Origin of the sequence: Maribacter spongiae, assembly GCF_047345125.1 — a bacterium.
Lineage (GTDB): Bacteria > Bacteroidota > Bacteroidia > Flavobacteriales > Flavobacteriaceae > Maribacter.
Genome location: NZ_JBLFEQ010000002.1, coordinates 173,014 through 230,684 on the forward strand (window position 1 = coordinate 173,014; position 57,671 = coordinate 230,684).

At 39.1% G+C, this 57,671-nt stretch carries 54 protein-coding genes and 1 pseudogene (2 of these 55 only partly in view); 21 read left to right on the plus strand and 34 right to left on the minus strand.

Features of this window, described 5'->3' with window-relative positions; translation table 11 throughout:
• Positions 1-182, minus strand: the 5' end (the start) of a protein-coding gene (dgt, locus tag ACKWB9_RS03340; RefSeq protein ID WP_414001574.1) for a dGTP triphosphohydrolase. It extends 1,177 nt beyond the left edge of the window; the window shows 182 of its 1,359 coding nt (coding positions 1-182); its start codon is at positions 180-182; its stop codon lies off the left edge, out of view.
• Between the two features lie 254 nt (positions 183-436).
• On the opposite strand from dgt, the gene ACKWB9_RS03345 reads away from it, so the two are divergent.
• From ACKWB9_RS03345 to ACKWB9_RS03355, 3 genes are all read left to right on the plus strand, one after another.
• On the plus strand, positions 437-838 hold the full coding sequence (locus tag ACKWB9_RS03345) for a carboxypeptidase-like regulatory domain-containing protein (RefSeq protein ID WP_414001575.1): 402 nt from the start codon (positions 437-439) through the stop codon (positions 836-838).
• A 255-nt stretch (positions 839-1,093) separates the two neighbouring features.
• Positions 1,094-2,299 carry a porin gene (locus tag ACKWB9_RS03350; protein ID WP_414001576.1) on the plus strand — a complete coding sequence of 402 codons (1,206 nt, stop codon included), beginning with the start codon at positions 1,094-1,096 and terminating at the stop codon, positions 2,297-2,299.
• A 78-nt stretch (positions 2,300-2,377) separates the two neighbouring features.
• On the plus strand, positions 2,378-4,678 hold the full coding sequence (locus tag ACKWB9_RS03355) for an inorganic phosphate transporter (protein WP_414001577.1): 2,301 nt from the start codon (positions 2,378-2,380) through the stop codon (positions 4,676-4,678).
• Between the two features lie 5 nt (positions 4,679-4,683).
• On the opposite strand, the gene nadD is transcribed toward ACKWB9_RS03355, so the two are convergent.
• From nadD to ACKWB9_RS03385, 6 genes are all read right to left on the minus strand, one after another.
• On the minus strand, positions 4,684-5,268 hold the full coding sequence (gene nadD / locus ACKWB9_RS03360) for a nicotinate (nicotinamide) nucleotide adenylyltransferase (RefSeq protein ID WP_414001578.1): 585 nt from the start codon (positions 5,266-5,268) through the stop codon (positions 4,684-4,686).
• 131 nt (positions 5,269-5,399) lie between these two features.
• Positions 5,400-5,984 (minus strand): guanylate kinase, encoded by a 585-nt coding sequence (gene gmk / locus ACKWB9_RS03365; RefSeq protein WP_414001579.1) that lies wholly within the window; start codon positions 5,982-5,984, stop codon positions 5,400-5,402.
• A gap of 55 nt (positions 5,985-6,039) precedes the next feature.
• Complete coding sequence (locus tag ACKWB9_RS03370) at positions 6,040-6,897, minus strand: YicC/YloC family endoribonuclease (RefSeq protein ID WP_414001580.1); 858 nt, start codon at positions 6,895-6,897, stop codon at positions 6,040-6,042.
• A 53-nt stretch (positions 6,898-6,950) separates the two neighbouring features.
• Positions 6,951-7,772 (minus strand): 3-keto-disaccharide hydrolase, encoded by an 822-nt coding sequence (locus ACKWB9_RS03375; RefSeq protein WP_414001581.1) that lies wholly within the window; start codon positions 7,770-7,772, stop codon positions 6,951-6,953.
• Positions 7,773-7,782: 10 nt separating this feature from the next.
• Positions 7,783-8,529, minus strand: coding sequence for a 3-keto-disaccharide hydrolase (locus ACKWB9_RS03380; RefSeq protein ID WP_414001582.1), 747 nt, complete (start codon positions 8,527-8,529; stop codon positions 7,783-7,785).
• An 11-nt stretch (positions 8,530-8,540) separates the two neighbouring features.
• Positions 8,541-9,593 carry a sugar phosphate isomerase/epimerase family protein gene (locus tag ACKWB9_RS03385; RefSeq protein ID WP_414001583.1) on the minus strand — a complete coding sequence of 351 codons (1,053 nt, stop codon included), beginning with the start codon at positions 9,591-9,593 and terminating at the stop codon, positions 8,541-8,543.
• 354 nt (positions 9,594-9,947) lie between these two features.
• On the opposite strand from ACKWB9_RS03385, the gene ACKWB9_RS03390 reads away from it, so the two are divergent.
• Positions 9,948-10,406, plus strand: coding sequence for an ASCH domain-containing protein (locus ACKWB9_RS03390; RefSeq protein WP_414001584.1), 459 nt, complete (start codon positions 9,948-9,950; stop codon positions 10,404-10,406).
• A gap of 105 nt (positions 10,407-10,511) precedes the next feature.
• Here the strand turns inward: ACKWB9_RS03390 and ACKWB9_RS03395 are convergent, their stop codons facing one another.
• The 3 genes from ACKWB9_RS03395 to ACKWB9_RS03405 form a co-directional block, all read right to left on the minus strand.
• Positions 10,512-11,648 carry a Gfo/Idh/MocA family protein gene (locus ACKWB9_RS03395; protein WP_414001585.1) on the minus strand — a complete coding sequence of 379 codons (1,137 nt, stop codon included), beginning with the start codon at positions 11,646-11,648 and terminating at the stop codon, positions 10,512-10,514.
• Between the two features lie 252 nt (positions 11,649-11,900).
• Positions 11,901-12,344, minus strand: a complete 444-nt coding sequence (locus ACKWB9_RS03400) for a DinB family protein (protein ID WP_414001586.1) — start codon at positions 12,342-12,344, stop codon at positions 11,901-11,903.
• A gap of 17 nt (positions 12,345-12,361) precedes the next feature.
• Entirely contained in the window at positions 12,362-13,354 is a 993-nt protein-coding gene (locus ACKWB9_RS03405; RefSeq protein ID WP_414001587.1) for a sugar phosphate isomerase/epimerase family protein, read from the minus strand.
• Between the two features lie 145 nt (positions 13,355-13,499).
• Between ACKWB9_RS03405 and ACKWB9_RS03410 the strand changes: the two are divergent.
• Together ACKWB9_RS03410 and ACKWB9_RS03415 are read left to right on the plus strand one after the other, a co-directional pair.
• Positions 13,500-13,693: pseudogene (locus ACKWB9_RS03410) on the plus strand (GMC family oxidoreductase); the annotation flags it as partial.
• A 70-nt stretch (positions 13,694-13,763) separates the two neighbouring features.
• A complete protein-coding gene (locus ACKWB9_RS03415) occupies positions 13,764-13,895 on the plus strand; it encodes a hypothetical protein (protein ID WP_414001588.1) in 132 nt (43 codons plus the stop codon).
• 380 nt (positions 13,896-14,275) lie between these two features.
• Here ACKWB9_RS03415 and ACKWB9_RS03420 read toward each other — a convergent pair whose 3' ends face one another.
• From ACKWB9_RS03420 to ACKWB9_RS03435, 4 genes are all read right to left on the minus strand, one after another.
• Complete coding sequence (locus ACKWB9_RS03420) at positions 14,276-16,771, minus strand: ribonucleoside-diphosphate reductase subunit alpha (RefSeq protein WP_414001589.1); 2,496 nt, start codon at positions 16,769-16,771, stop codon at positions 14,276-14,278.
• 126 nt (positions 16,772-16,897) lie between these two features.
• The gene (locus tag ACKWB9_RS03425) at positions 16,898-17,884 is read right to left on the minus strand and encodes a ribonucleotide-diphosphate reductase subunit beta (protein WP_414001590.1); all 987 of its coding nucleotides are present in this window, start codon (positions 17,882-17,884) and stop codon (positions 16,898-16,900) included.
• Between the two features lie 575 nt (positions 17,885-18,459).
• Positions 18,460-18,744 (minus strand): hypothetical protein, encoded by a 285-nt coding sequence (locus tag ACKWB9_RS03430; RefSeq protein WP_414001591.1) that lies wholly within the window; start codon positions 18,742-18,744, stop codon positions 18,460-18,462.
• A gap of 14 nt (positions 18,745-18,758) precedes the next feature.
• Complete coding sequence (locus ACKWB9_RS03435; RefSeq protein ID WP_414001592.1) at positions 18,759-18,911, minus strand: hypothetical protein; 153 nt, start codon at positions 18,909-18,911, stop codon at positions 18,759-18,761.
• A gap of 337 nt (positions 18,912-19,248) precedes the next feature.
• Between ACKWB9_RS03435 and ACKWB9_RS03440 the strand changes: the two genes are divergently transcribed.
• Both ACKWB9_RS03440 and ACKWB9_RS03445 read left to right on the plus strand, forming a co-directional pair.
• Positions 19,249-19,983 (plus strand): LytR/AlgR family response regulator transcription factor, encoded by a 735-nt coding sequence (locus tag ACKWB9_RS03440; protein ID WP_414001593.1) that lies wholly within the window; start codon positions 19,249-19,251, stop codon positions 19,981-19,983.
• 8 nt (positions 19,984-19,991) lie between these two features.
• The gene (locus ACKWB9_RS03445; RefSeq protein WP_414001594.1) at positions 19,992-21,977 is read left to right on the plus strand and encodes a tetratricopeptide repeat protein; all 1,986 of its coding nucleotides are present in this window, start codon (positions 19,992-19,994) and stop codon (positions 21,975-21,977) included.
• Here the strand turns inward: ACKWB9_RS03445 and ACKWB9_RS03450 are convergent.
• Positions 21,967-22,539, minus strand: a complete 573-nt coding sequence (locus tag ACKWB9_RS03450) for a DUF3109 family protein (RefSeq protein WP_414001595.1) — start codon at positions 22,537-22,539, stop codon at positions 21,967-21,969. The two genes, ACKWB9_RS03445 and ACKWB9_RS03450, sit on opposite strands and share 11 nt — an antisense overlap.
• A gap of 247 nt (positions 22,540-22,786) precedes the next feature.
• Here ACKWB9_RS03450 and ACKWB9_RS03455 point away from each other — a divergent pair, with 247 nt between their 5' ends.
• Together ACKWB9_RS03455 and ACKWB9_RS03460 are read left to right on the plus strand one after the other, a co-directional pair.
• Positions 22,787-23,371, plus strand: a complete 585-nt coding sequence (locus ACKWB9_RS03455) for a MarC family protein (RefSeq protein ID WP_414001596.1) — start codon at positions 22,787-22,789, stop codon at positions 23,369-23,371.
• A 42-nt stretch (positions 23,372-23,413) separates the two neighbouring features.
• Positions 23,414-23,617 carry a hypothetical protein gene (locus ACKWB9_RS03460; RefSeq protein WP_414001597.1) on the plus strand — a complete coding sequence of 68 codons (204 nt, stop codon included), beginning with the start codon at positions 23,414-23,416 and terminating at the stop codon, positions 23,615-23,617.
• On the opposite strand, the gene ACKWB9_RS03465 is transcribed toward ACKWB9_RS03460, so the two are convergent.
• The 4 genes from ACKWB9_RS03465 to ACKWB9_RS03480 all read right to left on the minus strand — a co-directional run bounded on the left by ACKWB9_RS03465 (position 23,614) and on the right by ACKWB9_RS03480 (position 27,216).
• Complete coding sequence (locus tag ACKWB9_RS03465) at positions 23,614-25,236, minus strand: S41 family peptidase (protein WP_414001598.1); 1,623 nt, start codon at positions 25,234-25,236, stop codon at positions 23,614-23,616. The two genes, ACKWB9_RS03460 and ACKWB9_RS03465, sit on opposite strands and share 4 nt — an antisense overlap.
• A gap of 18 nt (positions 25,237-25,254) precedes the next feature.
• Positions 25,255-25,686, minus strand: a complete 432-nt coding sequence (locus tag ACKWB9_RS03470; RefSeq protein ID WP_414001599.1) for a deoxycytidylate deaminase — start codon at positions 25,684-25,686, stop codon at positions 25,255-25,257.
• 81 nt (positions 25,687-25,767) lie between these two features.
• Entirely contained in the window at positions 25,768-26,352 is a 585-nt protein-coding gene (locus ACKWB9_RS03475; RefSeq protein WP_414001600.1) for a HupE/UreJ family protein, read from the minus strand.
• A 123-nt stretch (positions 26,353-26,475) separates the two neighbouring features.
• Positions 26,476-27,216 (minus strand): TerB family tellurite resistance protein, encoded by a 741-nt coding sequence (locus ACKWB9_RS03480; RefSeq protein WP_414001601.1) that lies wholly within the window; start codon positions 27,214-27,216, stop codon positions 26,476-26,478.
• A gap of 262 nt (positions 27,217-27,478) precedes the next feature.
• On the opposite strand from ACKWB9_RS03480, the gene ACKWB9_RS03485 reads away from it, so the two are divergent.
• From ACKWB9_RS03485 to ACKWB9_RS03495, 3 genes are all read left to right on the plus strand, one after another.
• Positions 27,479-27,889, plus strand: a complete 411-nt coding sequence (locus ACKWB9_RS03485; RefSeq protein ID WP_414001602.1) for a BrxA/BrxB family bacilliredoxin — start codon at positions 27,479-27,481, stop codon at positions 27,887-27,889.
• A gap of 262 nt (positions 27,890-28,151) precedes the next feature.
• Positions 28,152-28,736, plus strand: a complete 585-nt coding sequence (locus ACKWB9_RS03490) for a lysophospholipid acyltransferase family protein (RefSeq protein WP_414001603.1) — start codon at positions 28,152-28,154, stop codon at positions 28,734-28,736.
• Entirely contained in the window at positions 28,733-29,422 is a 690-nt protein-coding gene (locus ACKWB9_RS03495) for an HD domain-containing protein (protein ID WP_414001604.1), read from the plus strand. The genes ACKWB9_RS03490 and ACKWB9_RS03495 overlap by 4 nt, the downstream gene beginning before the upstream one ends.
• A 46-nt stretch (positions 29,423-29,468) precedes the next feature.
• On the opposite strand, the gene ACKWB9_RS03500 is transcribed toward ACKWB9_RS03495, so the two are convergent.
• From ACKWB9_RS03500 to ACKWB9_RS03525, 6 genes are all read right to left on the minus strand, one after another.
• Entirely contained in the window at positions 29,469-30,728 is a 1,260-nt protein-coding gene (locus tag ACKWB9_RS03500; RefSeq protein WP_414001605.1) for an RNA polymerase sigma factor, read from the minus strand.
• A gap of 151 nt (positions 30,729-30,879) precedes the next feature.
• A complete protein-coding gene (locus ACKWB9_RS03505; RefSeq protein ID WP_414001606.1) occupies positions 30,880-31,233 on the minus strand; it encodes a YciI family protein in 354 nt (117 codons plus the stop codon).
• A gap of 720 nt (positions 31,234-31,953) precedes the next feature.
• The gene (locus ACKWB9_RS03510; RefSeq protein ID WP_414001607.1) at positions 31,954-34,365 is read right to left on the minus strand and encodes an Ig-like domain-containing protein; all 2,412 of its coding nucleotides are present in this window, start codon (positions 34,363-34,365) and stop codon (positions 31,954-31,956) included.
• Between the two features lie 100 nt (positions 34,366-34,465).
• The gene (locus ACKWB9_RS03515) at positions 34,466-35,473 is read right to left on the minus strand and encodes a TlpA family protein disulfide reductase (RefSeq protein WP_414001608.1); all 1,008 of its coding nucleotides are present in this window, start codon (positions 35,471-35,473) and stop codon (positions 34,466-34,468) included.
• A 174-nt stretch (positions 35,474-35,647) separates the two neighbouring features.
• Complete coding sequence (locus tag ACKWB9_RS03520) at positions 35,648-36,649, minus strand: TlpA family protein disulfide reductase (protein ID WP_414001609.1); 1,002 nt, start codon at positions 36,647-36,649, stop codon at positions 35,648-35,650.
• 119 nt (positions 36,650-36,768) lie between these two features.
• Positions 36,769-37,770 carry a TlpA family protein disulfide reductase gene (locus tag ACKWB9_RS03525; RefSeq protein ID WP_414001610.1) on the minus strand — a complete coding sequence of 334 codons (1,002 nt, stop codon included), beginning with the start codon at positions 37,768-37,770 and terminating at the stop codon, positions 36,769-36,771.
• 886 nt (positions 37,771-38,656) lie between these two features.
• Here ACKWB9_RS03525 and ACKWB9_RS03530 point away from each other — a divergent pair.
• Positions 38,657-38,980, plus strand: a complete 324-nt coding sequence (locus ACKWB9_RS03530) for a GIY-YIG nuclease family protein (RefSeq protein ID WP_414001611.1) — start codon at positions 38,657-38,659, stop codon at positions 38,978-38,980.
• Positions 38,981-39,185: 205 nt separating this feature from the next.
• Here the strand turns inward: ACKWB9_RS03530 and ACKWB9_RS03535 are convergent, their stop codons facing one another.
• Positions 39,186-39,773 (minus strand): RNA polymerase sigma factor, encoded by a 588-nt coding sequence (locus ACKWB9_RS03535; RefSeq protein WP_414001612.1) that lies wholly within the window; start codon positions 39,771-39,773, stop codon positions 39,186-39,188.
• Between the two features lie 101 nt (positions 39,774-39,874).
• On the opposite strand from ACKWB9_RS03535, the gene ACKWB9_RS03540 reads away from it, so the two are divergent.
• The 5 genes from ACKWB9_RS03540 (at position 39,875) to ACKWB9_RS03560 (ending at position 48,282) form a co-directional block, all read left to right on the plus strand.
• Entirely contained in the window at positions 39,875-41,053 is a 1,179-nt protein-coding gene (locus tag ACKWB9_RS03540; protein ID WP_414001613.1) for a FecR family protein, read from the plus strand.
• Positions 41,054-41,211: 158 nt separating this feature from the next.
• Positions 41,212-44,712, plus strand: coding sequence for a SusC/RagA family TonB-linked outer membrane protein (locus ACKWB9_RS03545; protein ID WP_414001614.1), 3,501 nt, complete (start codon positions 41,212-41,214; stop codon positions 44,710-44,712).
• Positions 44,713-44,723: 11 nt separating this feature from the next.
• A complete protein-coding gene (locus tag ACKWB9_RS03550; RefSeq protein WP_414001615.1) occupies positions 44,724-46,253 on the plus strand; it encodes a RagB/SusD family nutrient uptake outer membrane protein in 1,530 nt (509 codons plus the stop codon).
• Positions 46,254-46,269: 16 nt separating this feature from the next.
• A complete protein-coding gene (locus ACKWB9_RS03555) occupies positions 46,270-47,247 on the plus strand; it encodes a hypothetical protein (protein ID WP_414001616.1) in 978 nt (325 codons plus the stop codon).
• 21 nt (positions 47,248-47,268) lie between these two features.
• A complete protein-coding gene (locus ACKWB9_RS03560; RefSeq protein ID WP_414001617.1) occupies positions 47,269-48,282 on the plus strand; it encodes a hypothetical protein in 1,014 nt (337 codons plus the stop codon).
• Between the two features lie 279 nt (positions 48,283-48,561).
• On the opposite strand, the gene ACKWB9_RS03565 is transcribed toward ACKWB9_RS03560, so the two are convergent.
• The 5 genes from ACKWB9_RS03565 to ACKWB9_RS03585 all read right to left on the minus strand — a co-directional run bounded on the left by ACKWB9_RS03565 (position 48,562) and on the right by ACKWB9_RS03585 (position 54,421).
• A complete protein-coding gene (locus ACKWB9_RS03565; protein WP_414001618.1) occupies positions 48,562-49,635 on the minus strand; it encodes a PA0069 family radical SAM protein in 1,074 nt (357 codons plus the stop codon).
• A 305-nt stretch (positions 49,636-49,940) separates the two neighbouring features.
• The gene (locus tag ACKWB9_RS03570) at positions 49,941-51,488 is read right to left on the minus strand and encodes a hypothetical protein (protein WP_414001619.1); all 1,548 of its coding nucleotides are present in this window, start codon (positions 51,486-51,488) and stop codon (positions 49,941-49,943) included.
• Between the two features lie 18 nt (positions 51,489-51,506).
• Positions 51,507-52,289 (minus strand): enoyl-CoA hydratase/isomerase family protein, encoded by a 783-nt coding sequence (locus tag ACKWB9_RS03575; protein ID WP_414001620.1) that lies wholly within the window; start codon positions 52,287-52,289, stop codon positions 51,507-51,509.
• Between the two features lie 20 nt (positions 52,290-52,309).
• On the minus strand, positions 52,310-53,722 hold the full coding sequence (locus ACKWB9_RS03580; protein WP_414001859.1) for a sensor histidine kinase: 1,413 nt from the start codon (positions 53,720-53,722) through the stop codon (positions 52,310-52,312).
• A 144-nt stretch (positions 53,723-53,866) separates the two neighbouring features.
• A complete protein-coding gene (locus tag ACKWB9_RS03585; protein WP_414001621.1) occupies positions 53,867-54,421 on the minus strand; it encodes a CopD family protein in 555 nt (184 codons plus the stop codon).
• Positions 54,422-54,708: 287 nt separating this feature from the next.
• On the opposite strand from ACKWB9_RS03585, the gene ACKWB9_RS03590 reads away from it, so the two are divergent.
• Positions 54,709-55,164 carry a helix-turn-helix domain-containing protein gene (locus ACKWB9_RS03590; protein ID WP_414001622.1) on the plus strand — a complete coding sequence of 152 codons (456 nt, stop codon included), beginning with the start codon at positions 54,709-54,711 and terminating at the stop codon, positions 55,162-55,164.
• A 123-nt stretch (positions 55,165-55,287) separates the two neighbouring features.
• Positions 55,288-55,716: a hypothetical protein gene (locus ACKWB9_RS03595; RefSeq protein ID WP_414001623.1), complete on the plus strand. Its 429-nt coding sequence runs from the start codon at positions 55,288-55,290 to the stop codon at positions 55,714-55,716.
• 135 nt (positions 55,717-55,851) lie between these two features.
• On the opposite strand, the gene ACKWB9_RS03600 is transcribed toward ACKWB9_RS03595, so the two are convergent.
• The 3 genes from ACKWB9_RS03600 to ACKWB9_RS03610 all read right to left on the minus strand — a co-directional run.
• Positions 55,852-56,703: a hypothetical protein gene (locus tag ACKWB9_RS03600; RefSeq protein ID WP_414001624.1), complete on the minus strand. Its 852-nt coding sequence runs from the start codon at positions 56,701-56,703 to the stop codon at positions 55,852-55,854.
• Positions 56,704-57,116: 413 nt separating this feature from the next.
• Positions 57,117-57,503 (minus strand): DUF4345 domain-containing protein, encoded by a 387-nt coding sequence (locus ACKWB9_RS03605; RefSeq protein ID WP_414001625.1) that lies wholly within the window; start codon positions 57,501-57,503, stop codon positions 57,117-57,119.
• Positions 57,504-57,564: 61 nt separating this feature from the next.
• Positions 57,565-57,671 carry the 3' end of a helix-turn-helix transcriptional regulator gene (locus ACKWB9_RS03610; protein ID WP_414001626.1) on the minus strand. The gene runs 604 nt beyond the window's last position, so 107 of the gene's 711 nt are visible here — the last part of the coding sequence; its start codon lies off the right edge, out of view — the gene reads right to left on this strand; the stop codon is at positions 57,565-57,567.

Here is a 57,671-nt window from a genome sequence, read left to right on the forward strand (position 1 = left end):
ACAAAGTCAGTTTTAGAAAGTGGAATAACCTGAGTTTTATCCTGCAGGCTTCTAAAGGCTGCCGAAAAAATGATACGATCATAATCCACATCAAAACCCAAACGGGTTTCGTCCTGTTCGTTTCTTAATCTTTTGTTTTTATCCCCCTTACGCCTTAAGGAAAGTAATTGCTCCCAATTCATTGCAACTAATTAAATGTCGCAAGATACATTTTTTGCCCTTCAGGGAAATTTAATCCCGGACGAAAAAAGACCTATTCTTAACCTTTCCAAAATATACAAATAACTTGTATTTAACCTTAAGTTAACCTTCTCTGTCTTTATTTGCACCGTATCGGGACGGGTGCAGGCCATACACCTGTATTCGTGGTTATTGAAACGTAAGTGGGCAAAATTCAAGATTCTTGTACACCTACAAAAACAAAAAATATCAATAAATGAAAAACCTATTATTGACATTCTCATTGCTAAGCTTTTCCCTTTCTTTTGCTCAAGACTCCGGTATAGTGAGTGGAAAGATACTCGATGCGGAAATGTATAATGAACCTTTATTGATGGCCCAGGTAACCTTAAAGAATACAGAATGGTCCACACGGACCAACTTTAACGGAAACTTTGAAATTTTGGACGTAACTCCCGGCACTTATATCATTCAAATAACTTTTTTAGGGTATGAACCTATAGAAAGGTCCATTGAGATCGTCGGGGATTCCAATATTGCGATTCTTGAAACCCTACATGCTAAATCCTTATCCGAAACCGGCCTTTATACGTCAAGTAAAAAGAACACCGAGAAGGAAACGGTCTCAATAGTATCGAGCGAAAAAAGAAGTAAGTAATCTTGAGTTTCAATACTTACGTAAACCTGATATGACTTTAAGTTGGATTGCATTATACAACTTTGACGTGGCTTTCGTAAAAATCCGGATTTCTTTTGGATATTGGTTTTTGTCGACTACTTCCTGAAATCCTTAGGCTACCTTCTTATTAAGGTAGCCTTTTTATTAGTGGATAAAAATATAGAAATAACATTCAGAAAACATTAACTTAACATTGATATTGGTTATTTGCACCCGACAAAAACCAATAAATTAATGAAATCAAAAATTCTGACCTTAGGGTCGTTGCTTTGTGTATGTTTTTCAATCTTTTCCCAGGAAAGTGCCCCGGCATTTGGCAAAGGCCTCTTTAACCTTGTTGGAAAGGATAGTAGCTGGACCATGAAGGTGGGTGCCAGAATGCAATTGTTGTCTATTGCAAATTGGGACAAAGATCAAAACGGTGGCCTGGTAAATCCGGATCAAAATTTCCTGGTACGTAGGGCCCGTCTAAAATTTGACGGCTATGCCTATTCCCCTAAATTAAAATATAAACTAGAATTAGGGCTTTCTAACCGCGATATTTCAGGTGGTTCGGAATTTACCCGTAATACGCCGCGCTATATACTGGATGCCGTAGTAATGTGGAATTTTGCGGGCAATTTTGAACTATGGGTAGGGCAGACCAAACTTCCCGGAAATATTGAACGCGTTATCTCTTCAGGAAATTTACAGCAAGTGGATCGGTCTTTACTCAATAGCAGGTTTAATATAGATAGGGATATAGGATTTCAATTAAGGCACCACTTTAATTTGACAAAGGATTTTTTGGTGCGTGAAAAATTGGCCGTTTCACAGGGCGAGGGAAGAAATATAACCGAAGGAAATTTAGGTGGCCACCAATACACGGCAAGATTGGAACTATTGCCATTTGGAAAATTTAAGAGCAAGGGGGATTATAGCGCCAGTGACCTAAAACGTGAGGAAACACCAAAATTAATGCTCGCGGCATCGTATGATTTTAATCAAGATGCGGTAAAGACCAGAAGTAATCTAGGTTCTTATATGGTCAATGATACGGGATTTTATAGTACCGATATTAAAACCGTTTTTATAGATGCCATGTTCAAATACCAAGGCTTTTCATTTATGGCGGAATACGCCAATAGATCAGCGGACGATCCATTGGCGAAAAACTCCGATGGCAGCTTAACCGGGGATGTGGTACAAATAGGCAATGGATTAAATCTACAGACCGGATACCTTTTTAAAACAAATTGGGAGGTTTCCGGAAGATATACGGATATCCAATTGGATGAAACGATCACAGGGAGAAATCCCGTAAAACAATACACCCTGGGGCTATCAAAATATATTGTTGGCCACAAACTAAAGGTACAAACGGACTTGAGTTACCTAGACGTTTCAGAGAACAGTACGGATAACTTAATGTATAGGCTACAGTTAGACCTCCATTTTTAAACTAAAAACATAACATTTAGATAACTTACACTGAAGATTTGCTATAGATATTTGCTTTTATTTTTATGAAATTTTATTATGGATAATATTTACCTGTTAATCGTTATTGCCCTAGCTGTGCTGGCCATTGCGGATTTGGTCGTAGGCGTAAGTAACGATGCCGTTAACTTCTTGAATTCCGCTATTGGATCAAAGGCTATTTCATTCAAGACCATTATGATCGTTGCCAGTTTGGGTATTGCCTGTGGAGCCGTATTCTCAAGCGGACTTATGGAAGTGGCGCGAAAAGGAATCTTTAATCCGGGTGAATTCTATTTTAATGAGATCATGTTCATTTTTATGGCCGTGATGATAACCGATATCCTGCTCTTGGATTTTTTTAACACCTTGGGTATGCCGACATCTACAACAGTGTCCATTGTTTTTAATTTATTGGGAGCGGCGGTCGCCATGGCCCTGCTGAAGATAATAGCGGGCGGTGGCAATTTTTCCGAAGTGGTCAATTACATTAACACGGAAAAGGCAATGCAGATTATTTCCGGCATTCTGCTCTCGGTGGTCGTGGCCTTTACCATTGGTGCACTCGTACAATGGGTATCCCGATTGCTTTTGTCCTATAACTTTGAGAAGAAGCCCAAATGGGCCGGAGCCCTCTTTGGTGGTGTGGCCCTTTCCGCGATTACCTATTTTATTTTGATGAAAGGTATTAAAGGTACTCCCTATGCAGGTGAAACCTTTGATATTATCGGAGGGATGAAAATAAAGGATTTTCTAGAGGATCAATGGATCGCCATTGTAGGGGCAAATTTTATAGTATGGTCCTTTCTATCCTATATTTTGATGAATTTTGCGAAAACCAATATCTATAAATTGATTATCGGGGTGGGAACCTTTGCATTGGCCTTGGCATTCGCGGGTAACGATCTGGTAAATTTTATAGGCGTGCCCATTGCCGGATGGCAATCGTATGAAGCTTGGGTGGTCTCGGGAATACCTGCTTCCGAATTTAGTATGGAAGTCCTCTCCAAAAAAGTACCGACACCAACTTTATTATTATTCTTATCGGGTATTGTTATGGTGGTTACCTTATGGCTTTCTAAAAAAGCACGCTACGTAGCGGATACGGAAATTAACTTATCCAGGGAAGGTGAGGCCAACGAACGTTTTCAACCCAACTTTCTTTCACGGGGCCTGGTTCGGGGAACGGTTCTATTATCCGATTGGTTTACAATGATCTTACCCAGTTCATGGGTCTCTACCATGAACAGGCAATTTGAAAAGCCTGTCATTGCGCTTTCCAAGGACAAAGTACACCAGCTTCCTGCATTCGATATGGTACGGGCGGCCGTAAACTTAACGGTAGCCGGCATCTTGATCTCTATTGCGACATCCTATAAATTACCCTTGTCAACTACCTATGTTACTTTCATGGTGGCTATGGGTACTTCATTGGCGGACAGGGCCTGGGGGGCGGAAAGTGCGGTATATCGGGTGGCCGGTGTACTGAACGTAATAGGCGGATGGTTCGGTACGGCAATAATAGCATTTATAGCGGCAGGTACCGTTTTGACCCTTATTAATTTTGGCAAGGGAGCGGCCATTGCCATATTATTGTTCACGGCCGTATTGCTATTGGCCAGAAACTATATCGCATACAATAAAAAGGCCAAGGAGTTACGGGCAGAGGACAGCTTAAACCGGGCGGAGAGCAGCTCTATCCAAGGTGTAATAGAAGAAACCGCTACCAATATCGCCAACGTGGTAAAAAGGACGAATAAGATTTATTCCAACTCCGTAAACGGGTTGGCACGACAAGACCTGGATCTATTAAAGAAGAATAAAAAACAGGTCTCTAAACTATCCACGGAAATAGAGGGCCTCAGGGACGATACGTTCTATTTTATCAAAAACCTGGACGAGGCTCATATCGGTGCCAGTAATTTCTATATAGACGCAATGGCACACTTGACGGATATGTCACAATCCTTGGAATATATTAGTAAGGTAAGCCATAAGCATGTGAATAATAATCACAAGAAACTAAAATACAACCAAATAAAGGAACTTAAGGAAATTGACCTGAAGTTAGAGGATGTCCTAAATAAAACACAAATGGCTTTTGAAGAAAGGTCTTTTGAACAAATAGGCAATATTTTGAGTACCAAACAAGAGTTGTACGATTTGGTTTCCGAAAAAATACAAAAGCAGGTTTCCAGAACCCGTACGGAAGAATCCAGCCCTAAGAACACAACCCTATATTTCTCTATTTTATTGGAAACCAAAGACCTAATGACCGCCATTACCAATTTACTGGAGCAATATTACAATGAACACGATAGTTCCGTTGAACCGGCAAGAGTAGAGTTGCCCGAAAATTAGAGGGGTTATTTGTAAAAGTTCATTTCATCCATATATTTCCACACCGCTGCAGGAAGCATTGGGCTCACGTTTTTCCCTTTCTTATGCTCGTTTCTAATGAATGTTGATGAGATTTCCATAACGGGTGCTTTTACGCGGTGTATCTTTGTGTGCCCTTTAAATTGATGCGCTACCGTACCTTCTGAAATTCTGGGGTAAACAAAGAGTTCATAACCTTCAAGGATTGTTTCAAAGTTCTTCCATTTATGGAAGCTTTTAAGGTTATCCTCTCCCATAATGAGGCAAAATTGATATCCTTTCGGGTATTTTTCAGAAAGGTGTGCCAACGTGTTTATGGTGTAGTTGGGTTGGGGAAGGTCAAATTCTATATTGCTTGGTCTAAGCTTGGGCAGATCTTTGGTGGCCTCTATCACCATTTGGTAACGATGGTGGTTGCCCAATAATGTTTTCTTGACCTTAAAAGGACTTTGTGGGGTTACTATGAACCAAACCTCATCCAGGTCCGAAAACTCCACCATATGGTTCGCAATGACCATATGACCCACATGTATTGGGTTAAAAGTGCCAAAATATAGTCCTATTTTTTTCATTAAAAGGGTGTTGTTTTCATTTCCGTAAAAATGGGCATCCCAAAGTTATCCCAATATACGGTGCAGTGGCAAAACAACTTTTAAAATATTTCGGTTTTGGCAAGTTCAAGGCGTCGAGAAAATACGTTTTCTTAATTTTTTAAAGAGTCGTTTACAAATTCCGCTACAAGGGTATGGGCTTCCTCTAAGGCGGTATCCAGGTCATAGTTCCTTATGGTACGATCAAACTGGGGAGCAGTGGCCAGTTCAACAGATGCCTTGGCAATACGCATATTTATTTTGTCTTCGCTCTCGGTGCTTCTTTTTTTAAGTCTAATTTTAAGCTCGTCCACACTTGGGGGCTTTACAAATACCGCCAAGGTCAGATCAGGAAATTTTTTCTTGATCCTGAGCCCGCCCGCCACATCGATATCAAAAATCACGTTCTTTCCTTCTTCCCAGAGGCGTTCTACCTCACTTTTAAGGGTACCATAAAAATTATCCCTGTACACTTCTTCCCATTCCAAAAAGTCATCGTTCTTAATGTGCTTCTTAAATTCGGAAACGGACATAAAGTAATAATGCTCCCCATTTTTTTCCTTGCCCCTTCTAGGTCTTGAAGTAGCGGATACGGAAAACGCCAGATTTAAATCCGGTTGTTTTAAAAGGTGTTGGACTATGGTGGTTTTACCGCTACCCGATGGGGCCGAAAAAATCAAAAGTTTGCCTCCCTCCATATCTTAAAATTCAAGTGTCAAAAAATAAAATTCCAGCCTTATACTTCTGTACATCCTACAAGACATTCAACATTTGTTCCTTTATTTTTTCCAGTTCATCTTTCATTTGCACGACCAATTGTTGCATGGGTGCATAATTGGCCTTTGAACCTATGGTATTGATTTCCCGTCCTATTTCTTGGCAAATGAATCCCAACTTTTTACCGTTACTGTCATCGGATCGCAAGGTTTTCTTAAAATAGTCCAAATGATTGGCCAGACGTACCTTTTCTTCCGTAATATCATATTTTTCCAGATAATAGATGAGTTCTTGTTCAAACCTATTGGCATCGACTTCTGTTTTAATATCGTTCACGGCTTTTTCCAAACGTTCTCGAATGGTACCTTGGCGGTCTGGATCCATTTCCAATACCTGATCTAATAATCTTTCCAAAGCACTGATCCGTTCCAGAAAATCTTTTTCGAGAACCCTGCCCTCTTCCGATCTAAAGGAATTGACTTCTGCCAAAGCTCCCTCCAATGCTTCCAAAATAGCTGTATATTCCTCCTCTTCTATATCCTCCTTGTCCGTTTTCATGGCATCGGGAAAGCGGAGGGCCATTTCCATTAGCCTCAGGTCATCACCAGCCGCAATGGACCTTAACTGTTCCATATAGCGTTTAACGGTTATCTCATTGACCTGGGCCGTTGTCTCATCTCCCGTTATCTCTACATAAAGGTTAAAATCTACCTTGCCCCTTTGTAAGGAGTTCGCGATCAATTTTCTTAATTCAAGTTCTTTTTCACGATGGGACGATGGCATACGGGCATTCAAATCTATACTCTTGCTATTGAGCGATTTGATTTCTACCGTAATCTTTTTTGTGGGAAGCTGAACGACATGTTTCCCGAAACCGGTCATGGATTTAATCATGGTCTGCAATTAGATTTTGGCAAAGGTAGTCCTTTTCAAATACTGAAACTTGCCTATAATTCCCTGATCCAAATATTTCTAAAACTCACCCCACTATTATCGCCATGGTCCTGCAAAAGCAAGGGACCCTTGCCATGTGGCGGGTTTTTGGGCCATCCTACATTAGGAGTAGTCCCTTTAATTTCAACATGGTCCTGAACGAGAACGCCATTCTGAAGCACGGTTATCGTTGCCGATTTTGTCTTTTGCCCTTTCCCATTAAATTCAGGGGCATGATAAATGATGTCATAGGCGTTCCATTTTCCCGAGGGTACAGAGGCCATGGCCAAAGGAGCATGTTGTTTATAAATTGAGGCTACTTGACCGTTTACATAGGTCGAATTGTCATTGTTGTCCAAAATCTGTACTTCGTATATTCCACTTAGAAAAACACCGCTGTTCCCTCTATTTTGTCCTTCACGCCGCACTTCTTTAGAGGAACGCCATTCTATATGCAATTGTATATCCCCAAAGTTTTGTCTGGTCTGTATGTTCCCTGTTTTGTCCTTTACGGTCATACTGCCCTCTTCTTTGTTCAAGTGCCACTTTGCCACGGTACTATCTCTTGAGCTGATCCAATCGTCCAGACCCGTACCATCGAACAAAATAATGGCATCATTGGGGACATTGCCATTCGTAGCCGGGCCGACTATAGGGACTTTTGGTTCATAAAATTCTGTTTCTTCTGGAGTTGTAGGCTCTTCTCCCGAATATTCTTCATGGAGGATAATGACATCGTCCTTTAATTTTTTCCTAGCGGAGATGTCTGCTTTTTTAGCTTCCTGACAGGAAAATAATATAACAGCCAAGACAGGTAACATAGCATATTTCAGCATCTTCTCTTTTTTAGAGCCTTTTTATTTTAATATTCCTGTAGGCTACTTTATCCCCATGATCTTGCAATCCTATTTTTCCCGTTGTAAACTCGCCAAAACCGTCCCAACCTGCAAACTTGGATTTAGAGACCATTTCATTCCATTTTTCATTTCCCACAGGGAAACTCACGATTTCCACATCATTTAAGACCACTCCACCCCGATTTTTCTTATGATCCACCATTATAATCATCGTATTCCATTCTCCAACGGGGTTGGTCACATCTTTTGATGGTGCCACCATATCATATAGCGCACCCGCTTGACGGGACGTTCCGTTCTTCGCATCTGGATGTTTTTCATTATCCAAGACTTGAATTTCGGGGCCGGTAGCATAGGGTTGACCATATCTCCGATCTTCCTTGATTCCCCAAAAAACACCACTATTGCCCTTTTCGGATATCTTCCATTCCAAGGATAGCACAAAATCCGTATATTCACTTTGGGTCACCAGATTATAACTCTCCCCTTTAGGTCTTTCTTTTGGAGGATAAAATACCATTGCGTTATCCTCTATTTTCCATGTCGCATCAACATCGTTCTTTAGATAACCTTTCCAATGTTCAAAGGAAGAACCGTCAAAGAGTATTTCCCATTCACTGTTCGCTTTTTCCGGCATATCCAGTTTTTCCGCTATTTCAATTCGTTCGGTCTTATGCTTGTCCTTACAGCCAAAGCTTAACACCAATGCCAATAAAATTATCGTTGTTTTTTTCATTGTATCTTATTTTATGTGCCCAATATTTTCCTTAGTACTTCTTTATCAATGGCCGCTCCGGCAAAATCATCGAATGCTTTCTCCGTCGCTTCGATAATATGGTCCCGAATAAATAGGGCGCCTTCCCTTGCGCCCTGCTCCGGGCTTTTAATGCAACACTCCCACTCCATCACCGCCCAAACGTCACAACCGTATTGCGTTAATTTGGAGAATATGGTTTTAAAGTCGATTTGTCCATCGCCCAAAGAACGATACCTTCCTGCCCGATCGCCCCAATCATTATAGCCCCCGAAGGCTCCTTTTTTGCCGGTCGGGTTAAATTCGGAATCCTTTACGTGAAAGGATTTTATAAATTCATGATAATGGTCTATATAGCTTATATAATCCAATTGTTGCAGTACAAAATGACTGGGATCGTAAAGGATGTTCACTCTTTTATGATTGCCCGTTGCCTTCAAAAATCTTTCAAAAGTGTCGCCATCATGCAAATCTTCACCCGGGTGTATTTCATAACAGACATCTACCCCTTCTTCGTCAAAATGATCAAGAATGGGCATCCATCTTTTGGCCAATTCCTCAAATCCCATTTCTACCAATCCGGCAGGGCGTTGCGGCCAAGGATGCCAAGTATGCCAAAGTAACGCCCCGGAAAAAGTGGCATGGGCCTTTATTCCCAATCTTCTACTTGCGGTAGCCGCTTTTTTCACAATATCAACGGCCCATTCCGTTCTGGCCTTCGGATTGTTTTTGACCTCATCAGGAGCAAAATTATCGAACATCAGATCATAGGCAGGGTGCACTGCGACCAATTGACCTTGTAAATGAGTAGATAACTCGGTTATTTCCAGACCATAGGAATTGACCTTTCCTTTAAGCTCATCACAATAGACCTGACTTTCCGCAGCTTTGTCCAAATCGATCAGAAAATTTTCCCAAGTAGGAATCTGTATGCCCTTATATCCTAAATCGGATGCCCACTTGCACATGCCGTCCAAAGAATTGAACGGTGCTTTGCTATCCACGAATTGGGCCAAAAAGACCGCAGGGCCTTTAATTGTTTTCATAGTAAAACGTTATTTATATTTTAAAATCGATGCTCCCTCTGCTTTGAAGTATTTAGGAATTAACCCTATATTTAAAGCGTAGTTGCGCTATTCTTAATTTTTTTATTGATCGGTTATAAATATAGGGAATACCTCCAGAAAAAGATAAAAAATCAAAGATGAATCAAAACGAAATAAACAATAACCTTATTATGAGTGATGGAATATCTGGACACCTGGTTTCAAGGGCCATTTCATATTCTATTTACCGAATATCGAAAAGTAAGTAGAAAACAGCCCATAAACCGTGGTCTTGTTAAATTCATTTGCTTTATTGTGAATTAAATTACACGTTTATATTAAATACATAAGCCTATGGACAATGCGTCAGCTAGAAATATGTGGGGAGATTATCTGGATGCCCACTTGGAGCATGCCTTTGTAGATGCCCCGAAAGTCGTTCATTTTTGCGACAATAAGGAAGATGCCGATACTTGTGCAAAGCTTGTAAAAAAAGGGATTAAAAAAGCTACATCACATTCCCTGTTAGGACTACAGCACCATAATGAGCCATTGCCCAAAATGGGGGATTTTAAGGTAGTGACCAACTGGGACGGGAAAGCCCAATGTATTGTACGGATTACTTCGGTAAAACTAAGACCTTTTTTTAGTATTGATGCGGACTATGCGAAATTGGAAGGGGAAGGTGATAAATCATTGGATTATTGGAAAAAGGTACACTGGGAATATTATACGAGGGAGTTGGAGGCTTTTGAGCGTGTTCCCAAAGAGAGTATGATCATTGTTTGCGAGGAATTTGAAAAGGTTTTTTAATTGTTCTATAAATCTATTCCGGTATACGCCCCACCTTTTCAGGAAAGAGCTTTCAAAAAAGGGCTGAATTAATTCGGCCCTTTTAATTCCGATGGTTTTTAAAGATCACTCCATTTCAATCCAAGTATTCCCGTTTTTATGGGAGGCCACCGTGGCTTCGATAAAGTTCATGCCCCGAACACCGTCCAACATTGTTGGAAATTCACCATTATTATATTTTTCTCCACGAATGGCCTTGGCCGCACCCAAATAAATATTCGCCATGGAATCAAAAATTCCTTCGGGATGTCCTGGTGGTAGCTTTGTACCGCCCAAAGACAGTTCGGAATTATAGGCATGTCCGGGTCTATAGACCTGTACGGGCTCGGTATCACTCAATTTATATAGGAAATTAGGTTTTTCTTGCTCCCAGCGGAAGGCTCCTTTTTCTCCATAAATGGCAATGGCAAGACCATTTTCTTCTCCGGTGGCCACCTGACTGCCCCTAATAACCCCTTTTACATGAGCGTCCATTCTAACAAGGACGGTTCCATCAACATCCATTTGATTGTCCTCATATAAATAATTAAAGTCACAGAGCAATGATTTTACCCGAAGCCCTGTCGTATATTCTACCAGATTAAAAGCGTGTACCCCAATATCTCCCATACAGGAACTTATCCCTGCTTTCTTAGGATCCAATCGCCAGACACTGGACCGTTTTTCCTTATCGTGTATAATGGTATTTATCCACCCTTGATAATATCTGGCATCTACTTTATGAATTTTGCCCAAAGCCCCTTCCTTGATCATTTCACGCATTTGTCTTACCATGGGATAGCCCGTATAGGTATGGGTCAACGCAAAAACGGTTCCTGCTTTTTTATGGGCTTCCTGTAATATTTTGGCCTCTTCCAACGTAGTGGTCATTGGTTTTTCACAAATGACGTGAAATCCGTTGTCCAATAGCTTTTTGGCCATTGGAAAATGCAAAAAATTAGGGGTAAGGACAGAACATACTTGAATGCGCTCGTCTTCCGGAAGTTTCATCTCCTCTTCGACCAACGTATCAAAATCTTTGTATATGCGTTTTAACGGAACATCTATTTCTTTGGCAAACTCCACATTGGCTTCAAAATCCGGATTAAAAACGGCCCCAGTTATCTCATAGTTATCGTTGATATGGGCAGCTATCCTATGCAACACTCCTATTAGGGAATCTCCTCCTCCTCCTAAAATTCCTAACCTAATTTTCTTTGGCATTTTATAATTGTATTTACGTTGTTTAAATTATCCTAAAACAAAAATATTCAATAGCATTAGTAAAAACCCTTTGTTGGACAAAAAAGGCACTATCATACTGAAAAAAATCCGATTTCAATTTAGCTGAAATTTCCAAATCAATACAATTACGGTAAAACCCCATGGGTATAACCAAAAGTAGCCCAGATAAAGAATTTCAGGAACAGCATTATACAAAGCCGTACATATGTCCTCAAATTAATTACGGATTACCTAACGTTTGTAGCGGACATAGTCCAAAACTATAGGTTCTTTCCCATTTTTTCTAAAATCCGTTGCTATTTGACCTCTATGGTTCGTCGAATGGTTTATAATATGGAACAATATATCCTGGAGCGTATTGGTAAACAATCTGCCCTGGGTATTTTCATAATCTATTCGCTTATCGAATGCACCGGCATTGGTCGTAATCTCAAAAGAGCTTCTCTGGTTTTCATAATGAATATCGCCCCAATCGGAAATCGGGTGTTTCTGCCAAACATCATATTCAGGTGGTTTTCCGAGAATTCTCGCATTCCAAATATGATGGGCGTTTAAAATATGGCCAAAAAGTTCCTGGCTCTTATCCGGAACCTTTTCCATGGCCATACATTCGTCGATTATTTTTTTGTTACAGTAAAAATTATAATCGAACAGTTCGTTTAAAAAACCCTTCATACACTATCTACCTATGTTCAGACAACTTTTTTGGCCGCTTTTAGCAACAGTTCCTTAGTGGCCTTTATTCCAGCTTCCTCATCAAGTTTACTACCTTCATATTCAACTCCTATAAATCCGGTATAACCGGTATCCTTGACCATTTGAAGCATTTTTACATAATCTATCTCCGTTTCATTTCCCGCAGCATCAAAATCATGTGATTTGGCGCTTACCGCCTTGGCATAGGGCATTAGTTCTTTTACCCCTTTATACTTATCATATTGTGTTTCACAATCCCAACTACCCGATTTTCTGGCAATACAAAAATTGCCAAAATCCGGCAAGGTCCCACAATTGTCCATATTCACCATTTTCATTACGGCCGCATGGAGTTCGCCATTGGAGGAAAGACCACCATGGTTCTCGACCAGCACATTAATGTTCTTTTCCTTGGCATAGGTAGCCAGTTTGGTCAAGCCATCTACCGAGTTCGCTTTCCATTCTTCGGGATTACTACTGCCATTCAAATTCACCCGGATGGCATGGCATCCCATGGCGGCTGCGGCATCTACCCATTTCTTATGCTTTTCCACGGTTTCATTACGTTCTTTCTCATCACTTACCGCAAGGTTTCCCTGGCCATCGATCATAATCAATACGTTCTTCATTCCATGTTTTTTCGCTTCTGCATTGGATTTATCGATAAAGGCTGCCATAGCCTCTTCCGAATAATCGGCATCGGACAATTCCGGGTTGTATAACTGACTTACGTATTCCAAACCGGTAAAACCCCAATTCTTGGCCTTTTCGGCAAAAGTATAGGGATCCACGCCCTCTTCCCTTATCATTTTATGAATGGACCATTGTGCCAAGGATAATTCAAAGAAGGGCTTGGATATAGCGGCACTTTTTGTTTCGTCCGCGGCCATTTCCTTTTCTTTTTTGGCCTCTTTACAGGCATATGTTCCTATAAGGGATATTCCAAGGCCCGCCGCCGAAGTATTACGAATAAACTTTCTTCTTTTCATGTATTGTGTGATAGGTTAAAAATTGATTTTTAATTATAATTAATCTTCTGCAATGTTATAGTAAGATTATTGCAATAAGTACAGCAACTAAATGTAGAAAATTAATTTAATATTTAATAAGTTTAGAAGATAAACAATTTAATAAATGAGTGATTTTTCTTCTCCTGAAGAAGTTGTAGGAACAGGAATTAGCGGTGGTTGGGCGGCCAAGGAATTATGCGAGATTGGAACGGGGCAGAATGGTGAAATACCGAAACGATTATAAAACCGCCCATAGCCCCATGGAACTTTTCTCAAGGAGGCCGGTCGACCAAAGGAATCATAGAAAAACGGCCCAAATAGAACAGGACCGGATACACCACGGAAGATGATATTGCCTGTTTTGCTTTTGCCAATAACCTTAGGGGGTATGACCATACAGGGTTACAAAATATCCAAATATGCAGGTAAAGAAGGATTGGCCTATCTGCCCATTCCCGGAGAATATACAGGTTGTGGGGGTGTACAGGAATTAACGACGGGAAAAGCTTGGTCTCTATAAAATGAAGCGAAGAAGTTTTATACAAAAAATGACCCTGTCCGGCGGAGCGATCACATTGGGCGGGGCATTTTTCAAAGGAAAAGGGTCATCCCTTAAATTTTAACGTTTTTTTACATCGTCCGATAAAATTTCCGTAATCTTTTTTACGTTATAACGACGTATATACTATAAATCCCCTTAAAACTTCATCCATGGATAACTATATAATAATTTTGATGATATATGGAGCCGCATTGTTATTTGCAGGCGCATTGAAGCCTTACATAGAAAACAAATAAAGTTGCTTCCCTTTTATTGAAGCAAAAAAGAGGCCCCGTTCTAGATTAGAACGGGGCCTCTTTTTTAATCAACATTATCAAATTTTCAAGAAGACAGAAAGGTTATGAACCACACATTAAACAATCATCATCTCCTTGCCCCTCTTTCGAACGGGCGATCATTGCCTTCATCTCTTCCGGGGTCATGGGTTTAATATCGACCTCTTCCTGAGGGGTTACCGCCGTGGCCTTTACTTTCATCCCTACGGCAGCTTCCGTACTTGCCGGGGCCGGGGTAGTGGTAGCAACTTCGGCCTGCGCAGCTATACTTACCGGAACTTCTTTCTTTTTGGTATTGTCCAATGTAAATTTAATAGCATCTACGGCAGCTTTTGTCCTTAAATAGTACATCCCTGTCTTTAAGCCACTTTTCCATGCATAGAAATGCATTGAGGTCAATTTAGCAAAGTTCGCATTCTCCATAAACAAATTCAGGGACTGACTTTGATCAATAAAATATCCCCTATGTCTGGACATATCAATGATATCTTTCATACTCAACTCCCAAACTGTTTTGTACAGATTCCTAATATCCTGTGGAATAGTCTCTATATGCTGAATGGACCCATTGGCACGCATCAATTCCTGTTTCATATTCTCGTTCCACATGCCCAAGCTCACCAAATCTTCCAACAAATGCTTGTTCACCACTATAAATTCACCGGACAGTACCCTTCTCGTATAAATGTTGGAGGTATAAGGCTCAAAACATTCATTATTGCCCAAAATTTGAGAAGTGGAAGCGGTTGGCATCGGTGCTACTAATAGCGAGTTGCGAACGCCGTTTTTCTTCACCTCTTTTCTCAATTTGGCCCAGTCCCAACGGCCGGACAATTCTTCATCTTTTATTCCCCACAGGTTATGTTGGAACTCGCCATTGGCGATCGGTGATCCTTTATAGGAAGAATATGGCCCTTCTTCTTTTGCCGCTTCCATAGAAGCTGTTACCGCAGCAAAATAAAGGGTTTCAAAAATTTCTTGGTTCAATTCTTTGGCCTCATCACTGGTAAAAGGCAAACGCAACATGATAAAGGTATCCGCCAACCCCTGAACCCCAAGTCCTATAGGTCTATGGCGCATGTTGGAGTTTTCCGCTTCTTTTACGGGATAATAGTTCCTATCTATGACTTTGTTCAGGTTTTTGGTCACACGTTTGGTTACCTTGAACAATTCTTTGTGATCGAATGCCCCATTTTTCACGAACATGGGCAATGCAATGGAAGCCAAATTACAGACCGCTACTTCATCGGGCGAAGTGTACTCTAAAATTTCCGTACACAGGTTAGAAGAGCGTATGGTCCCTAAGTTTTTTTGGTTACTCTTTCTGTTAGCGGCATCTTTATAGAGCATGTACGGGGTTCCCGTTTCAATCTGGGATTCCAAGATTTTCTCCCATAACTCACGCGCCTTTACCGTTTTACGTCCTTTTCCTTCAGCTTCATATTTGGTGTATAACTCTTCAAATTCCTCGCTGTGGTTGGTAAACAATCCCGGACATTCGTTCGGGCACATTAAGGTCCAATCTTCATTGGCCTCTACCCTTTTCATGAACAGATCGGAGATCCACATGGCATAGAACAGATCACGGGCCCGCATTTCTTCCTTGCCATGGTTCTTCTTAAGGTCCAAAAATTCATAGATATCCGCATGCCATGGTTCCAAATAAAGGGCAAAGCTTCCTTTTCTTTTCCCGCCGCCCTGATCCACGTACCTAGCGGTATCATTAAAGACTTTGAGCATAGGCACTATACCATTGGAGGTTCCGTTGGTTCCCGCTATATACGAACCTGTTGCGCGAACATTATGTATGGACAATCCGATACCTCCTGCGGACTGCGATATTTTAGCCGTTTGTTTTAAAGTATCATAAATACCATCTATGCTATCATCTTTCATTGCCAAAAGAAAACATGAGGACATTTGTGGTTTGGGCGTACCGGAATTGAACAATGTCGGCGTAGCATGCGTAAAATATTTTTTGGACATTAGCTCATAAGTCTCGATAGCCGCATCTAGATCGTCCAGATGTATCCCTACCGAGACACGCATCAACATATGCTGGGGGCGTTCGGCAATTTGTCCGTTCAATTTTAAGAGATAGGAACGTTCCAATGTTTTAAAACCAAAATAATCATATCCGAAATCACGGTTATAAATAATTGTAGAATCCAGTTGTTCCGCATTTTCCCGTATCACTTTGTACACCTCCTCAGAAAGTAATGGTGCTTTTTTACCGGTTCTTGGATTTACATATTCGTATAAATCCTTCATGGTCTCCGAAAAGGATTTTTTGGTATTCTTATGTAGGTTGGATACGGAAATGCGTGCTGCCAGCTTTGCATAATCAGGATGGGTAGTGGTCATAGTAGCCGCTATCTCTGCCGCCAAATTATCCAGTTCCGAAGTGGTCACCCCATCATAAAGCCCTTCTATAACGCGCATAGCTACTTTTAAGGGATCTACAAGCCCGTTAAGGCCGTAACATAATTTCCTTACTCTGGCCGTTATCTTATCGAACATGACCAGTTCTTTTCTTCCGTCTCTTTTTACTACATACATGTGGTTGTCATTATTTTTTAGTGATACGTTGGTTTGGTCGAATTTCCGTTAAAAAATTCAACAATTTATAGTTGGGTTCCAAAGCTCCCTTTAAAGTTACAAAAGGAATCTCTTTTTGAAAACTATTTAGAAATCAGCATCAAAACTGATTTTTTGTGCATCGTCATCTTTTTCTTTGTTCAATACTCCGGCTTTCTGATATTCAGAAACACGTTTCTCAAAGAAGTTGGTTTTCCCCTGTAGGGAAATCATATCCATAAAATCAAATGGATTTGTAGCATTGTAGACCTTATCACATTCTAGCTCCACCAACAAACGATCGGTCACAAATTCAAGATATTGCGTCATTAACTTGGAGTTCATGCCAATTAGGCTCACGGGCAAAGATTCCGTAATAAACTCTCTTTCTATGTTAAGGGCATCGGTCAAAATTTGCGTAATGCGTTCCTTCGGAACTTTATGTATCAGATGCTTATTGTGCAAATGGACCGCATAGTCACAATGCATGCCCTCATCCCGGGAGATCAATTCATTGGAAAATGTAAGGCCCGGCATCAATCCTCTTTTCTTCAGCCAGAAAATAGAACAGAATGCACCTGAAAAGAAGATACCTTCTACGGCGGCAAAAGCAATTAAACGTTCCGCAAAACTCGGGGAATCTATCCAATCCAACGCCCAATCCGCTTTTTTCTTGATGGCGGGAAAGTTTTCTATGGCCTTAAAAAGGATATTCTTTTCTTTTTCATCCTTTACATACGTATCTATTAGAAGGGAATAGGTTTCCGAATGGATATTCTCCATCATAATCTGGAATCCGTAAAAGAATTTTGCTTCCGGATACTGCACTTCACTAACAAAGTTCTCCGCTAGGTTCTCATTTACAATTCCGTCCGAAGCGGCAAAAAATGCCAGGATATGTTTAATGAAGTAACGTTCGTCATCATTTAATTTATTGGCCCAGTCCGTCAAATCCTGATGCAAATCTATCTCTTCGGCAGTCCAGAAACAGGCTTCACATTTTTTATACCATTCCCAAAGATCATCGTGTTTAATCGGAAAGATTACAAATCGGTCGTCATTTTCTTCCAAAATAGGCTCTATGGCTGTGGACATAATACTATATTTTAAATAAAAGTTAGTGTGAAGAGGGCGATTATTACCTTCTTGTAAGGACTAACAAAGATTGAAAAATGTGAGCGATCTGTAAAGTGTATTTCCGCTTTTCAACTACAAAGTTTTTAACACAATATGTTGAAATCTAGGCTCGCAAGTGATGTTCATTGCGCTAAGGGGAAAAGAAGCATCCTGATATTTTTTTCATAAAATCCAACAGAAAAAAATAAACCAAAAAGTATGGTTTCAAATATACCTTTTGGTTTGTTCAAATGTAAAGGCTTTCGATCAAGATCAAAATGTACGGCCCTTTCAACACTTCATGCTATGAAAATGCCCACCAAGTTCTAATTTAGGTAGTTCCCCCGAAACCTATCATTAGATTTTGTGGCCAAAGACCACTTTTTGGTGTTCAAAAAGTTGAATGGATAACTTGTTTAATAACATTCATCCTGAGCCGTACCTCTTTTTGACACTAATTACTTTCTATCTTTTTAATATTAAAAAACCGTTATTTCATAAAGGGTTGCTTTCTACATTGTCAAACCCTAACCTTAAAGCTACTTTTTGTCTTACTACTTTAATTTCAATATTTCCGGCCTTTGTAAAAAAAGGCTTTTCTCCAAGTTAATTACCAATGACCATGCCAAAAACACCATCATATCGAGGTACTTAAAACCGATGCCAAGGCCACTATTTCCCTTCAACTGTTGGCTCCAAACCTCATTTGTTTCCAACGAACATCCTTTCATCGGAATCCGGGCATTTTTCATACACCCTTCATGTCCGTTAGAAATCAATAAAAACGGCGTAACGCCCAATATCGGAATCTTGGAAATTTTAAACAGGAAAGATGTCATTTTAGAAGCCGTGGTTAGTTGTTCTCATTCGTGGTCAACAAATCCGTAGCGCCCAATGTTTCCATGACCATTTCATCTTCTACATAGTTTGTACGGGGCCTCCCCATAACCACTGCTATAAAAAGCACTATCAATAGAAATGCAAACATTAACAAACACTTTTTCATGACCCCATTTTCAAAATTCATTTTAAAAACCCGTACATCTAATTTTTCATATAAAATTAAATGTGCCACTAAATTAGATGATGACAGGCCAACTGAAGATCATTATGTATAATCTGTATATTTTTTTGTGTAAACGGAAAAACATAAAAAAAACAATTTCATAACGGATATTGTCCTGTAGTCTTTTTCGTATAATTTATCAATAACATCGGTTTCCGGTTTCCCCAATGAAATTATATGCCAGTTATACTTGAATAGCCTCCATTGATACAAAATCCCAAGAAAGCAAAGTTCTAAACCTTAATTTTGATTAACTTTCTATCTTCATTTTATCCTTATGTTGGAAGTTGTTATTGTTGATGATGAAATAAAAGCGCTACAGAGCCTTTCTTGGGAACTCACGAATTTTAGTGAGGAAATAATCGTATCCGCTTCTTTCACAAATCCTTTCGAGGCCCTGGAGTATTTGGAAAAAAATACGCCCGACTGCTTGTTTTTGGATATTGAAATGCCCACTATGGACGGTTTTCAGTTTATTCAGAAATTGAAAAACAAAAACTTTCCAGTAGTCATCACCACCGCATACAATCAATATGCCATAAAGGCATTAAAGAACGAAGCTATCGACTATCTCTTAAAACCTATAGACACGGATGATCTACAGGAAACCATAGTTAAAATCAAAAAATTCAACGCCAAAAATTTTACGGCCGAAAAACTAGAACAAATATTGCTTAATTTTAACTCGCGTTCCATCAACAAAAAAATCACCTTGAACACGGACGGTAAATTGTTATTTCTGGAAAGTGATGAAATCCTCTATGCGGAGTCCGATGGCAATTATAGCACCATTTTCCTTTCCGACGGACAAAAAATAGTATTGACCAAAAAATTAAAGGAAGTAAAAGAGTTGCTCCCGGACGATTCTTTTTTTAGAATCCACAATTCTTACATCATCAACCTTACCAAAATAAAGGAATTTCTAAAAACGGACGGGTATGTAGTACTAAAGTCCAATCACAAAATACCTGTGTCCAGACAGAAAAAATCTGATTTTCTGGATTTATTATAGGATAATCTATGGGGGTAGTCACACTAGAAAAAGCACCTTATAATCCTTATATATCCACTTTTCCTATTCATTATAAAATTTTCCTATTTGTTTTTACCACTTTACTTATTTCTGTCAAGGGTATTTCCCAGGGCATTTCCCCAGAACTGGAAAACAGCATAGACAGTTTGGTAAATGCAGCTCCAAAAACCTATGCGGAAATAGACAAGGTGCTAAGACCTATTAGAAAGGACACCTCGTCAATGAACTATTTTATTATCAAGGCCAGAGAAAAGTACTATCTGGCCGGCCAAACGTATGCCCTTAACCAAAAAGGAAGGGTGTACAGGGACATTTCTGAATATTCTAGGGCATTAAGCTTGTTTCAAGAAGCCTTTAAGATCGCGGAAGAGATGGAGAATGTGGAGTTCAAAGTCTACGGTTTAAACATGATGAGTGTAATCTTTAGACGAACGGATGCCATTAAATCCGCTCTGGACTACAGTCAAGAAGCCCTGGAACTTGCGGAGACCGTGGAGAATCCCTCCCCCGGCATAAGAAGGAGTATTAACGTTTCTTTGAACAGTATTGGGAATATTTATCAGATTTTAGAGCAATATGATCTTGCTATAGCAAAGTACAAGGAATCCATGAGGCTCGAAAAAGAACTTGGCAATACATTGGGCCTGGCCATTAACAATCAAAATATAGGTGAATGTTATGAAGCTTTAGGAAGATTGGAAGAAGCGCTGGAAAGCTTTAATAAGTCATTGGCCTATAACGAGGAAATCAATTCCGAAAAAGGAAAGATCATATGTTATTACAGTATTGCCCACGTATATGTCCATTTAGAGAAAACCCAGGAAGCCTTAAAAATTCTTGAATCAACGTTGGAAAAGGCGAAACCATTAGGGGATCAGAAAATCATCACTTCCATATTGATAAACACCGGTTGGACGAACATACGGCTGTCGTCTTACGAGAACGCCGAGAAGCAACTAATGCAAGGCTTGGAAATTGCGAAGAAGTATAATTTCCCGGTGGAAATTGCAGAGGCAAATAAATTTTTATCCGAAATGTGGATCAAATTGGATGATTATGAAAAGGCAATGACCTATTATAAAGAAGCCAAAAAATATGAGAAACAGATTACTAACAACCTGAACCTACGGTATGTTAATGATATGATCTTGAGATATGAATCGGAAAAAAGAACGAACCAGATAGAAAAATTAGCTCAGGAAAATGAAAACGTTCGCTTAAAACTCAAGAAGAACAGAACCATGTTATTGATCAGCGGTATTGGTCTGGTACTCTTGGCAGGTATTCTTTATATACTCTATAAGCAATATCAATTGAGCAACGAAAAAAAAATGTTGACACTGGAACAGACCATGTTAAGGAGCCAAATGAATCCACATTTCCTGTTCAACTCCTTAAATTCCATAAAATTATACATCATTAACAATGAACAGAAAAATGCGGTCCATTATCTAAACAAATTCTCCAAACTGGTCCGAAAAATTTTGGAAGCTTCTTCCCAAAGGGAAATCCAGTTGGCGGAAGAGTTGGAAACCGTGGAGCTATACATGAATATTGAAAATATTCGCTTTTCCAATGAAATAAATTTTATTGTAAACATATCGGATGATATAGATGTACATACCGTACGCATCCCATCCCTTATTTTACAACCGTTCCTTGAAAATGCCCTATGGCACGGGCTTTCTTCTAAGGAAGGGGAGAAAAACATCATTTTGGACGTAGATAAGGGGCAGGACGGTTTTATCAATATTGCCATTACCGATAATGGGGTAGGACGGGACGCGGCCGAGAAAATCAAGAAAAACAAGGTCTTGAAACGAAAATCCGTCGGGATAGATATTACCAAGGAACGCCTTGCCAACTTCTCCCGAGACTACCAAAACTCATTTCATGTAGAAATAGTAGACCTTTACGACGGTACCAACAAACCCAATGGCACCAAAATTATTCTTCACATCCCTATCGAGTAAGATGTTCTTTGGCTATCTGCTCCAATTCATCATACCAAGCTTGCCCAAATTTCCGCACCAACGCATCTTTAACAAATTTATAAATGGGTACTTTAAGCTCTTCGCCCAAGGCACATGCAGGATCACAAATATGCCATTTATGGTAGTTTACGGCCGTTAACTCTCTATATTCTTTGATCCGGACCGGATATAAATGGCAAGAAACAGGTTTTTTCCAATTGATCTTTCCCTGGTTATATGCTTCTTCTATCCCACACTTGGAAGTATTTTTTTCATCAAAAATAACATAGGCACATTCGCTGCCATTTATTAAGGGAGTTTCCCACTCACCATCCTCTCCTTTGACGAAAGCACCTTCTTCCTCGATTGTCTTTATTCCTTCGGGTCTCAGAAAAGGTTTCACTTTATCATAAACATCTACCAAAATCTCCGTCTCACCATCCTCTACCGGGGCACCGGCATCACCATCTATGCAACAGGCTCCTTTACAAGCATTTAGGTTACAGACAAAATCGTTCTCAATAATCTCTTCGGATACTATGGTCTTCCCTAATTGAAACATGTTTTTATTTAAGTTGGGAAGATACATTTTTTCATTGCTTTTTGTTTTATGTTGATTTAAAAGAATAATTGATCTTAACGATATCCGGTCAAAGCAATCGTCAATTTTCAAAAAACTCTCCATGGGATTACTCCTCTTATAGGTATTAAGAGCACTCTGGGGCAATAATAACGGTAATTTTACATACTGGTAAAATAATGGCGTCCGAAACCCTTTTTATAAACGTAAATTTGCTAAAATTCCAGTGATGGCCTTTCATTTTAACTTCAGGGAAATAGTCACCGCAAGTATGGTACTTTTTGCGGTCATAGATATATTGGGCAGTATTCCCATAATTATTGGTTTACGGAATAAAGTAGGGCATATACAGTCGGAAAAAGCCTCGATAGTCGCTGCCTGTATCATGATCGCTTTCCTTTTTCTAGGGGAGGAAATACTTCATCTTATCGGTATTGATGTAAATTCTTTTGCCGTTGCAGGGGCCTTTGTCATTTTCTTTTTGGCCCTTGAAATGGTTTTAGGAATATCGCTTTATAAAAATGATGAGCCGGAGAGCGCATCCATTGTTCCCATTGCCTTCCCGTTAATTGCCGGTGCGGGTACCTTGACCTCGTTACTTTCACTACGAGCGGAATATCATGTAGAGAATATTATCATTGCCATACTGGTAAATATCATTTTCGTTTTTATGGTGTTGAAATCGTCCATAAAACTGGAACGTAAGCTGGGCAAAAACGGACTTAATATTATCCGAAAAGTTTTTGGGGTAATTCTCATGGCCATAGCGGTAAAACTGTTCGTTACCAATATCAATGAACTTTTTAATCATTAAAGAACTTAAAAAGAGCGTATTTTTGTTCTAAAACAGCATGCCATGAGCAGAACACTTTCCATCATTTTCATTGTTTTGGCCCTGGTCCTGATCGCCTATAATGTAACTTTGGTAGATTTTGCGGATCCATTTCAAGGCAACAGTATTATTGCGCTTATTGGGATTATGGCCTCATTATGTGCCATTGTTCTTATGCTATTATTTATGGCCAGCAAAAAAGTGCAGAAGAAGGTAAACGAGGATTAGTCCTTGGATCTGATCGCCTCCGCTTCGCCTTGCTGTACAGGTGGGCAATCCAATTCCAATACTTTCTGGAGCATGGGGTCTTCCGTGCTTTTGATCTTGGCATACATATTGGCATTGAACAATTGTTCTGCCATGGCGGCCTTGATATATAACTTTATTATGTCCTCAAAATCATAAAAGTCCATTTTTAGGCCCCGGTCAACGGAGTAATCTACAAACCTTTCAAAAAGAATATCGTCCACCCTAAAATTCCTAAAAAATTCTTCTTGGGTATATTGTGCATAGTACGAACGGTCTTCCTCTAAGTGCTCAAAAACAAAAAAGGACAGAAACCCAATATTATCCATACGCTCCATGATCTCTTCTTCATTAGTTCCAAGGGGAACGAATTTATCCGGAATGATCCCGCCGCCGCCATAGACGATTTTTCCTTTTGGGGTGGTAAATTTTAAGGAATCGGCAACCTTAATACTGTCTACCGAAATCATTTCCCCACTACGGTACCGTTCGGTAAATTTTTGGTAATAATCCTTATTGCCTTTAGCATAGGTCTTCTGTATACTTCTTCCCGTGGGGGTATAATATCTGGAGACGGTCAACCTTACGGCCGAACCATCGCCCAGGGCCATTTCCCTTTGTACAAGGCCTTTTCCAAAGGAACGCCGTCCTACAATAGCACCTATATCGTTATCCTGTAATGCGCCGGCAATAATCTCACTGGCCGAAGCGGACCGTTCATTGATAAGGACATAAACGGGCTTATCCTCAAAACTGCCTTCATCCGTAGCATAGGTCCTATCTATCTTTCCTTTTTTGTTTTTGGTAAAGAGAATCAACTTGCCCTCTTCCAGAAATTCATCGGCCATTTGCTCTGCAACACCTAAATACCCTCCAGGGTTATCGCGAAGGTCCAACACCAACTTTTTGGCCCCGTCTTTCTGCAAACTTGTCAAGGCGGACTTAAACTCCTTAAAAGTGGATTCCGCAAACCGGTTCACTTTTATGTAGCCCATATCCCCGGTAAGCATATAATACGCTTCCACACTTTTTAAGGGTACCAAACCACGTTTTATATTTACGGTGAAGGTTTTGTCCTCATTTTTTCTATAAACCGTAAGTTTTACCAGGCTTCCTTCCTTTCCCTTAAGCTTGTCCACAATTGCATCACTGGGCATTCCTTTACCATAAAGGGTATCTTTATCGGCCATTAGAATACGGTCTCCCGGTTGAATTCCTTTATGATCGCTCGGTCCTCCCTTTACGGTTCTAATGACTGCGATCGTATCCCTGTATGCATAAAAGTTAATTCCTATTCCAACAAAATCACCCCTCATGTTTTCGGATACACGAGACATCTCCTTTTCCGGAATGTATACGGAATGCGGGTCTAATTTTTCCAAGATGCTGTTTACGGTCACATCAACGATACTGTCCGTATTCACCTCGTCCACATATTCATAATCTATATAATCAATGAGCCGATTGAGCTTGTCTTTTTTAGAATTGGTGGTGAAAAGCCGTTCCGGGGTATCATTAAAATGCAGTTTACCGCCCATAAATATGCCGAGTGCCAAAGCGGCAGCGATTATTGTTGGCAGTAGATAACTATATTTCTTCATCTTTTTTTGCATAATGGTCTATGCCCCGATTTCCGGCATATGCACCAATTCAACTCCCGCCCTATCCAAAAATTTTAATCCGGAATCATCTTTGTAAGCTACTTGGTACACTACACGTTTTATGCCAGATTGGTGGATCAGCTTACTACATTCCCTACAGGGCGAAAGTGTAATGTACAGCGTAGCCCCCTGACAGGATTGGGTAGAGGCGGCCACTTTTAATATGGCATTGGCCTCTGCGTGTAAAACATACCATTTGGTATATCCTTCTTCATCCTCACAAGGGTTTTCAAATCCTGTGGGCGTACCGTTATACCCATCGGAAATGATCATCCTATCCTTCACGATAATGGCACCTACCTGCTTGCGTTCACAATAAGAAAGTTTCCCCCATTCCTGTGCCATCCTTAAATAGGCCTTATCGTATTTCTTTTGTTTTGATTTCTTCATTGGGAATTACTCGGGCATGATTTACTAAGATACCTGCTTTACGGGGTTACACAACCTGATAGCCTTAAATTTAACAAAACACTACCATAGGAACGTTGCATAAAGTAACGGTATTGTAATGAGTAAGATCAGACCACTGGCCGTCAAGATATAAACCGATTGTTTTATTTTCATTTTTGATTGAAGTACATAGGCCAATAACAGTACGCATAATACGATAATCACCTGTGAGATTTCAATCCCCAGAGCAAAACCCAGTAATGGCATTATCCTTTCTTCTTCCCCGGCAACCAACATTTTAAAATAGTTGGAAAATCCAAAACCGTGGATCAATCCAAAAAAAGCCGTTGCGACTACATGAAAAACAATATTTTTTTCTCCCTGGACCATTTTTTGATATAGTATATTAAAAATGGCCGTTATCACTATGGTCACCGGTATCAAAAACTCGATCAAGGGAACATCTATAATCACAATTTCAAAGGCCGACAAAACCAATGAAAGACAATGTGTTATGGTAAACACCGTAGCCAAGAAGACTACTTCCCTCCAGCTTTTGAATGTAAAGGGAACCGCCAAAGCCGAGAGAAAAAGTATATGGTCATATGCGTTAATATCCAACACATGATTTAAACCCAATTGTATGTAAAACCAAAATTCCTGCATTATTGTTTATCGTTACCGTTATTGCTTACTGCGCACTGTCACCGCCAACTGCCAACTGCCAACTGCCAACTGCCAACTGCCAACTGCCAACTGCCAACTGCTAACTGCTAACTGCTAACAAAACTACCCGATCCCACGCTCTTTTTGAATAGTCTCATATGCTTTTTGCACTTGTTTAAATTTCTCCTCCGCTCCTTTTTTTATGGCTTCGTCCTGGGTATTTACCCGATCGGGATGGTATTTCTTCGCCATAGACCTATAGGCTTTCTTTACTTCATCGTCCGTGGCCGATTTATCAATTTCCAAAATCTTATAAGAGGTATCCGCAGATTTGATGAACATGGCCTTAATACTTTCAAAATCGTTCAGGCCTACCCTTAAATAACCTGCTATCTCCTGTAATTTTTGTACTTCAGGATTACTTACATGCCCATCCGCTTGCGCTATACCGAATAAAAAATGAAGCAACTGCAAACGCACTTCATATCTGGTTCGCTGTGTTAAAAAAGCACAGATCCTTTGGGCGGAAATCTCTCTTTTCTTATTGATTTCATTAAAAGTACGGAAAATGGCATTGGCTTTTTCCTTTCCATAGGTGGCCACAAAATATTGACGGACATAGTCCATCTCCGTTCGGCTTACATTACCATCGGCTTTAATTACAATGGAGCAAAGGGAAAGCAGGTTCAATTCAAAATCCGCCGGGGAAACATTGGGCCTTGTAAAATCATTAAAGACCGTTCTCGTTCCGGAACTTTCGGAACCAAAAAGACTATCTATTGCACTTCCTGCAAAAAACCCCAATAACGCACCGCCTATTCCCTTAATAAAAAACCCTACCAAGGCACCCAGCCACTTGATCATATTTTATTTTTGATTTTGCCAAAGATATAAAGAAGCAGGAAAACGGATACGGAATACAAGCGGTTTGTGTGTTCCGGTCATGGTATGGTCCAACAGAAAAATATACAAAAGAAATTGAACCTATTTCAACCATAGAACAGGCCTGTTTAAATTTTGGTTCTTGATTCCCGGACCCCAATATCTTTTAAAACATTACGGCCCAAATCAGGGAATACAACAAATTGGTTATCTTTGTTTATTGATTTTAATTAAAAAAAAGACTATGTATCCTGCGGAATTAGTAAAACCTATGAGAGACGATCTGGCATCTGCCGGATTTGAAGAATTGCATACGGCAGAAGCCGTAGAGAACGCCATAAGAAAAGACGGTACTACTCTGGTAGTAGTCAATTCCGTTTGTGGTTGTGCCGCGGCCAATGCCAGGCCCGCCGCCAAAATGAGCCTACAAAATGAAAAGACGCCAGATCATGCCGTAACGGTATTTGCCGGAGTGGATATAGAAGCTGTGGATGCCGCTAGGGATTTAATGGTTCCGTTCCCGCCTTCGTCCCCCTCCATGGCCTTGTTTAAAGATGGTGAGCTGGTACATATGATCGAGCGTCACCACATTGAAGGCCGACCGGCCGATATGATCGCGGAAAATCTGGTGCAGGCCTACGACGAATTCTGTTAAGGGTTTCCCAACCTGTCCTATAACGAGATAGGAATAAAAAAATGAAGATTATAATGATAAAGGCCCATCCGGTTTTGAAAACTTGATGGGTCTCGTTTATTTTTGTTCTATGCATAAGATGCTTTCATATCCTATATCCTTGCTATTTTTTATAGCTTTTGGCTGTGCGTTACTTATTTTACATCCCGTACTATGGATTTTTCATAAGGTTTTTGGATATCCCGGTCTAAAAAAATCCGTAAGTATCCTAAACTGGACCCTTATGCGGTGTACGAATATTTTGGGCACGACCTACCGGTTTAACAATCCCCACAACATCCCCACAGATCGCCCCCTGATCATTGTGACCAATCACCAAAGCATGTACGATATTCCACCTATTATCTGGCACATGCGAAAACACCATCCAAAATTTGTAAGCAAAAAAGAGTTGGGAAAGGGCATTCCCAGCGTTTCTTATAACCTAAGACATGGGGGTTCCGCACTCATAAATCGCAAAGATGGAAAAACGGCCTTAATGGAAATAGGAAAATTGGGCTCATATATTGAAAGGCATAATAGAAGTGCCGTCATATTTCCCGAAGGCACCCGAAGCCGGGACGGCCATCCCAAGCCTTTTAAACCCATGGGGCTTAAAATGCTGTTACGGAAAGCACCGACAGCACTTATAATTCCCGTGAGCATCAACAATTCCTGGAAACTGATACGCTATGGTAAATTTCCTATGGGACTTGGGGCCAAAGTTTCTTTTGATGTACACGCCCCTATCGAAAATAAAGGCAATGCCGATGTACTTATTGCCGAAATAGAAAAAACGGTGACCTCCGGTATAAATTCATTCAAATGACCGATTCCGAACTGGTAGAAGAAACCATTGTCTTTGTAAAAGAAATATTGCGGGATGCGGAAGGTGGCCATGATTGGTTCCACATTCAACGTGTTTTCAATAATACGCTCCTTATTGCCAAAAAGGAAAAAGTAAACCTTCTGGTCGTAAGTCTTGGAGCGCTCTTACACGATATTGCCGATGCAAAATTCCATGATGGGGACGAAACCATTGGTCCAAAAATGGCCCGTGATTTTTTAAATTCTTTGGAAGTGTCCGAAGAAACCATAAACCATGTTGTAAGCATTATCGAACATGTTTCCTTTAAATCTACCCTTGGGAAAGGTTCTTACAAAGGAAAAAGATTCAATACATTGGAACTTCAAGTGGTCCAGGATGCGGACCGTTTGGATGCTTTGGGTGCCATAGGCATCGCCAGAGCCTTTAATTACGGTGGTTTTAAAAACAGGTCATTGTATAACCCCGATATTCCCCCAAAATTAAAAATGACCAAGGCCGAATATAAAAAATCCAACGGCCCTACACTGAACCACTTTTATGAAAAGCTCTTGCTGTTAAAGGATAAAATGAATACGGTAACCGGACGGGAGTTGGCGGAAGAAAGACATTACTACATGATCGATTTTCTGAAGCAGTTCTATAAAGAATGGAACCCTTTGGCCCAAAAAAACCCACCGATGGAATAGGATCGAAACCATGACCTATTGCGGGTTGAATTCCGCTTAGGGTCCGTTAAGCATTATACCGCTCCAATTTCTTGATCAAATGTTTCTTTTCCAAGCCATTGGCCGATAGTTGAATGGCACGTTCCAACGCTTTTTTTGCGTTCGAGGTATCATTCATATCCAAAAGTATTTCGGCCTTAAGGGCAAAGAACAGGCTATGGGCAATAAAATCCGAATCGTTTTCAAAAGCCGTAAGCTCCTTGAGTGCATCATCGGCACCGTGTACCTTATGATAGGCCACTACCCTATTGAGTTTGAGCAAGGGGGAGGATTGCCATTGCAGCTGCACGTCATAGAGTTTTAATATACTCTTCCAATCCGTATCCGCAAATGTTCTGGCCATGCAGTGGTAATACGATCGTGCGGCCTCCAAATGGTAATGTGAGGGTTTGTGGTCCGCCGTTTCCGAATTTTCCAAATGGTGCTTTCCAATCTGTATCAGTTCTTGGTCGTATTTTGAGCGATCTTGATGCTCCAGGTCCACCAGTTCCTTATTCCCGTCCAATCGGGCATCGAATCGGGAGACATGAAAGCACATTAACGCGATTAAGGCTTCCAGATTAGGATGTATGCAATACTTGTTCTCCCGGAGCAATAAGGCCAAACGCAACGCCTCATAACAGAAATCCCTTTTTATAGCGGTTGCACCCGAAGTAGCGGAATAGCCTTCCGAGAAAAGTAGGTAGATGACCCGAAACACCACGAACAATCTTGACTGCAATCCCATTTGTACCGGAGAAATGTTCGGGTTTATCCCAGCCTTGAATTTTTTCTTGGCCCTGGTGAACGATTTGGCTATGGTAGCCTCCTTTTTTAGCAATGCCACTGCAATTTCGGCATTGCTGAAACCACCCATCAGCTTAAGGCTTAATATAATCTGATGTTCTTGGGAAAGGGAAGGATGACAGCATGCAAAAATCATCCGTAACTGACTATCGACTATCGTATGGTCCAGAAATAGTTCAGCGGCTTGGGTTTGTTGGTCATCCAAATGTATTTCATCAATAGCCATACGATCCATTTTCTTGGCCCGCCTTAAACAATCGATCATCGCATTATTGGAAACACGGTACAACCATGCGGTAGGATTGTCCGGAACCGTACCGAACGACCATATTTTCATGGCCTTTAAAAAAGTGTCCTGTAAAACATCCTCTATCTGCTCTAGAAAAGACGTACCGAACTTATGGCTCAGTACCGCCGTTAATTTTCCATATTCATTTCGGAACAGGTGTTCAACATCCCTGTTTTTAATATCCAATGGCATGCCTAAAGATAACAAAGCCGTTCAAAATCTATCCCGATGTCATATTGAACGCATCAAAATATTTTATGCTATTGATAAGCAACATCCATTTTGACGAGTTCGATCCGACAAATCAAAAAGCAAAGATTTTTTAAACGGCTTTGTTTTGGGTCTAATGGCCTTCCATGGTCAATATTTCCCGAACTTCCACAAAACTGCCTTCGTAGTCGAATATGGGGCAATCTTTGGATATTTCGATAGCTTCGTTTATATCCTTAGCGGAAACGATCAGATAACCCCCTACCATTTCGGCTCCTTCGGCATATGGTCCGTTAGTAACGATTTCCCCTTTGTTTTTTATCACTTTCCCCTCATCGGACAAAGGTTGCCCGTCCAGAAGCTGTCCTTTTTCCTGAAGATTTCCCATCCATTTGCCCCAAACCTGCATGTGGGCCTGCTGTTCTTCCGGTGATAGTTCTTGATAGGCTTTTTCACCTCCCCTAAATAAATACAAAAAATTACTCATTGGTTTTGTTTTGTGCCCGACATAGCGGACCGGTTATTATTCGTTTTCATAGTTATGACGAACCAACAGCCCTGGATCGGACAATTCCCTATAAAATTATTTAAAAAAGCTTACGGAAAAGCTGCTTTGGATTATGATCGTCTTTGTAATACTATGGAAAATACAACTGCACCAAAAAGAACCCTTCGTTAAGAAAGAGCTTTGTAAACACCAAAAAAAATTACATATGGTTTTGTAGTTATACCAAAACTCATGCTGTCTTAGGAATCAATATCCCCTAAATGTTTTCTAGAATAACCGTATCTGCAAGGGTGTTTCGGCCTTGGCCTTGGCAGCATCGGGAAAACACAGGTCCATAATGTACAGTAGACGGGAGATGCAATTTATCCGGGGGGGGAAAGAACCGCTCCGATCAGTACATATACCCAAAGTAATTCACAACATATGAAATAGCGTGTCGTTCTACATTTCCAAACTATCAAACAATGTTCTTAATTCTTCTTTTATTTTTAAGGTATCATTAAAAGTCCCATCTTCATTGACCGTGATTTTTTTGGTATACCCTTGAGAGCTAATAACCAATGAACCCGAATTTTGATTGGTAATCGTTCCTGAAAGGGTTGCATGGTCTTTTGTGACTTTACATGAGCCAAAGGCTATAATAAGGATTGATAATAGCAGTATTTATTTTATATTGAATAATTTTTATTTAAAATAGATTCATTGTTTTATAAATTTTCCTATTGCTTTATTATTAATCAAAAGAATATATAGTCCAGAAGATAAATTTGATAGGTTTAATTCACTATCTGGAGCAGATTGGTAAACGGTTTGACCAAGTACATTCACAATCCTAAGGTCAAAATCATTTATGCCTATACCATCGATCATTAATAAATCTGTGCCTTTAATTGGATTTGGGTAGTAGACAAAGGATCTATTATCTAAACTTAAGTTGAGTTGTGATTGATTTACTGTAAAAGCAGCAGAAATTGTACTACAACCAGTCTCATTAAATACTTCAACGGTATAATCCCCTGTTTCTTGAGGTAGGTGTTCTGATTGGTTTGCGCCTTCTATAAGTTCTCCGTTTAAAAACCATTGGTAATTTGAGAATTCTGAAGGTACAGATAACCTTTGTGTATCATTGATTGCAATAGCAGGTTGATTTACAGATACTACAATTGCTTTTATTTCGGTTCTTGTTGCTGTAGCACATTCATTATCATTGAACCCCAAAACATAATAACTTTGAGTAGCATCTAAAGGTGGTGTTGTATACGTTGGTTGATTAGAAAGAATGACACCCCCTGTAGGTTCGGTATACCAGATAAAAGCATTGGTATTTCCAGATACGGTTAGCGTAGTTGATTCTCCGGGGCAAATACTTTGGTCTTCTCCAACTGGTTGATCGGGTATGTTAATAGTTATAAAATCCACTTTTTCGTTGGTGTTTTGCCCAAAATCGTTTGTAGTGGTAAGTGATACGGTATATGTTCCTCCTGTTGCGTAGTTATGGGTAGGGTTTTGTTCTGTAGAAGTATTGCCATCACCAAAATCCCATACATAAGAATCCACGTTATTTATCGATGTATCTTGAAACACAATTTCTGTACAGCCATTTCTATCAGCTTCAAAATTGGCGATAGGAAATCGATTGTTATTAGAGATTGTATAATTTCCTAAAGAAGAATAATCGGAATATCCAGTAATTGGGGTTCCTTCTCCAACCCCATCAATTTCGATAAAATAAGTTCCGCTAGATAGATTTATATCGATTGAAGCACTAAGTCCAGATGGGTCTGAAAAAGCAAGCTCTTCTCCTAATGCATCCAATATTCTTGCTTGTATGTTCAAATTCGGGTAATCTGGATCTGGCTCAAAATCAAAATACACATCACCATCAGATTCTACTACGAAAGAAAATACATCTTTATCATCTCTAGTACCAATAAAACCATAGTTTTGATCAGCACTAACATTGCCATCGGCATCAGTTATTATAGGTGTTGCTCCATTAATATTATCCTGATGGTCATCGTCTCTAAAACCCACCCCATTTCTGTCATCTGCTATAATAGCAATATCGTCTTCCATTCGAGTTGCGTTTTCATACTCTCCCATGCTCCATTGTCCTACCTCTCTAAATATGCTTCGACCCATAATTGGAGCCCATGTACCATGCCCTTCATAAAATTCAGTAAAACCACCGTTGTCAATACTCTGGCTATCATGAAACAATCCAAGTGTATGCCCCACTTCATGGGATCCAGTTTCTCCAGCTTCCCGAATGTTTCCAAGATTGTATACCCAACATGGATCATCGGTCGAGTTTGAAGAAAAAGAACGAACAAAAGCAACTCCCCCAAAGCCTGGCCCCGCATCTCTGGTAGGGGTGAAAATACACATCATTCTGCGATTTTGGGGAGCAGCATCAAAAACCTCTCTTCGGGTAGTAACATTTAAGTTAAAAGGACGAAAATCTTCTGCCATAATTTTCCAAACTTCCGTAATCTGTTCAGATGTAAAGCCAGAAGACATAGCATTAATTGTATTTCCACCAAGCCAGCTGGTTCCAGAAACGATTTCTCCATCAAAATCTAAATAGATAACACCTTCTGCTCCAGGAAGACTCTCAAGATCAGTGTTTATTTCTGCAGATAGAACAACATTCTTTTTTGTAGGTACAATTGCTCGTTCTTTAATGTCCCATTCTGTTTTTTCAAATTCTATACATAGTATGGTATTAATACCTGTTTCTTCAAGAAATACTTTACCTGAACTGTCACTGCTAATTGTATAAGCCCTTTTAGAATCATGTAATAAAATGTTTCCGGTTATTTTTTCATTCTCTAGAGCTATAGAAAAAGAAGACAATTTATTATCATTTACAGTTCCAATTAGTGTAAAGCCATTGTCATTTTGATTCTTTACATTAAGTTTTAAATAAAGTATTTCGCCTTTAGGGGTCTCTATCTTTATAGGTCGATTATTTTTTTGATTAATAATGCTATTGATAAAGGTCTTTTTATTAAAAGAAACTAATGTTTGTTTTTTACTCTGGGCATATAAACCAAAACCATGTAACATCATAGTAATCAATAGAGTGTATTTCAGCAGCGTTTTATTCATTACATCAGGACACATATAGCCTATGGAATTTATAATTAAAAATGTAACTTAAGGTTGTCTTCAAGACAAAGTATATTTAACCTTTGATTATAGTCGGACACTATTGATTGATTTCCAAACTATCAAACAATATCTTTAATTCTTCTTTTAAAGAAGGTCTAGGTGCATCAGCACTTATAATATTACCTTCTGGGTCTATTAAAATAAATCTGGGAATACCAGAAATTCTATAAGCATCTACAAACGTTTCATCCTTGGCAAGTAATTGAATACCTGTCAATTCTTTGTCCACTATCATTTTTCGCCAGGCACCTGCCGCATTTTGTTTATCGATAGAAATGCTGACAAATTCAATATTCTTGTCATGATAAGCTTTTTCCAATTCTTTTAAGAAGGGAAATTCCCGTATACATGGAACGCACCAGGTGGCCCACATATCTATATAAACATACTTGCCCTTTAGATCGTCTAAAGACATCGTACCGCTTGTATAGTTTTCATAATCTGTAAACTTTGGAGAAACTTTACCCCTAGCTAAAACAGTGGCCATATATTGCTTGTCTTCATAGGTTTTAACAAAATATTTTTCATAATCATTAATGACACTTTTTTGCTCTGTGACATATGCAGTATCAATGTCTTTTACAGATGCCAATAAATTAGATACTTTAGCTAAAGACTCTTTAAGTTCAGCATCAAAAGCATCTCTTTCTAGGGTAAAGAGTATAGGGTCGCCGTATATTCTATTTTGCAGTACAACTTTTTTCGCTATATAATTGTTTATGTTCGCTCCTTCGCCCGAGAATGTAACTGTTTTATGGAATTCTTTTGCGTCTAAGGTCAATTTTAAATCATACCCATTTTTTAAATAGATACTGCTCATTTTTTTACCATCTACGAATCTATATTTTCCTTCTTTTATTTTTAAGGTATCGTTAAAAGTCCCATCTTCATTGACAGCGATTTTTTTGGTATACCCTTGAGAGCTAATAACCAATGAACCCGAATTTTGATTGGTAATCGTTCCTGAAAGAGTTGCATGGTCTTTTGTGACTTTACATGAGCCAAAGGCTATAATAAAGGTTGATAGCAGTAGTATTTTTTTCATTTTATAATTCAATTAATTTTTATTTAAAATATAAAGACTTGTCTTTCTATATAAGCCAATAGCCAAATGAACTGTCATCCGTATTGTTTAATTGAGGAAAGGAACAGCTTCAATATCAAATTCTTAAAGTAATTCGTGCCTTATAACTTAGAAACCAACCCATTGAATATTGTTTTATATTTCCAAACTATCAAACAATGTTCTTAATTCTTTTGATGAAGGCCTGGGTGCATCGGCATCTACAACATTCCCTTTAGGATCTATTAAAATAAATCTAGGAATACCCCTAATCCTATAGGCGTCTGTAAAAGTTTCATCTCCCTTAGCATATAATTGAATACCTGTCAATTCTTTATCCGCTATCATTTCTCTCCAGGCATCATATACTTTTTGATCATCGACCGAAATACTCACAAAGGCTATATGCTTACCATAATATGCTTTTTTCACTTCTTTTAGATATGGCATTTCTACTTTACACGGCACGCACCAAGTTGTCCATACATTTATATAAACATATTTACCCTTTAAATCGTCCAAAGACGTCGTACCGCCTGCATAATTCTCATAATCCATGAATTTTGGCGAAGGGTTTCCTCTTGCTAAAAAAGTGGCTATATGCTGCTTATCTTCATATTTTCTGACCGAATATACCTCAAGCCTATCAATGCTATTTTTCTGATCTGCGATAAATGTTGAATCTGAATCTTTGACAGATGATAATACATTCGATATTTCGCCTATGGACTTTTTAATTTCAGCATCAAAAACATCCCTTTTTAAGGTGTAAAATGCAGTATCGTTAAATACTTTTTGTTGCAATAATATTTTTTTTGCTAAATAATTGTTTGCATTTGCTCCTCGACCAGAAAATGTAATTGTTTTATGGAATTCTTTTGCGTCTAACATTAATTTTAAATCATATCCATTCATTAAATGGATACTGCTCATTTTTTTACCATCGTAGAATTGAAAATTCCCTCCTTTTATTTTTAAGGTATCGCTAAAGGTTCCATCTTCATTGACCGTGATTTTTTTAATATACCCTATAGAACGAATAATCAATGAATCCGAATTTTGATTAGTTATAGTTCCTGAAAAAATTGCATGATCTTTTGCAACTTCACAAGAGCTAAAAGTTATACTGGCTATTAATAGTAGCAGTATTTTTTTCATTTTATATTGAATATATTATCATTTGCATTGTTTAATTAAGGATAAGGAATAACTTCAATATCATATTCTTAAAGTAATTCGTACCCTATAATTTAGGAACCAACCAATGGAATATTGTTTTAGATTTCTAAACTATCAAACAAGGTTTTTAATTTTTCCGACGAAGGTCTGGGGGCATCGGCATCTACAATATTACCTTCCGGATCGATTAAAATAAACCTGGGAATACCCGTAATTCTATATGCCGTTCGAAAGCTTTCATCTCTTTTGGCATATAATTGAATACCTGTCAACTCTTTGTCCGCCACCATTTTTCTCCAGGCGTCATAAGCCTTTTCTCGATCTATAGAGATACTCACAAAGGCTATATTTTTACCATGGTATGCTTTTTCCACTTCTTTTAGAAATGGTATTTCCGCTTTGCAGGGACCACACCAAGTCGCCCACATATCTATATAAACATATTTACCCTTTAAATCGCCCAATGACATCGTACCGCCAGCATAATTCTCGTAATCGGTAAATTTTGGTGAAGCTTTTCCTTTTGCCAATGTAGTGGCCATATATTGCTTATCTGAATACTTTTGAGCCAAATAGCCTTGAAATTGAGCAATTTTTTTCTTTTCGTTTGCAATAAAGGCAGTGTCCAAATTTTTAGTAGATGACAACAACTCGGACATTTCATCTCCAGATGCTCTAATTTTAGCTAAAAAAACATCCCTTTCTAAATCATAGATCGTAAAATCATTGAATACATTTTGTTGTATTAGCATGTTCTGTGCTAAATAATTGTTTACATTAGCCCCTTTGCCAGAAAATGTAAGTGTTTCATCAAACTTCTTTGTGTCTACCATTAATTTTAGATCATAACCGCCTTTTAAATAAAGGTTGCTTGCATTTCTACCGTCATGGAATTGATACCTCCCCTCTTTTATTTTTAAGGTATCGTTAAATGTTCCATCTTCATTGACCGCAATTTTTTTGTTATACGTTTGGGAACGAACAATCAATGAATCTGAATTTTGATTTGCTATAGTTCCTGAAAGAGTTACATAGTCTTTTGAAACTTTACATGAAATAATAGTTAGAGCAGCTACCAATACTATTGTTATTTTTTTCATTTGTATCTAATTAATTACTTTAAAATATGGAGTTCTATTATCAATTATTCATGAACATTAGTTCTGATGTTACTCGATAATCGAGATTTAAATGCTCCGAGACTTGCCTCGAAACTTTGAATGTTGTTTTCTTACGAATGCCTCGTGGGCTTGCCCCGAGGTAGTTTACTTTGGTTTTTACAATAGAACTCATAATTTATAGATACGTTTTCAATTAATAATACCACTATGAACAGGATTTTTTTATGATTTTTTTTAGAAGTTCCTCAATCGGTCGTGAACTGCCATATTTGTCCGATGCTCTTTGTCCCGGAACGGTCCATTGTGTCCACTTTCCAATAAACTAGGTGGTCGCCGGATCAGTGGTTACGGCAAACGCCTCTCCGGTCAATCCGGTCCGAAATGATTCTGAACTTTGATTTGCGCTACCATCGGACGGAATACATCATCTTTTATAAGTTCTTTTTTACAAGAGAAGACGATCTGGATAAGTCCAATTCGATCATTCATTTATACGGGCCGCTTTGGCGGCCCGTATATGCATTCTTATATCAAGAATACACTAAATGAGAACAGAACTTAGCTAATAGTTTTAGCATACCCTTAATACCCTTTAGACGTTTCCAATTCGCAATACCTCTATGTATGTAATATTTTTTTAAAATTAAAACATACCCGAAACCATTATCCACTAATAGGATTACCCTTAAATCTTTGTTAATAATGACAGTAAACTTCAACGATTTTGCCTTTTAAATTTCTAATGGATTCTCGATAAGCTCGGACTGACGATATAGATTTGATTTGTCGGAAAAGGCAATTAGAAACACCTATGTCACGCTGAGCCCGTCGAAGCGCATTATTATAAAAAGCTTATTTTTAGGTTATGAAGCTCTATTTTGTCTATATCTTATTTTGCTCTGATGGCACATACTATACTGGCATGACAAATGATTTAGAAAGAAGACTTGCGCAGCATCAATCTGGTTACAAAAAGGGTAGTTATACGCATTTAAGAAGACCTGTCATTTTGAAATGGCAGTTACAATGTACTAATCCGTCAGAAGCTATAAAAATTGAAAAACAAATAAAAGGCTGGTCACATAAAAAGAAGCAAGCTTTGATTGAGGAAAATTGGTCAGATTTAATTGAATTTTCAAAGAACTATACTGAATATGGGCATCCTAAAAATAGAGATAAACCCTCTTAGATATACTATAAAACATAATCGGGAACACCAATGTCACGCTGAGCCTGTCGAAGCGCAATCGATGTGCATTTTGTTATGAAGAGCGTCCTCGACAGGCTCGGACTGACAACATAAACTTTATTTACCGTGAAAGACAATCATATCAATCAATACCTAATTCCTAACAACTAATTCCTTACACCTTACTCTTAAAACGAATCAGCTTCTAGTGTTTAAAAAAAGCTATAAAATTCAAATAAAAAAAGGATAGCTTTTCCTTGATTTTTTTCCTGAGAATGGAAAAAGCTTTGACCATTTGGTTTTCAACGGTATTTACGGAAACGTTTTGGTATGCTGCGATCTCCGTATAGGTAAGCCCTTCCTCTTTACTTAAAATAAAGGTCTCCCTACATTTTGGAGGCAATTCCTTTATTTCTTTTTTCATTATATGTATTAATTTTTTGGTTTTGTCATCATCCAAAGACTCGTGAAATACCGCCATACCCTCTACATATTTTTTTTCCAATTTGGTTATGGCGACATCTTTTCTGTATTGATTTATGAATTCATTATACACCGATTTATACAAATAATTCTTAACGGAAACATCGGGATTCAGTTTTTCACGTTGTTGCCACAACCTAACGATTACATTTTGGACAATGTCTTCGGATTTAAAGTTGTCCCGGGCAAGACTAGTGGCGTAATGGCATAACTTTTCATAATACAGCTCTACAAGGGCGGCATAAGCATCGGTATCTCCTTTCCTAAGCTGTTTTACAAGATTCTTTTTGTTAAAAAGTACTTTTTTCAATGAATTGAATGTATTTAAGCCGAGGTAAATTTAACTTTTTTTTAAAATAAATAGTGGTAAAGCAATTTTGGTCTTGTCATACAATATATATGTTCGAAAAAATGAGTAATACTATCCAAATTGAAACATTAATTGTAAAGTTCCTGACAAAAGAAGCTGATCTTGATGAGCTCAGGCAATTGGAACTGTGGCTGAACAACCCTAAAAACGAAGCGTTTTTTAAGGAATATGTAAAAGCGAACGCTTTGGCCCATATGAGCACGAACCAATATGATATAGAGGAAGCCAAGGATACCATAGCGCTGAGAATAAGGCGGGAGCGGAATTTTTTATATAGAATTCGAAAAAGCAAGAACCGATTCAAATACTCCGCGGCGGCGGCCATTCTTGCCGGTGTGCTGACGATAACCTACTTTTTTGAAAAAAACAGCTCAGAACCTTCAATTGAAGTTAGTGCCTCCCCTTCCATAAATACACATATCCAACCGGGAACGAGCAAGGCGGTTTTAACCTTGGGGAACGGCTCGAACATAGCCCTGGAAAAAGGGGATACCTACCAAACCCAAAATATGAATACCAACGGGGAACAGCTCATATATAAAAATAAAGAACAAAGTTCGGCGGAACCGGTATTCAATTATTTGACCATCCCCAGGGGCGGGCAATTTTTTGTGGTATTGTCCGATGGCACCCAAATTTGGTTGAATTCCGAATCCCGGATAAAATATCCCGTAAGCTTTAACAAAGGGGAAACGCGCACGGTTGAACTTGTATATGGTGAAGCCTATTTTGATGTATCCCCCGCTGTTGAACACCACGGATCAAAGTTCAAAGTACTTAATGATGCTCAGGAAATCGAGGTATTGGGCACAGCGTTCAATGTTAAGGCCTATAAGGATGAAACTACCATCTATACCACACTGGTAGAAGGTAAAGTACGGATAAACACGGACGGTTCCGGACAAAATTTACTGCCGGACCAACAGGCGAGTCTGGATTTGAACACGAACGATCTTACCGTATCTAAAGTTGATATAAAGGCCGAAACATCCTGGAAAAACGGAATTTTCAGCTTTGAGAACAAATCATTAAAAGATATTATGAGGGTACTGTCAAGATGGTACGATGTTCAAGTGGTTTTTGAAAATAAGGCATTGGAGTCCATAAAATTCAAGGGAACCCTAAATAAAGATCAAAGTATCGATGAGATTTTATCGATCATGAAATCTACCTCGATCAACAATTACCAAATAACCGATAAAACGATAACGCTAAACTAACGAATACTTAAAAATAGACAACTATGAAATGAAACGATTATAAAAAAAAGGAGGATAAAGTTGATATATCAAAAATGCGAAGAATGATACGACCTTATCCCCTTAAAACATCACTATTAATTAATTGTACTAATTAACAAATAATAATAATCTAATTTATGGAAATTAAATTGACTATTGCCGACTTTTTCCTAAAAAGACGGCTTTTAAAAATCATGATGAGAACACTTATTTTCTTGTTTTGTACGGCGATTTTTGCGATTACGCCAGAAGATGTCGTTTCGCAAAATTCTAAAATAAAAATAGCGCAAGATGCCCTATTGAGCATTGATGAAGTCTTTGACCTGATCAGGGAACAAACAGAGTATAAGTTCTTTTATGAGGAGGGCATATTTGAAAACTATAAGAAAGTACAGGTAAAAAAAGGAATCATAAAAACAAACAAGCTCTTAAGGAATAGCTTGTCCCAGGGCAACCTGGATGTTATATTGACCGATAACAATGCCATTCTTATACGAGAAAAACTTAATGATAGCGTTAAGGCACAAACACTTAGCGTTTCGGGTACTATTACGGACAATGAAGGGCTGCCCCTGGCAGGTGTCAACATTATCGAAAAAGGCACCAGTAATGGGGTCCAGACCGATTTTGATGGTAACTATACGATCAAAGTTTCCGGTGGCGATGCCGTTCTAGAGGTTTCTTATGTTGGTTTTACGACACAAGAAATTGCGGTAAACGCACGATCTGTAATCAATATCAGCTTAAAAGAGAACACGACAAATTTAGATGAGGTTGTGGTTGTGGCATACGGTACGGTTAAACGTAAAAATATTACCAGTGCACAGACAACTATAAAAGCAGCAACGATAGAGAATGTTCCTATTCCTTCACTTCAGCAAGTACTACAAGGGCAAATAGCCGGACTAGATGTAAGAGCTGTCGATGGTAGACCCGGGGCTAGTGCACGAGTTATCTTAAGAGGTAGAAGTTCATTTAATCCAAACACAAATGTAGAACCTTTATATGTTATTGATGGTATTCCTATTTCAGGTTTTGGATTTTCTGAATTAAATAACGCAGACATTGAAACACTTACCGTATTAAAAGATGCATCAGCTACGGCAATTTATGGTAATAGAGGCTCTAATGGGGTCATCATTATTACCACTAAAAAAGGAGGGTTTGGAAGTAAAGCGAAGTTTTCATACAGTTCGCAATACGGTATTTCAGACTATATCCAACCAAAATACAGATTGCTTGACTCTAGAGAACTTTTAACATATCAGAGAGACAATGAAATCGTAAGTGGATCAGGGTTTGGTTTGACCGATGCAGAAATAGATTTCTTTTCGCAGACCAATACCGATTGGTCTGAATTTTTGTTGCGTCAAGGGGCTACAAAAAGTCATGAATTAAGTTTTACGGCCGGTGGTGAAAACATCAGAAACTTTACCTCTTTAGGATACTTTGAACAAGATGGTATCGAATTGGCATCAGATTTTAAAAGATTGTCATTTCGTTCAAACATAGATTTAAAAGGCGATCGCTTTACATTAGGTACAACGGTTACCTTAAACTTCTCTAGAAACTCGAGGCCAAATACGAGAGGTGCAGTATTCCCTTCAAATACCTTTCAATCCATATTAACGGGCTTACCTTACCTATCGCCATTTAGTTTAGATGGTAGTATTAATACCAATGGATTACCTAGAGGTATAGACAATTTACAAATATTTGACCCAATTACAGGAGATACAAGAGTTGCAGCTGGGAATTTTCACGCCCCATTTGTAGCCTTAAACACTGCAAGATTTGATACTGCTGTAACGGACAACCTTAGGGCTATTCTGGGTTTAACGGGAACTTACAATTTAACGGACAAGTTAACAGCAGGAACCCGTATTGGGGTGGATTATGCTCAAAGTACCACAGAATCGATCATTCACCCTGATGGTTTTACAGGGGTTTTTATACCGGTTCCACAAACCTTTGTGCCAAAAGGACAATTAAGTAATAGTGATCAAAGATTTGTTACCGTAACTTGGTCAAATAATCTTAGCTATAAAAATACCTTTGCAAATAAACATAATCTAGAAGTAGGTGCCTATACGGAATACTTTAAACAGCACCTAAGGGGTTTTAATTTTACAGGGGTTGGTATCGATTCAAGAATACCTACATCAACAAACGGTTTAGCAGATCCACTAACAGATTCGGCTATAAATCCAGACCCGGGTGATGATCCTTTACTACGTCATATTCCTAGAGTAGGAAATAATGCTACTGATTTGGGCTTATTTTCTGTTTTTGGATTGCTACGTTATAATTATGACGACAAATACAATTTTTCGGCGACCCTGCGTAGAGATGCTACGAGTCGATTTAGCAATGATAATGAGTGGGGTACCTTTTATTCGGTTTCAGGACGTTGGAACATCACTAAAGAAAACTGGTTAAAAGATTCTAGCTGGGTAAATAACCTAGCTTTACGTGCAGGCTATGGTGAGGTAGGTAACCAAGACCTTGGAGTTAGTGATCGAGATGCATTTGCCTCGCAAGTGTTGTTTGAAACAGGTCAGCCCTCATCTACACAGGCTGGTGTTACAGATCCTATAGGAATTGGCGGAAGCCCAGGAATCAGACGTGCTAATATTGCAAACGCCAATGTAAAGTGGGAAACCAAAAAGAGTACCAATATTGGTCTAGACTTTAGTTTGTTTAATAGCAAACTTACCGGAGCTATTGATGTGTATAGAGATGATACCGAAGATATCTTAGGCAGGTCACCAATATCAGTTGCAGCAACTGGGTTTTCAGTAGTTAATGATAATATTGGTAGTTTAAGAAACGAAGGGGTAGAGCTAAGCTTATCTTACGATATTATTAATAACGAAGACATAACTTGGAATGTATATGCCAATGGCGCATATAATAAAAACGAAGTCTTGGCATTGGGTAACGGTCTGGATTTTATTGATGGTGAAAGTTTTGGACGTGGTAATGGTACTTTCTTATCCTTGCAAACAGGTTTAGCAGCTAGAACCTTATATGCAACACGTTATGTAGGGGTTCACCCATTAACAGGAGATGCTTTATTATTAGATGCTGATGGACTTTTAACAACTAATGCCAATATCGCTGAAATTTCTGGCCGCGTATTCCATGAAGACAAAACTTTTGACCCTAAATATACAGGTGGTTTTGGTACCAACTTTAGATATAAAGGCTTTGAGATCAGCTCTTTGTTTAGTTATGCTTTAGAGCAATATAGAATTAACTTTACTTTTCAAAGTTTAGAAAGTAGTACCCTTATTGGTCAAGGTATAGGTAATGCATCTATAACCCTATTGGACGCATGGCAACAAGAAGGTGATATTACGTCAATACCACGTGTTGGGGCCATTAATCCTAGAAACACTGACCGTTACCTTGAAGATGCCTCTTTCTTACGATTAAGAAACCTAACGGTAGGTTATACCTTTAATGCAAAACAATTAAAAAACACATTTAATAGCATACGTTTCTATCTACAAGGGCAAAACCTGTTTACCTGGAGCAAATGGAGAGGGTCTAATCCAGAATCTACGGCACCATCTGCACTTTTTGATTTCCCGGTATCTAGAATTTATACGCTAGGAGTAAATGTTAATTTTTAAAAAAAATGAAAATGAAAAAAATACAACTTATAGCAGGTATCCTTACACTTATGTTCGTAGTATCCTGTGAAGATGCCAGAGATATCGATCCTAAATCGTCTATCTCAGAGAGTTTAGCATTTAAAAGTGTTAGAAGTTTTCAAGAAGCTTTAAATGCAGCATATTTATCATACAGGCCAGAAGATGTTATTCAAGTGTCCAGTCGTATTTCTGAGGATATAAGAGCAGGGAATACATTAGAGCTTACAGATATTGGTGTTGCTGAAGAACATTTATTGCGAATCAACCCATCAACGCCAGCAACAACGGCTATTTGGACAGGGCGTTACCAAACCATAAATCATATTAATGCCTATTTGGCCTTGGCCCAAAGTTTTGAAACAAACTCTCCTACTGAAAGGGAAAACTTAGATGGTGTTATAGGGCAGTCCATTGCCTTAAGGGCTTTAGCGCATTTAGACCTTATGGCATTATATAGTGCAGGTAATGCCGTTAGTGATTTAAATGTTTTTGCCCCTGAAAACAGAGCGGTTCCTATTATTACAGAAATAGATTTGTTTGCAAGACCTACACGAAATACCGTGGCGGAAGTCGCTACGTTTATTAATGATGAATTAGATACTGCTGATGCCTTTATAGGTGATGCGACGGACAATAGATTTATTACGGCATCAGCAATTACGGCAATAAGAGCAAGATTGGCATTATATACTGGGCAGTACCAAGATGCTATTGATGCCGCTGATGAATTAATGGGGAGTTTTAATCTTATAAATGCAGATAATTATGTAGCTATGTGGGATGATAATGATGATGACCAAGACGAATTTATTTGGTCGTTAGAGCGTACACTAACCGCTGGGCCCAATATAGGAACATTATTTAACGGTGCTACAACCTTAGGTGCTAGTCCTATTTATGAAATGGCTCAAGGTTTTAGAAATATAATAGAAGGGTTACCATCACGACTTTTTGGAACCATAGAAGGTGGAGATCAAAGAAGAGTGTTACATCTTCGACCAATTGAAGGCGAGATTACTTTAGGCGAAAACATTATCGCAAAATATCCAGGTCAACCTGGAGGTGGTATTGGAAGAAACAATGCAAAAGTATTTAGAGTTGCAGAGCAATATCTAATTAAAGCGGAAGCACAAGCGAGATTAAATGATTTTACAGGTGCTGCAGAAACTATTAGTGATTTACGTAATGCACGTACTAGAGCTGTTACTGTTGCAGCCCCTGACTACACCAATTTAGAAGAAGCTATTCGTGATATCTTGTTAGAAAGACGTATAGAATTGGCTTATGAAGGGCACCGTTATATCGATTTAAGAAGAACTAGGGACATTACCGGAGAGGGTATTGAAAGAGATTCGAGTCCTATTGACCCAACATTTGAAGATTTAGACCCACGGCCTAACCCAGATTGTGGTGGAATAGTACCTTGTAATTTATCTGCTAGTGATGCACGTTTTGCACTACCAATTCCACTTGTAGAAATATCAGGAAACCCTGTTATTACGCAAAATCCTGGTTATTAATTAAAAAAAAAGAACAATGAAAACAATAAGAAATATAAGAAAAATGATGGGCCTAATTGCCTTTACGGCAATACTGATGACCTCTTGTGATCCAGATGCACCAATTATTTTTGATTCTACCGATACGAGTTTAACTTTAATTGAATTTATAGATGAAGAAAGGCAGTTACAGATACCACGAAATGGTATGGTGACTACCGAGTATCCTGTACAAGTATCAAACAGATCTACAGAAGCACGTACGTTTCGAGCAAGATTAAATGTAGGTGCAAGTGCCAGTAATTTAAATGAAGCATCTATTAGTGTAGGTGCTATTACAGTACCTGCCAATTCTTCTATGGGAACACTATCCGTAACTGGAACTGATACAGGCGACTTATCCACTACAGAAACAGTTACTGCCGTTGTAGAAGTTGTATTTGAAAATGGTGTTTCAGCGAGTTTACCATTGGCATTGGGGTTAGGGATTATTTGCCCAATACCTGATGACTTTTTTGTAGGTGAATATATCGTAGAGCAAACAGGTGGTTTACCTACTGGAACTACCGTTACTGCTACCCTTAACAATAATGGTAATAGTCCGACTGCTACTTTTATTGATGGTACACCTACGGTTACGGTTGTTGCAGACGGTGCCATTAGACGTTTTGATTATCAATATGATGAAGAAACTGCTATAGCTGCAGGAAATCCTATACCTTATGAAATGAACCTAACCTTTACTTGTGATGATACAATTGATGTATTTGGTCGTCCTTCACCTAGGGGAGAAGGTCGTACGTATAGATGTACGCAAGGAATAAATGAATTTCCGGGAGTCTTTCAGGAGAATGACCCAGATAACATTAATACCTTTGATAGAGCTACGCTTGAAACTCCTGGTAGTGATGACGTAATTGTAATCAGACTTAGGGATTTTGTAAATGAAAGAGACCCTCGTTGTGCAATGTTTTTTGAATACTCCACAGAAATTACCCTCACAAAAGTTAATTAATTTATAAAAAACGTATTATTTATGAAAAATATATATAAGCTGTTTATGATCATGACACTTGTACTTAGTACCGTGTCATGCGAAACGGATGATGCAGGTCCTGGAAACAATCAAAACCTAGCTGCAGGTTTTGTAGAAATTTCTCTTCCTGAGACTACGGTATCTGAAACGTCTGAAGAAACCATTTTATTAGGTTTAACAGATTCTCCTACACAAATTGAGATTCCATTAAAATTATTTTCTACATTCAATACAGATGGTGTTAATGTTGAGTTTTCGACCACTTTGGTTGCTGGCTCAGGAAATATAGGAGATATTATAGATGTATCAGCAGCAACCGCAACGATACCAGCAGGAACATCAGAAGGAAATATTACGATACCGTTTAGAACAGGGCTAACTTTTGATTTATCATCAACAGTATTAGTTTTTGATGTAACATTAACAAATGTAGATTCTGGTTTTCAGGCTGGTTTGTCTAACGGGTCTAGAAACATCACTCACAGAATAACACTTTTGCCTGCGATTCCTTATACAGGGAGTTCTATTCCAGAAAATCCGATTAGCGGTAATGCCGGTGAATCAGGTTATGACCTCATACTGGTTCCTATAGTTGGGGAAGCTAATGCATGGACAACACGCTTAACCGCAGATAACCCACGTTTAGAATTAGTTCCGGCATTGAATCGACGAAATAGTATTATAGGGCCAAGTTTCGCAACTAGTTTTGGATTTGGACCATATCCAGGGATTATTAGAGTAGACCCAAATACCAATGAGGTGACTGTAGAAGGCACGAGAGAAGGTGATTTCATACCTTTTCCTAATCCTCCTTTTGTGACCCTGCCTTTTGTGCCAGTACCCCAAGTACAATATCCTGGTACCCAAGAAGATATAACTCCTGATCCTGTTAATAATACTTTTGACCCGGCAACAGGTACGTTTAGCTTTAAATTATTTCAATTTGGGAGATTTCGTTTTGCTTCTCCTAATGTGAATTATGATCCGTTTGATGTTGTATTGACACCAAACTAAAACAATAGTTACTAGTTAGTTTTTCTAATTTTTATAAAAGCCCGTTCTATATAGAGCGGGCTTTTCTTTTTAAACCTGAACGACATTTCCAAATTGTCTTATCGGTTCTTTTTTATCATATAATGCGCCCAGATAGTCATCGGGGTCAAAATGACTCCTGGCCCAAAAACCGGAATTTTATATTTTCCCTCACCCGGAACTGCCCCAAAAAGCGGTCGGGTCTGCTCCAAAGGAATGGTAAAATCGGAAAAACCATCCAAGTCACTGGTAATTAACAGATTAAAACAATCGTAGCTGCCCTTTTTTATACTGCTCGTGCAATTCCATGTTCAGCTTGGGGAACGAACTTTCCTTAAAATAGCTTTGTCTTGCCAAACGTACCAAATCGTGGATTTGAACGGCAATTTTTCCTTCGCCGCTACTTCGTATCCCAAAACGGCTATCGTTTAAGTTTCCCCCATGGCATTCCTTAATTTGGTGCAACACTTTTTCGGCCCTGTCCGGCATGGTCTTACGTATCCAATCCGTAAAAATGGTACCAATGGCACCATTAAGCCGTACCACGGTAAAACCAAAGGACCTGGCACCGTTTTTGGAAACTTCCCGGGCCAAATTCATAATTTCATGGCTATTGATTCCAGGAATGATAGGGGCCAACATGGCATTTACGGGGATATCGTTTTCGGATAACAAACGTATGGTCTCCAGGCGTTTTTTAATGGTCGTGGTCCTGGGTTCCAAAACCCGTCTTGTCTCCTCCGATAGCGAAGTAACGGATATATTTACGGCTATTAATCCATTTTGTGCAAGTTGCCTTAAAACATCCAGATCACGTAAGACCAATGCGTTTTTGGTAATGATCCCCACCGGATGTCTATATTTTAAGAATACTTCCAAACAGGCACGGGTAATCCCGAATTTTTTTTCCACAGGCTGGTAGCAATCCGTATTGCCGGACATTACAATGGTACGGGCCTTCCAATTTTTATTTTTCAGCTTGGTTTCCAGTAACCCGGGCGCATCCTTTTTTACCAGTATACGCCGTTCAAAATCCAGCCCGGCACTATAGCCCCAAAACTCGTGCGTATTTCTGGCATAGCAATAAATGCAGCCATGTTCGCAACCTTGGTAGGCGTTCATGGAATACATCATCCCCACATCCGGGCTCGTGACCTTATTTACGATGGTCTTTGGAAAAATAGGAATGTATTGCGTGCGGTTATCGTCCGCCTCTTCTCCTTCTATACGGCAAAATTCAAGGAAATCGTCCCTCGTTTCATAAATATGTTGTAAAAATTTGTTAGGTGCATTTTGTTGCGCTCCTCTTCCTTTTATAGTTTTTTTCAGTTTCATCGGATAAATGGATTTAATCCAAAAATATGGAAATAATCCATTTATCGATTTTAACAATCGTTAATTAACGTTGGTTCGATCTAAAATATACGTTCGGTAAAAACACATCGTATTGATTTTTAGCTCTTCGTCATTTCGACAGAGCGAAGCATGAGCGACGAGAAATCCGATTCAAAAGAGTTTCCTCCTCATTCTTTTATATTTTTTAGGGTCCGCAAAATACTACCCTAAAAGCTAACGGGTTTCTAAGGGAATCCCCAGAAAGTGGCCCGATCAGGAAATATCGATCTTAAAAAAGATAAACCCTATTTAACGGCCACCTGAACCAATTGTTTTTTACTGCCCTTTTTGGCATAGAAAAGAAGTTCGTCGTTTAACGTATCCACCAAGGGCCTGGAAACCATAAGGGGCAATCTGGCATCGGTATTATCAATTACTTTTTCATAATTCATACGGCCGTTTTCATCCAGTTTAATCAAGAAAATATTTCTGTTCCTGCTCAACCCCTGTTTGAACATGATGCGTTCCGCACTTAATTGTTGTGGGTTTTCAGCGGCGGTACTAATAAAGAAATAGGTGTCGTTATCCTTGGTGTACGCACTGTACGAAGTGTATGCGCCATCGCCCTGGGTAACCTCTGTCTTATTGATATTCCTGGCCCAGACCAAATCTCCGGACGGACTTAGTTTAACGCTTACAATATCATTATAATGGTATCTGGTTACCATAACACGGCCTCCGCTAGAATTGGCCTGTACACTTTTGCTGGTAAAATACTCTTCGGCATTGAAAAGGATATGACCGGACGGTGTGATGTCCAACCCTTTAAAAATAAGGTTTTTAACCGTCCTATTATCTTCCCTTCCAAACTTGTCCATCATAAACTGTTCGGAAAAGGCATTGTATTTTTGGGAAAGGACCTTCAATGAACCGGGGTCCAGGCTGTAGAACGATATCCCGTTATACCTGTTGTCTTTTCTATCCGCATAAAAACCAAGACAAATGAGTTCATTCCCCCTAAAAACGGGTTTTATGGCCTCGGGAAACTTTCCGGGCGTATAAAAGGACTGCGTACTCCGGTCCGAACCGGAAATCCGGACCAACTCATATTGAAACTTGCGTTCCGTAGCATTGAATCTTTTTTTCTTGAAATACGCTTTTCCGGTCAGATATACATTTTTCAGGTCCTTGGAAAAGGCTATATTCTCAAAGGCATAGTTCTTTTCTTCTACCTCGGCGGAAAAATCGTGTTCCATTAATTTTCGCAAACTGGAATCGAATACATGAATAAAATGTTTGTTTTCTTTTCGCTTTTTAAAATGGGTGGTAATGGCAAAAGCGGACTTGTCCTCATTGAACAGTACCGATGTTGTAAATCCTGAAGAAAAATTGCGGTTGTAATAATTTCTGTCCAGGGGCCGTTGCACTATTTCCGAAGGAACGGTCAAAATGACCTCCTTGGTAAAATTGTATTCGGAAAAAGGGCTTCTGCGAACAATATACTCATAGGCCATGGTACCCAAATTATACTCCAGAAAGAGTAAATAGACCTGTCCGTTCTTTACAAAAGCATCTACAAAATTGGCATTTTTGAGCTTGTAATTGTATTCGGATATCAATTCCAGATCCTTGTTGTAACGCTCTATAAAATATCCTTTTGGCCTTAAAACGATTCCTTGGTAATAGGAACGGACAATGACCGTACCCCCGTTCCCATCGTCTGCAATGGCCAACATATTGGAATACCTATATTTATCGTTATATTTTTCGCCGATGGTATAGGTTATACTACTCTCCTGGGCATAGGCAGTTAGCGTAACCATAAAAGTAAAAACTGCCAAAAATCTTACCATATTGATTTTTAATTTGTGCTAAGAACCGGGAAACTTCGCTTTTCTTTTTTCCAAAAAGGCAGAAGTGCCTTCCGAGAAATCATCCGTACCAAAACAAGCGCCAAAGGCTTCTATTTCCGTTTCATAGCCATTACCGGTATTCTTAAAACCTGCATTTACGGCTTTTATTGCATATGAAATGGCAACTGGTGAGTTGTTCGAAATTTTATCGGCTATTTTTTTAGCCAACGGCAAAAGCTCTCCCCCGGGCACAACATGGTTTACCAACCCATATTCCAGGGCTTTTTCGGCAGATATCATTCCCGCCGTCATAATGAGTTCCATGGCTCTTCCCTTTCCTATGAGCTGTGGCAAACGTTGCGTGCCCCCATACCCGGGAATAACGCCTAGCGAAACTTCGGGAAGGCCCATTTTAGCATTGTCACCGGCTATTCTAAAATGGCAGGACATGGCCAGTTCCAATCCTCCGCCGAGGGCAAAACCATTGACCGCGGCTATGACCGGGGTCGATAGGTTTTCAATCAGATTAAACAATAACTCTTGCCCTTTGGCAGCCAGTTTTTTGCCTTTTTTAATTGAAAAATCCGCAAATTCGGCAATATCAGCACCTGCTACAAAAGCCTTTTCACCACTTCCTGTAAGGATAATCACTTTGACACCCTCATCTTCCTCAAGATCCACAAAGGCTTCGTGCAATTCCTGAATGGTATCTTTATTAAGGGCATTTAATTTATTGGGCCGGTCAATGGTTATCATGGCCCAATTTTCTTCAATGGCAATATTGATATTTTTATAGGACATATTTTTATTTTAATGGATATCTAGTTTATTTCCCTAGGGAATTTTACACAAAAAACAGTGCCTTTTCCCTGTTGTGAGGTAAAACTGATCTTTCCCCTATAGGTTTCTACAATATTCTTTACCATACCTAGCCCTAGGCCCATTCCACTACTTTTGGTCGTGAACTTAGGTTCAAAGATCTTGTCCTTATTTTCATCTGAAATGCCTATGCCATTGTCCGCCACCGAAATCTTTACCTCGTCCGCATTTTTGGCGACAGAGACCAAGACCCGGGGAGATGCTACCTCCGGGACGGCCTGAATGGCATTTTTTACCAGATTGGTCACTACACGGATCAATTGTGTACGGTCTAATTTTGCGATAATCTCTTCCTCCTCCGCAATAAAATGAATGTAATCCTCATTAAAAATATCCAGGGCCAATTTTACAATTTTCACCACGTTCAGAGTTTCATTCTGCTGAGCGGGCATTTGTGCAAAATTGGAAAATGCGGATGCAATACTGCTCATGGTATCTATCTGCTGAATGAGCGTTTTGGAATATTCCTTTACTTTCTGTTCCGTATCTGGGTCTTGCGGGTCAAATTTGCGTTCAAAACTCTGTACGCTCAAACGCATAGGGGTCAGGGGGTTCTTGATCTCATGTGCCACCTGTTTGGCCATTTCCCGCCATGCCTGTTCCCGCTCGCTGCGTGCCAATTTGGCGGCACTCTGCTCCAATTCATCGATCATCGCATTATAGGAATCTATAAGTTTTTCTATTTCCTCTCCCGGATTTTCTATATGGATTTTTTCGTTTCGTTTGGACAGGTCGGTACGTTCCATCATACCGGAAATGGTCTCTAAAGACCGTGTAATATATTTTGATATGACAAATGCCAGGGCAATGGCCAGTATGAGCATTAGAACATATACCCCTCCCAGACGTATCAGAAATTCCCTTAGTTCTTTATCGTTAAAAGAATTATCCTCAAAATAGGGAAGGTTCAGGATTCCAATGGGTTTAAATTTGTGGTCCGCTATGTACGTATAGGATGTCTGATACTTATCTCCCGCCGTGGCGTTTTCCTGAACATAGCGTTTATCGATACTGTTTTCCAATTGGTTCAGGACCTCGGCATCCAAACACCTGGATATGGAGTCATTTTCAAATTTTGGCCGGGAACTCTTTATCAACTGCCCATCCAGGCCATAAATATTAAAATTCATGTTCTGGACAACGGAAATCTCATAAATATCATCCTTGAAGATAAGCCCCAAATTTTCTGTAGTAACGGGATAAGTGGTTTTTTGGATGGTAAGGTCTATGCTTTGCCTGATCTGTTCCTCTTTGCGCTCTATCCTGTTTTGATGATAGTCCTCATTGATTTCCTGAAACTGGTATACGGTAACCCCGGCTATTAGCACCGATGCAATGAGCACCAAAAAAATCATGGCGAAGAAAATCCGGAATCTAAGGGATACTTTTTGGAACAAAGCCTTGCGTTTCGTCAAAGTTAGCAAATATCGCACCACTTTTCAGTTCCGGTAAGCGGTTGGGGTAAAAATCGGTTTACCATTACTACTGGCCGGTTCCTTCTATTGAGCTTCCGGGTCCTTATTCCGTATGCGTTTATAGAGTTTAATGCCGAGCATCAATAGAATCCCTAGAACAATGATCCCTACCACTCCAAAAATCCAATTGAACGTACTTTTTAAAATCACCAGGAATATTATGGCAAATAGGATCAGGGTAGCTCCTTCGTTCCAAATACGCATATGGTTAGAGGTATAGGCAATCTCATCTTTTTGGAACTTTTTAAAAATCATATGGTTTCTTAGGTGGTAACCGATAAGCAACAGCACAAAACCCAACTTGATATGCATCCAAGGTTGTTGGAGCCAATATGGGGCCAAAACCAGCAACCAAAGGGCAAATAGCGTTGCCAATATGGCCGAAGGCCATGTAATGATGTACCAGAGCCTTTTTGTCATGATTTTTAGCTGCTTACTTAAGATTTCCTTGTCCGGGGAAGGCTTTTGCCAGGCTTCAATATGGTAAATGAATAATCTTGGAATATAAAAAAGTCCGGCAAACCAAGTGATGACAAAAATCAAATGTAAGGCCTTGATATAATTATAGTATTCGGACAAAAGGGTTCGAGGTTTTGGTTAGAGGCCTAAAGTTAACAAAGAATTTCTTGAAACCGGTCAACTATTCAATTCCGGTTTTTGGCCATGGTCTAAGATGACCCCGACAATTATCGGGGGCGACCTCTTAAAAATACACAATCCTTGTAATTTGGTCCGAAACCTATATTCTTTATACATTTTTTGTTGGCATTAGTTTTATTTTTCCACTATAATTTTAACTATTCCTTACAACAACGTTTCGTTTATTTCGTTTAAGTTTGTATAAACCCTTAATAGCTAAAATTGAAATGGAACACTACAAGAACGTAAAAAGACCTTCTAAGGAAGAGCAACTTACGGCTATGGAGTCTTATAACGCTCTCGCTGCTACATTGGAAGAACTTACAACTAAAAATCCTGAAATTGAAATTGAAGAAACTGCGGAAAAGATAAAAATTCCAATAAAGACCTTAAAGCTATTGGCAAAAATTCTAAAAGCTACTAGTGAAGGAAAGCCAATTTCTCTTGTTCCTATGGCTACTGAAATGACTACACAATCAGCGGCTGAATTTTTAGGATGCTCAAGGCCCCATCTTGTCAAGCTACTGGAAAATGGCAAAATCCCTTTCGCTAAGGTCGGAAAACATAGAAGGGTCAGGTTTGAGGATGTCGTTAATTATAAGAACGAAATGAAAGTTCATCAAGAACAAATTTTGATGGATATGATGAAGTTGGATGAAGAACTTGGTCTCTATGATTCATAGTGTTCGTTTTACAGCTGTCCTGGACACGAACATTATTTAACCAATTGAGATTCGAGATGTGTTATTTTGGTTTGCACATTATGAATTGTTTACGCCAAAGTGGAGTAATCACATTTTTGATGAGTGGGAAAAAGTAATGAAGGAAAAAGGGGTTGTGAAGAAGAAATCAAAAAGAGGACGAATAGGGCTAATTTAGCATTTCCCGATGCGTTTGTTTCTAACTATGAACCTTTAATTAAAACTTTGACCCTACCTGATTTAAAGGATAGACATGTTATGGCCGCGGCTATAAAGACAAATGCGAATGTAATCATAACAAACAATCTTAAAGATTTTCCAAAGGAATATCTAGCCACTTTCGGGTTGTCTGTAAAATCGGCCGATGATTTTATTACCGACATAATTGATTTAAACCATGAGAAAGTGGTTGAGGCGTTCCGAAAATTAGTCTTGAATAGAAGAAATCCAGATCTGGATGAATTCCAGGTCTTGGATATTTTAAGAAAAAATGGTCTGAAGGGTGCCGCTGATTATCTACACTCATTAATTTAACAAATATTCTTCAACGGTCTTTATGAAAAATAGCGTGTAAAAAGATATTTACTCTCCTGTTAGACACAAGTCCAATTTAATCGGGAAACTATCGGGATAGCGGACTTTATAAACAGCTTTTGTTCAAGTACATTTTTATTCCACTTTAATTGAAAAATCATCAACAAATAATTCAATGTTCCCAGCAGTTGGGTTAGCGGTAACCCCAATCTGTACCCGTTCATAAAATGTTGGTTCCTGTAGGGTAAAGTTAATTCCCTGATCTAGAAAGGCATCACTAAAAATCTGTGCGTTCGGCATATTCATCCCATTTTCGTTGAGAACTTCCGTTCCATTAATAACTAATCGATTAAGCCCGTTTTCCGTATCGGACATGGTCATCTCCCATTTAACGGAAACCCATTGGTTTCTTGGAAAGGCAAAATTCGTTTGTTGTAAGGTAGTTCCCGATATTTTTCCTCTTTCTATAGAAAGATATCCACTATCTCCGGACATCATAAGCCTAACTCCCGGACATTGATTTTCTACACCAAAATTGTCCCCGACCAAAGGGTCCCAACAAGAACAACATTCTAAATCTATAAGTAATAAATTTTTAAGGGATTCCGTACCTGCTATATAAAAATCTGCGGTTATGGTGACCTTGTCCCCTGTAGTTATACTTAACCCGTTTTTCTCTATATCTATTTTTGACAATTCAGAATCCGATCGGTATGCAAGAAAGCGAAGTGCATTTTGCCCTTCATTGAATTCGGTATCGGTAATTAAAATCTCATTAGTAGCGTTTGAAGGGTCGGTTTGTTGTATTGTTGACCATCTATTGCCATTTAAGGGAAATAGTTCGTCTAACAAGTTATTTTGTGTTTCAAATCCGTCTTCGAACAAGAAGTATGTTGCAACAGGTTCTCCCGTATTGTTTTCACCTTTGTCACAAGCCACAAAAACAGAAAGGATGATGGTGAAAAATAAATATCGGTATCTTCTCATAAATACCTAACGTTTAAATCATTGCCTTATTACGATAGCTTTGCCAAATCAAAATGACCTTACATAGTAGGGTATGGAGCAAGTTATATCAAGAAGAAAATATCGACTAACTTTAAGGAACCGAACCAAGGCTTTTTGTAGAGCCCAAAGTTGTAGCCAGTTTTTTGAACTCTTAATGCTTAAAATCAGTCTACATTCCTACCTTTAAAATCCAAATTGGTAAAACCTGTAATCGATTAAGAAATCCCGAAAATCGTACTTCCATTTTTTGAATTTTGCTCGTCATTTTGTCCAGATTCATTGCTGCCATATCTCGATGCCACTCTTACCTGTTCCCTGATTAGGCGAGAACCTGTCTGCTGACAGGCGGGTAATTACCTATACCATTGTTAGCCACTGGCCTTATTTTAAGTTTAACCCCAAATATTTAGCAAACAAAAAACATTTGCCGCACCCAGTACAAGTTCAAATAAAATTCCTTGGGTAATTTGCTTACTCGGTTTGCCATCAACTTTTAAACTGATTAATCTGCCAATTGCAAAGCCTACAAAAATGAGTGATGCAACAAAATGCGAAGTAAAGGTTAGTTTTCCAATAAATGTTCCGAGCGATACAACGATTCCAGCACAAAGCATTACTGCACTAATACCTCTCATTTCATTTAACAAGCTGGCATCTTCTTCTAGTTTGATTCCGGAATTCTTTAAATAAGTCTTAATTGGGTTACTCAAACGCATCGAACCTACAAAAACTAACATTAAGCTTGATAATGATAAAATTATGATTCTGATAATTTCCATTTTTTATTGTTTTTAATTAATATCAATAGCAAATGTAAATTGGCGTTGTGACAGAGGTGTGTCAAGGGTAATTTTGATTTTTTACATATTTTTCAAAATATTCTTTTATGGTCATATTGTGAGGGGTGAAAATTTCGTTTTGGACAACCAGTGTTTTGATAAAATCTA

Bases quoted from the DNA above. Each gene is read 5' to 3' on its own strand.
- ACKWB9_RS03495 (WP_414001604.1), top strand. From the start codon at position 28,733: ATGACCGATTCCGAACTGGTAGAAGAAACCATTGTCTTTGTAAAAGAA.
- ACKWB9_RS03435 (WP_414001592.1), bottom strand. From the start codon at position 18,911: ATGAAAAAGTGTTTGTTAATGTTTGCATTTCTATTGATAGTGCTTTTT.
- ACKWB9_RS03395 (WP_414001585.1), bottom strand. From the start codon at position 11,648: ATGCCAAAGAAAATTAGGTTAGGAATTTTAGGAGGAGGAGGAGATTCC.
- ACKWB9_RS03350 (WP_414001576.1), top strand. From the start codon at position 1,094: ATGAAATCAAAAATTCTGACCTTAGGGTCGTTGCTTTGTGTATGTTTT.
- ACKWB9_RS03510 (WP_414001607.1), bottom strand. From the start codon at position 34,365: ATGAATAAAACGCTGCTGAAATACACTCTATTGATTACTATGATGTTA.
- ACKWB9_RS03390 (WP_414001584.1), top strand. From the start codon at position 9,948: ATGGACAATGCGTCAGCTAGAAATATGTGGGGAGATTATCTGGATGCC.
- ACKWB9_RS03430 (WP_414001591.1), bottom strand. From the start codon at position 18,744: ATGACATCTTTCCTGTTTAAAATTTCCAAGATTCCGATATTGGGCGTT.
- ACKWB9_RS03380 (WP_414001582.1), bottom strand. From the start codon at position 8,529: ATGAAAAAAACAACGATAATTTTATTGGCATTGGTGTTAAGCTTTGGC.
- ACKWB9_RS03590 (WP_414001622.1), top strand. From the start codon at position 54,709: ATGGAACACTACAAGAACGTAAAAAGACCTTCTAAGGAAGAGCAACTT.
- ACKWB9_RS03525 (WP_414001610.1), bottom strand. From the start codon at position 37,770: ATGAAAAAAATAACAATAGTATTGGTAGCTGCTCTAACTATTATTTCA.
- ACKWB9_RS03460 (WP_414001597.1), top strand. From the start codon at position 23,414: ATGAGCAGAACACTTTCCATCATTTTCATTGTTTTGGCCCTGGTCCTG.
- ACKWB9_RS03345 (WP_414001575.1), top strand. From the start codon at position 437: ATGAAAAACCTATTATTGACATTCTCATTGCTAAGCTTTTCCCTTTCT.
- ACKWB9_RS03440 (WP_414001593.1), top strand. From the start codon at position 19,249: ATGTTGGAAGTTGTTATTGTTGATGATGAAATAAAAGCGCTACAGAGC.
- ACKWB9_RS03505 (WP_414001606.1), bottom strand. From the start codon at position 31,233: ATGAGTAATTTTTTGTATTTATTTAGGGGAGGTGAAAAAGCCTATCAA.
- ACKWB9_RS03605 (WP_414001625.1), bottom strand. From the start codon at position 57,503: ATGGAAATTATCAGAATCATAATTTTATCATTATCAAGCTTAATGTTA.
- ACKWB9_RS03575 (WP_414001620.1), bottom strand. From the start codon at position 52,289: ATGTCCTATAAAAATATCAATATTGCCATTGAAGAAAATTGGGCCATG.
- gmk (WP_414001579.1), bottom strand. From the start codon at position 5,984: ATGGAGGGAGGCAAACTTTTGATTTTTTCGGCCCCATCGGGTAGCGGT.
- ACKWB9_RS03580 (WP_414001859.1), bottom strand. From the start codon at position 53,722: ATGATTTTTTTGGTGCTCATTGCATCGGTGCTAATAGCCGGGGTTACC.
- ACKWB9_RS03450 (WP_414001595.1), bottom strand. From the start codon at position 22,539: ATGTTTCAATTAGGGAAGACCATAGTATCCGAAGAGATTATTGAGAAC.
- ACKWB9_RS03515 (WP_414001608.1), bottom strand. From the start codon at position 35,473: ATGAAAAAAATACTACTGCTATCAACCTTTATTATAGCCTTTGGCTCA.
- ACKWB9_RS03385 (WP_414001583.1), bottom strand. From the start codon at position 9,593: ATGAAAACAATTAAAGGCCCTGCGGTCTTTTTGGCCCAATTCGTGGAT.
- ACKWB9_RS03355 (WP_414001577.1), top strand. From the start codon at position 2,378: ATGGATAATATTTACCTGTTAATCGTTATTGCCCTAGCTGTGCTGGCC.
- ACKWB9_RS03485 (WP_414001602.1), top strand. From the start codon at position 27,479: ATGTATCCTGCGGAATTAGTAAAACCTATGAGAGACGATCTGGCATCT.
- ACKWB9_RS03465 (WP_414001598.1), bottom strand. From the start codon at position 25,236: ATGAAGAAATATAGTTATCTACTGCCAACAATAATCGCTGCCGCTTTG.
- ACKWB9_RS03415 (WP_414001588.1), top strand. From the start codon at position 13,764: ATGACCATACAGGGTTACAAAATATCCAAATATGCAGGTAAAGAAGGA.
- ACKWB9_RS03570 (WP_414001619.1), bottom strand. From the start codon at position 51,488: ATGGTAAGATTTTTGGCAGTTTTTACTTTTATGGTTACGCTAACTGCC.
- ACKWB9_RS03480 (WP_414001601.1), bottom strand. From the start codon at position 27,216: ATGATCAAGTGGCTGGGTGCCTTGGTAGGGTTTTTTATTAAGGGAATA.
- ACKWB9_RS03545 (WP_414001614.1), top strand. From the start codon at position 41,212: ATGGAAATTAAATTGACTATTGCCGACTTTTTCCTAAAAAGACGGCTT.
- ACKWB9_RS03405 (WP_414001587.1), bottom strand. From the start codon at position 13,354: ATGAAAAGAAGAAAGTTTATTCGTAATACTTCGGCGGCGGGCCTTGGA.
- ACKWB9_RS03375 (WP_414001581.1), bottom strand. From the start codon at position 7,772: ATGCTGAAATATGCTATGTTACCTGTCTTGGCTGTTATATTATTTTCC.
- ACKWB9_RS03420 (WP_414001589.1), bottom strand. From the start codon at position 16,771: ATGTATGTAGTAAAAAGAGACGGAAGAAAAGAACTGGTCATGTTCGAT.
- ACKWB9_RS03470 (WP_414001599.1), bottom strand. From the start codon at position 25,686: ATGAAGAAATCAAAACAAAAGAAATACGATAAGGCCTATTTAAGGATG.
- ACKWB9_RS03475 (WP_414001600.1), bottom strand. From the start codon at position 26,352: ATGCAGGAATTTTGGTTTTACATACAATTGGGTTTAAATCATGTGTTG.
- ACKWB9_RS03530 (WP_414001611.1), top strand. From the start codon at position 38,657: ATGAAGCTCTATTTTGTCTATATCTTATTTTGCTCTGATGGCACATAC.
- ACKWB9_RS03370 (WP_414001580.1), bottom strand. From the start codon at position 6,897: ATGATTAAATCCATGACCGGTTTCGGGAAACATGTCGTTCAGCTTCCC.
- ACKWB9_RS03560 (WP_414001617.1), top strand. From the start codon at position 47,269: ATGAAAAATATATATAAGCTGTTTATGATCATGACACTTGTACTTAGT.
- nadD (WP_414001578.1), bottom strand. From the start codon at position 5,268: ATGAAAAAAATAGGACTATATTTTGGCACTTTTAACCCAATACATGTG.
- ACKWB9_RS03455 (WP_414001596.1), top strand. From the start codon at position 22,787: ATGGCCTTTCATTTTAACTTCAGGGAAATAGTCACCGCAAGTATGGTA.
- ACKWB9_RS03445 (WP_414001594.1), top strand. From the start codon at position 19,992: ATGGGGGTAGTCACACTAGAAAAAGCACCTTATAATCCTTATATATCC.
- ACKWB9_RS03565 (WP_414001618.1), bottom strand. From the start codon at position 49,635: ATGAAACTGAAAAAAACTATAAAAGGAAGAGGAGCGCAACAAAATGCA.
- ACKWB9_RS03500 (WP_414001605.1), bottom strand. From the start codon at position 30,728: ATGCCATTGGATATTAAAAACAGGGATGTTGAACACCTGTTCCGAAAT.
- ACKWB9_RS03540 (WP_414001613.1), top strand. From the start codon at position 39,875: ATGAGTAATACTATCCAAATTGAAACATTAATTGTAAAGTTCCTGACA.
- ACKWB9_RS03490 (WP_414001603.1), top strand. From the start codon at position 28,152: ATGCGGTGTACGAATATTTTGGGCACGACCTACCGGTTTAACAATCCC.
- ACKWB9_RS03550 (WP_414001615.1), top strand. From the start codon at position 44,724: ATGAAAAAAATACAACTTATAGCAGGTATCCTTACACTTATGTTCGTA.
- ACKWB9_RS03425 (WP_414001590.1), bottom strand. From the start codon at position 17,884: ATGTCCACAGCCATAGAGCCTATTTTGGAAGAAAATGACGACCGATTT.
- ACKWB9_RS03600 (WP_414001624.1), bottom strand. From the start codon at position 56,703: ATGAGAAGATACCGATATTTATTTTTCACCATCATCCTTTCTGTTTTT.
- ACKWB9_RS03555 (WP_414001616.1), top strand. From the start codon at position 46,270: ATGAAAACAATAAGAAATATAAGAAAAATGATGGGCCTAATTGCCTTT.
- ACKWB9_RS03520 (WP_414001609.1), bottom strand. From the start codon at position 36,649: ATGAAAAAAATACTGCTACTATTAATAGCCAGTATAACTTTTAGCTCT.
- ACKWB9_RS03400 (WP_414001586.1), bottom strand. From the start codon at position 12,344: ATGAAGGGTTTTTTAAACGAACTGTTCGATTATAATTTTTACTGTAAC.